This window comes from Bradyrhizobium jicamae (assembly GCF_001440395.1).
In the GTDB taxonomy this organism is placed as follows: Bacteria; Pseudomonadota; Alphaproteobacteria; order Rhizobiales; family Xanthobacteraceae; genus Bradyrhizobium; species Bradyrhizobium jicamae.
Window position 1 is genome coordinate 29,937 of sequence record NZ_LLXZ01000150.1, and the last position, 42,368, is coordinate 72,304.

General features: G+C 63.9%; 46 protein-coding genes. 20 read left to right on the forward strand and 26 right to left on the reverse strand.

Annotated elements, in window-relative coordinates; all coding sequences use genetic code 11:
• Window positions 1-30 precede the first annotated feature (30 nt).
• The 4 genes from CQ12_RS24090 to CQ12_RS24105 form a co-directional block, all read right to left on the reverse strand.
• Window positions 31-444, reverse strand: a complete 414-nt coding sequence (locus CQ12_RS24090; RefSeq protein ID WP_057837791.1) for a hypothetical protein — start codon at window positions 442-444, stop codon at window positions 31-33.
• 258 nt (window positions 445-702) lie between these two features.
• A complete protein-coding gene (locus CQ12_RS24095) occupies window positions 703-1,494 on the reverse strand; it encodes a hypothetical protein (protein ID WP_057837792.1) in 792 nt (263 codons plus the stop codon).
• A gap of 60 nt (window positions 1,495-1,554) precedes the next feature.
• Complete coding sequence (leuD, locus tag CQ12_RS24100) at window positions 1,555-2,160, reverse strand: 3-isopropylmalate dehydratase small subunit (protein WP_057837793.1); 606 nt, start codon at window positions 2,158-2,160, stop codon at window positions 1,555-1,557.
• A gap of 141 nt (window positions 2,161-2,301) precedes the next feature.
• Window positions 2,302-2,700: a metallopeptidase family protein gene (locus tag CQ12_RS24105; RefSeq protein ID WP_057837794.1), complete on the reverse strand. Its 399-nt coding sequence runs from the start codon at window positions 2,698-2,700 to the stop codon at window positions 2,302-2,304.
• Window positions 2,701-2,812: 112 nt separating this feature from the next.
• Here CQ12_RS24105 and CQ12_RS24110 point away from each other — a divergent pair, with 112 nt between their 5' ends.
• Window positions 2,813-3,139, forward strand: coding sequence for a hypothetical protein (locus CQ12_RS24110; protein ID WP_057837795.1), 327 nt, complete (start codon window positions 2,813-2,815; stop codon window positions 3,137-3,139).
• 139 nt (window positions 3,140-3,278) lie between these two features.
• On the opposite strand, the gene CQ12_RS47470 is transcribed toward CQ12_RS24110, so the two are convergent.
• Complete coding sequence (locus tag CQ12_RS47470; RefSeq protein WP_210180592.1) at window positions 3,279-3,587, reverse strand: hypothetical protein; 309 nt, start codon at window positions 3,585-3,587, stop codon at window positions 3,279-3,281.
• A gap of 155 nt (window positions 3,588-3,742) precedes the next feature.
• On the opposite strand from CQ12_RS47470, the gene CQ12_RS24120 reads away from it, so the two are divergent.
• The gene (locus CQ12_RS24120; RefSeq protein ID WP_057837797.1) at window positions 3,743-4,039 is read left to right on the forward strand and encodes a hypothetical protein; all 297 of its coding nucleotides are present in this window, start codon (window positions 3,743-3,745) and stop codon (window positions 4,037-4,039) included.
• A gap of 174 nt (window positions 4,040-4,213) precedes the next feature.
• Window positions 4,214-4,861: a hypothetical protein gene (locus CQ12_RS45705; protein ID WP_057837798.1), complete on the forward strand. Its 648-nt coding sequence runs from the start codon at window positions 4,214-4,216 to the stop codon at window positions 4,859-4,861.
• Window positions 4,862-4,919: 58 nt separating this feature from the next.
• Here the strand turns inward: CQ12_RS45705 and CQ12_RS24130 are convergent, their stop codons facing one another.
• The 8 genes from CQ12_RS24130 to ffh form a co-directional block, all read right to left on the reverse strand.
• Window positions 4,920-5,123 carry a hypothetical protein gene (locus tag CQ12_RS24130; protein WP_057837832.1) on the reverse strand — a complete coding sequence of 68 codons (204 nt, stop codon included), beginning with the start codon at window positions 5,121-5,123 and terminating at the stop codon, window positions 4,920-4,922.
• Window positions 5,124-5,224: 101 nt separating this feature from the next.
• On the reverse strand, window positions 5,225-6,631 hold the full coding sequence (leuC, locus tag CQ12_RS24135) for a 3-isopropylmalate dehydratase large subunit (protein WP_057837833.1): 1,407 nt from the start codon (window positions 6,629-6,631) through the stop codon (window positions 5,225-5,227).
• Window positions 6,632-6,708: 77 nt separating this feature from the next.
• Window positions 6,709-6,843: a hypothetical protein gene (locus CQ12_RS47270; RefSeq protein ID WP_283807404.1), complete on the reverse strand. Its 135-nt coding sequence runs from the start codon at window positions 6,841-6,843 to the stop codon at window positions 6,709-6,711.
• 135 nt (window positions 6,844-6,978) lie between these two features.
• Window positions 6,979-7,359 (reverse strand): 50S ribosomal protein L19, encoded by a 381-nt coding sequence (rplS, locus tag CQ12_RS24140; protein WP_057837799.1) that lies wholly within the window; start codon window positions 7,357-7,359, stop codon window positions 6,979-6,981.
• 103 nt (window positions 7,360-7,462) lie between these two features.
• On the reverse strand, window positions 7,463-8,182 hold the full coding sequence (gene trmD, locus CQ12_RS24145) for a tRNA (guanosine(37)-N1)-methyltransferase TrmD (protein ID WP_057837800.1): 720 nt from the start codon (window positions 8,180-8,182) through the stop codon (window positions 7,463-7,465).
• Between the two features lie 10 nt (window positions 8,183-8,192).
• Window positions 8,193-8,717 (reverse strand): ribosome maturation factor RimM, encoded by a 525-nt coding sequence (rimM, locus tag CQ12_RS24150; protein ID WP_057837801.1) that lies wholly within the window; start codon window positions 8,715-8,717, stop codon window positions 8,193-8,195.
• A gap of 20 nt (window positions 8,718-8,737) precedes the next feature.
• A complete protein-coding gene (gene rpsP, locus CQ12_RS24155; RefSeq protein ID WP_057837802.1) occupies window positions 8,738-9,067 on the reverse strand; it encodes a 30S ribosomal protein S16 in 330 nt (109 codons plus the stop codon).
• 50 nt (window positions 9,068-9,117) lie between these two features.
• Window positions 9,118-10,662 carry a signal recognition particle protein gene (gene ffh, locus CQ12_RS24160; protein WP_057837803.1) on the reverse strand — a complete coding sequence of 515 codons (1,545 nt, stop codon included), beginning with the start codon at window positions 10,660-10,662 and terminating at the stop codon, window positions 9,118-9,120.
• Window positions 10,663-11,033: 371 nt separating this feature from the next.
• On the opposite strand from ffh, the gene CQ12_RS24165 reads away from it, so the two are divergent.
• Complete coding sequence (locus CQ12_RS24165; RefSeq protein WP_057837804.1) at window positions 11,034-12,098, forward strand: MBL fold metallo-hydrolase; 1,065 nt, start codon at window positions 11,034-11,036, stop codon at window positions 12,096-12,098.
• Window positions 12,099-12,235: 137 nt separating this feature from the next.
• Here CQ12_RS24165 and CQ12_RS24170 read toward each other — a convergent pair whose 3' ends face one another.
• Window positions 12,236-12,949: an SIMPL domain-containing protein gene (locus CQ12_RS24170; protein ID WP_157088444.1), complete on the reverse strand. Its 714-nt coding sequence runs from the start codon at window positions 12,947-12,949 to the stop codon at window positions 12,236-12,238.
• Window positions 12,946-13,656 (reverse strand): GyrI-like domain-containing protein, encoded by a 711-nt coding sequence (locus tag CQ12_RS24175; protein ID WP_057837806.1) that lies wholly within the window; start codon window positions 13,654-13,656, stop codon window positions 12,946-12,948. Before CQ12_RS24175 ends, CQ12_RS24170 begins: the two co-directional genes overlap by 4 nt.
• A 184-nt stretch (window positions 13,657-13,840) precedes the next feature.
• On the opposite strand from CQ12_RS24175, the gene dapF reads away from it, so the two are divergent.
• Together dapF and mtaB are read left to right on the forward strand one after the other, a co-directional pair.
• Window positions 13,841-14,713 carry a diaminopimelate epimerase gene (gene dapF / locus CQ12_RS24180; RefSeq protein WP_057837807.1) on the forward strand — a complete coding sequence of 291 codons (873 nt, stop codon included), beginning with the start codon at window positions 13,841-13,843 and terminating at the stop codon, window positions 14,711-14,713.
• A 5-nt stretch (window positions 14,714-14,718) separates the two neighbouring features.
• The gene (mtaB, locus tag CQ12_RS24185) at window positions 14,719-15,984 is read left to right on the forward strand and encodes a tRNA (N(6)-L-threonylcarbamoyladenosine(37)-C(2))-methylthiotransferase MtaB (RefSeq protein ID WP_057837808.1); all 1,266 of its coding nucleotides are present in this window, start codon (window positions 14,719-14,721) and stop codon (window positions 15,982-15,984) included.
• Between the two features lie 153 nt (window positions 15,985-16,137).
• Here mtaB and CQ12_RS24190 read toward each other — a convergent pair whose 3' ends face one another.
• A complete protein-coding gene (locus CQ12_RS24190) occupies window positions 16,138-16,773 on the reverse strand; it encodes an RluA family pseudouridine synthase (RefSeq protein WP_245310106.1) in 636 nt (211 codons plus the stop codon).
• Between the two features lie 157 nt (window positions 16,774-16,930).
• Between CQ12_RS24190 and ftsY the strand changes: the two genes are divergently transcribed.
• Both ftsY and CQ12_RS24200 read left to right on the forward strand, forming a co-directional pair.
• A complete protein-coding gene (gene ftsY / locus CQ12_RS24195) occupies window positions 16,931-17,878 on the forward strand; it encodes a signal recognition particle-docking protein FtsY (protein WP_057837809.1) in 948 nt (315 codons plus the stop codon).
• 1 nt (window position 17,879) lies between these two features.
• Window positions 17,880-18,482, forward strand: coding sequence for a septation protein A (locus CQ12_RS24200; RefSeq protein ID WP_057837810.1), 603 nt, complete (start codon window positions 17,880-17,882; stop codon window positions 18,480-18,482).
• Window positions 18,483-18,680: 198 nt separating this feature from the next.
• Here the strand turns inward: CQ12_RS24200 and CQ12_RS24205 are convergent, their stop codons facing one another.
• The 6 genes from CQ12_RS24205 to ccmA all read right to left on the reverse strand — a co-directional run bounded on the left by CQ12_RS24205 (window position 18,681) and on the right by ccmA (window position 22,077).
• The gene (locus CQ12_RS24205) at window positions 18,681-19,040 is read right to left on the reverse strand and encodes a ComEA family DNA-binding protein (protein WP_057837811.1); all 360 of its coding nucleotides are present in this window, start codon (window positions 19,038-19,040) and stop codon (window positions 18,681-18,683) included.
• Window positions 19,041-19,214: 174 nt separating this feature from the next.
• Entirely contained in the window at window positions 19,215-19,808 is a 594-nt protein-coding gene (locus CQ12_RS24210) for a DsbE family thiol:disulfide interchange protein (protein ID WP_057837812.1), read from the reverse strand.
• Entirely contained in the window at window positions 19,805-19,984 is a 180-nt protein-coding gene (gene ccmD, locus CQ12_RS24215) for a heme exporter protein CcmD (RefSeq protein ID WP_057837813.1), read from the reverse strand. Before ccmD ends, CQ12_RS24210 begins: the two co-directional genes overlap by 4 nt.
• A gap of 4 nt (window positions 19,985-19,988) precedes the next feature.
• Entirely contained in the window at window positions 19,989-20,720 is a 732-nt protein-coding gene (locus CQ12_RS24220; protein WP_057837814.1) for a heme ABC transporter permease, read from the reverse strand.
• 89 nt (window positions 20,721-20,809) lie between these two features.
• On the reverse strand, window positions 20,810-21,478 hold the full coding sequence (gene ccmB, locus CQ12_RS24225) for a heme exporter protein CcmB (RefSeq protein ID WP_057837815.1): 669 nt from the start codon (window positions 21,476-21,478) through the stop codon (window positions 20,810-20,812).
• Window positions 21,475-22,077: a heme ABC exporter ATP-binding protein CcmA gene (ccmA, locus tag CQ12_RS24230; RefSeq protein WP_057837816.1), complete on the reverse strand. Its 603-nt coding sequence runs from the start codon at window positions 22,075-22,077 to the stop codon at window positions 21,475-21,477. Before ccmA ends, ccmB begins: the two co-directional genes overlap by 4 nt.
• Before the next feature lie 225 nt (window positions 22,078-22,302).
• Between ccmA and acnA the strand changes: the two genes are divergently transcribed.
• The 3 genes from acnA to CQ12_RS24245 all read left to right on the forward strand — a co-directional run bounded on the left by acnA (window position 22,303) and on the right by CQ12_RS24245 (window position 26,978).
• Window positions 22,303-25,023 carry an aconitate hydratase AcnA gene (gene acnA, locus CQ12_RS24235; protein ID WP_057837817.1) on the forward strand — a complete coding sequence of 907 codons (2,721 nt, stop codon included), beginning with the start codon at window positions 22,303-22,305 and terminating at the stop codon, window positions 25,021-25,023.
• Between the two features lie 224 nt (window positions 25,024-25,247).
• Complete coding sequence (locus CQ12_RS24240) at window positions 25,248-26,009, forward strand: DUF1223 domain-containing protein (RefSeq protein WP_057837818.1); 762 nt, start codon at window positions 25,248-25,250, stop codon at window positions 26,007-26,009.
• A 597-nt stretch (window positions 26,010-26,606) separates the two neighbouring features.
• Window positions 26,607-26,978: a DUF2794 domain-containing protein gene (locus CQ12_RS24245; RefSeq protein WP_057837819.1), complete on the forward strand. Its 372-nt coding sequence runs from the start codon at window positions 26,607-26,609 to the stop codon at window positions 26,976-26,978.
• Between the two features lie 117 nt (window positions 26,979-27,095).
• Here CQ12_RS24245 and CQ12_RS24250 read toward each other — a convergent pair whose 3' ends face one another.
• From CQ12_RS24250 to CQ12_RS24265, 4 genes are all read right to left on the reverse strand, one after another.
• Complete coding sequence (locus CQ12_RS24250) at window positions 27,096-27,641, reverse strand: GNAT family N-acetyltransferase (protein ID WP_057837820.1); 546 nt, start codon at window positions 27,639-27,641, stop codon at window positions 27,096-27,098.
• A gap of 143 nt (window positions 27,642-27,784) precedes the next feature.
• Entirely contained in the window at window positions 27,785-28,576 is a 792-nt protein-coding gene (locus tag CQ12_RS24255) for a Bax inhibitor-1/YccA family protein (RefSeq protein ID WP_057837821.1), read from the reverse strand.
• 244 nt (window positions 28,577-28,820) lie between these two features.
• Complete coding sequence (locus CQ12_RS24260) at window positions 28,821-31,391, reverse strand: ABC transporter permease (protein WP_057837822.1); 2,571 nt, start codon at window positions 31,389-31,391, stop codon at window positions 28,821-28,823.
• Window positions 31,388-32,101, reverse strand: coding sequence for an ABC transporter ATP-binding protein (locus tag CQ12_RS24265; RefSeq protein ID WP_057837823.1), 714 nt, complete (start codon window positions 32,099-32,101; stop codon window positions 31,388-31,390). Before CQ12_RS24265 ends, CQ12_RS24260 begins: the two co-directional genes overlap by 4 nt.
• On the opposite strand from CQ12_RS24265, the gene CQ12_RS24270 reads away from it, so the two are divergent.
• The 9 genes from CQ12_RS24270 to CQ12_RS24310 all read left to right on the forward strand — a co-directional run.
• Window positions 32,100-32,804, forward strand: a complete 705-nt coding sequence (locus CQ12_RS24270) for an arylesterase (protein WP_198164248.1) — start codon at window positions 32,100-32,102, stop codon at window positions 32,802-32,804. The two genes, CQ12_RS24265 and CQ12_RS24270, sit on opposite strands and share 2 nt — an antisense overlap.
• A 180-nt stretch (window positions 32,805-32,984) precedes the next feature.
• On the forward strand, window positions 32,985-33,521 hold the full coding sequence (thpR, locus tag CQ12_RS24275) for an RNA 2',3'-cyclic phosphodiesterase (RefSeq protein ID WP_057837825.1): 537 nt from the start codon (window positions 32,985-32,987) through the stop codon (window positions 33,519-33,521).
• Between the two features lie 171 nt (window positions 33,522-33,692).
• Complete coding sequence (gene zapE, locus CQ12_RS24280) at window positions 33,693-34,877, forward strand: cell division protein ZapE (protein WP_057837826.1); 1,185 nt, start codon at window positions 33,693-33,695, stop codon at window positions 34,875-34,877.
• A gap of 249 nt (window positions 34,878-35,126) precedes the next feature.
• Window positions 35,127-36,095, forward strand: coding sequence for a malate dehydrogenase (gene mdh / locus CQ12_RS24285; protein ID WP_057837827.1), 969 nt, complete (start codon window positions 35,127-35,129; stop codon window positions 36,093-36,095).
• Window positions 36,096-36,230: 135 nt separating this feature from the next.
• Window positions 36,231-37,427, forward strand: coding sequence for an ADP-forming succinate--CoA ligase subunit beta (gene sucC / locus CQ12_RS24290; RefSeq protein WP_057837828.1), 1,197 nt, complete (start codon window positions 36,231-36,233; stop codon window positions 37,425-37,427).
• Window positions 37,428-37,429: 2 nt separating this feature from the next.
• Window positions 37,430-37,906 (forward strand): DUF1579 family protein, encoded by a 477-nt coding sequence (locus CQ12_RS24295; RefSeq protein WP_057837829.1) that lies wholly within the window; start codon window positions 37,430-37,432, stop codon window positions 37,904-37,906.
• Window positions 37,907-37,947: 41 nt separating this feature from the next.
• Window positions 37,948-38,832 carry a succinate--CoA ligase subunit alpha gene (gene sucD, locus CQ12_RS24300; protein ID WP_057837830.1) on the forward strand — a complete coding sequence of 295 codons (885 nt, stop codon included), beginning with the start codon at window positions 37,948-37,950 and terminating at the stop codon, window positions 38,830-38,832.
• Between the two features lie 134 nt (window positions 38,833-38,966).
• Window positions 38,967-41,924 (forward strand): 2-oxoglutarate dehydrogenase E1 component, encoded by a 2,958-nt coding sequence (locus tag CQ12_RS24305; RefSeq protein WP_057837831.1) that lies wholly within the window; start codon window positions 38,967-38,969, stop codon window positions 41,922-41,924.
• Window positions 41,925-42,077: 153 nt separating this feature from the next.
• A partial coding sequence (locus CQ12_RS24310) for a biotin/lipoyl-containing protein (protein ID WP_283807406.1) occupies window positions 42,078-42,368 on the forward strand: 291 nt, incomplete at its 3' end.

Sequence of the window (42,368 nt, forward strand, 5' to 3'; positions counted from 1 at the left end):
ACAAGGGGAGAGGGGACGTGCCGCGCTTTTCTATGAACTCATGTGCTGGCTGAGACCGTCGATCGTCGGCGCGTTGGCGCAATATTCCTCGTAATGCGCAGCCGCCGTGCCGGCAGCAAGATCGCGATCGCACTGGCGCTTGTGGATGCACATGGAGCAGACGCGCTCCATGTCACGCAGCACCAGCGGCTCGGTGCGCGCGAGATCGTCCTGATCGATACCGAGCGCTGTTAGCATTTTCGGCAGCTCGTCTGCCGCATGCGGCCCCCGACGGACCAGCGCCTCCAGATCGGCAGAAGACATCCGCAGGTCGCTCGCGATCTGGCCGAAATTGGCGGCGTCGATCTCGCGCATTTCTCGCAGTTCACGTCGATGTTTGAGCCATTCGCCGAAGATATCGACCATGCGGCTGACGGTGGAATAAGGCTTTTCCTGAACGGTCATGGCACGGCTCCCTTGGATTCTCTCTGATGTTCCAAGGTGAGCGCAAAGCCTGCGGGCGTCATTGCGCTGGATCAAATTCGGGAGCGGTGGCCTTACCCTCCCCTGGAGGGGGAGGGTCGGCTCGCATGAGCGAAGCGAAATGCGAGACGGGGTGGGGTGATCTCTCAACTCGGGCGCTGCTGGATGTGGAGAGACCTTCACCCCGCCCCGCCGCTCATTTCATGAGCGTCGACCCTCCCCCTCCAGGGGAGGGTAAGCTTAGTGCGACCCAAACTTCTCCGCCGCCCAGGCATAAAGACTGCCGGCAATCGGCTTCTCGCCGCCGCGCCCCTTTGGCGAGATGTGCAATCCGACGATCTCTGGATCAGCCAGCAGGCCTGCAAAATCCGTTGGCTCGAAAAACAGTTTCGGCTCGGCGTGCACCGCGTAGAACGACTGTTTCGGCAGCGCGTGCTGCAATTCGTTCGAGCGGCGCGCGAGCGCGGTGAGCGCGGCGGGGCCGTAGATGGCGACGCGGATGTCGGAGAGGCGGCTCGACCGGTGGCGCAGCTGGCGCAGCATGAAGGTGAGGCGATGGCGCAGTGCCAGCCAGTCCGGCGTCAGGTCTTCCTGCTCCATCAGGTCCTCGAACGCCCGCACGATCGGATCATTCGCAGGCAGGTACAGCACCGAATTGCCTAGCTGGCGCCGGCGCTCCCACGCGAAATAGGGCTTGGCCGGATCGATCTCGATCGGTTTGAGCAGCAGCACGTCGGCGTCGAGCCACAGCCCGGCGCGCTCGGCCATCAGCCGCATGCGGAAGAAATCGCTGAACTGCAGGATGGTCCAGTCGCGCCAGCCCCCGTCAGGCTCCGGCGGGCGCAACCGCTCGGAAAAGGAGTGCGGCAGGATCGCTTCTGCTTCGGCATTGCCGACGCCTTCGGGCAGGCCCGGTATTGGATCGAAGCTGTAGACGGTGACGTTGTGGCCGGCGGCGACCTGCGACCGGAGGCAGGTCAGCCGTAATCCATCGAGCCGGCCGTGCCAGAAGGTGACGACGTCAGGCCGCATTCGCGTCGCCTCCGCAGATATGAAAAGAGCCCCGATTTGGTCGGGGCTCTCGTAGCACAATCAGGCCCAGGCGCGCTCTTTCTTCAGCTTCGCCTCGTAATCGTCGATCGACGACTTCTTTTCCATGGTCAGGCCGATGTCGTCGAGGCCGTTCATCAGGCAGTGCTTGCGGAACGGATCGATCTCGAACTTCACCTTGCCGCCGTCGGGACCGCGGATCTCCTGGTTGGCGAGATCGATGGTCAGCGTGGCGTTGGCGCCGCGCTCGGCGTCGTCGAACAGCTTGTCGAGGTCTTCCTGGGTGACGCGGATCGGCAGAATGCCGTTCTTGAAGCAGTTGTTGTAGAAGATGTCGCCGAACGAGGTCGAGATCACGCAGCGGATGCCGAAATCCAGCAGCGCCCACGGCGCGTGCTCGCGGCTCGAGCCGCAGCCGAAATTGTCGCCGGCGACCAGCACCTTGGCGTTGCGATAGGCCGGCTGGTTGAGCACGAAGTCCGGATTCTCGCTACCGTCATCCTTGTAGCGCTGTTCCGAGAAAAGGCCCTTGCCAAGGCCGGTGCGCTTGATGGTCTTCAAATACTGCTTCGGAATGATCATGTCGGTGTCGACATTGATGATCTTCAGCGGGGCAGCTACGCCTTCCAGTGTGGTGAACTTTTCCATCGATCGCACTTCCCGGTTGAAAAGGTGGGACGGGCCGCTGATTTATCGCGAATATGGCCCCGGCAAAAGGCCAATTTGCGCATAGGCCGCCTGTTCTGGCGCGTTTTGGACGAACAGGCCGCCTGTCCGGGGGAAGACACCCTAGCCCGCGCTGGCCTCGATCGCCTCCATATCGGCGTCCGACAGGCCGAAATGGTGGCCGATCTCATGGATCAGGACGTGGCGGACGATGTGGCCCAGCGTTTCCTCGTGCTCAGCCCAGTAGTCGAGGATCGGCCGGCGGTAGAGCCAGACCATGTTGGGCAGGCGGCCGATGTCCTGCGTGCTCTGCTGCGGCAGGCCGATCCCCTGGAACAGGCCGAGCAGGTCGAACTCGCTTTGCGCCTGCAACTCGTCGAGGACTTCGTCGGTCGGAAAGTCGTCGACGCGGATGATCACGCCCTCGCACAGGGTTCGAAAACCCTTTGGCAGGCGCTCGAACACCTCATGCGCCATGGCTTCCATTTCGGCGAGCGAGGGAGCTTTTGCTTCGGTCCACATCAGGACGTATTTAGCGTGTGTTATGTCCCAGCGCATAATGGTTTTGCGACAGTTGACCTTAACGCTCCAATCGGAGACCGTGCGGGCGTTATCAGGCTTGGGTGGGCTTAAGATGAAACGGATTGTGACGGTTGCAGCGTGGGCTGCTTTTGCCGGGCTCTTGCTCCCCGGCGTCATGGCGCAGGCCCAGACGGCATCGCCGGAACTGCGAGGCGCGACGGCACCGCGGCCGGTCGTCACTGATGTATCCGCCCAGCGCCGCCGTCCGTTGCGGCGCGTACCGATCTATCGGCAGGAGGAGTGGGCGCCCGATGTCTGGCCGCGCTACAACCCCGGCCCCAACGCCGTGCGCGACTGCACCGCGCATTATGTGCAGGAGTACCGGCCGAGCGGCACGGTGATCACGCCGCGCATGAATTGCTACTGGCGGCGCGGCTGAACGCTTCCATCTTTCGTTGACGCATCGTTCGTCGCGATTGCCGTGAATTCACACACGGCGATCGGCGCGTGCAGATCACAGAACGAAAGCGGCGGCATCCGTTCATCTTCGTGGCGCATTCATTCAGCGCCTATTCAAGTCACGGGCGCGAGATTGCGTGCAGCGTTGCGGCGAGCGATTCGACGCAGACGTGACACCCGATCCAAGGAGAGGATTCATGCAGTTCACGAAAATTCTGGGCCTTGCTGCCGTTGGCGCGTTGCTGGCGTTCGCTGCGCCGGCCGAGCGCGCCAATGCGCTGTCGCTCAGCAATCCCGGCGCCGCCGCAGCGGTTCAGGAGGACGCGAAGCTGGCGACGACAGAAGTTCATTGGCGGCACCATCGCCACCACCATCATCATCGGTGGCACCGCTGGCATCATCGCCACCACCACCATCATCACCATCATCGTCACTGGCATCGCTGGTAAGTGCGACAGCCGGACGCAGCGATCGAGCAGGCCCGTTCAATGCGGGCCTGTTTCGATTCCAGCCGTCGCCTTGAAACCGGCGAGAATTTCTGCCCGATATCTCTGACATCGGGATTGGCAGGGAGACGTCCGTCATGAAGAGCTTGATCGGGACAGCGTTTGTCGCAGCTGCGCTCGCGATTGCCGCACCGGCAGCGATCGATTCGGCCGCCGCGGCGCCACAGACGAAGGCGCAGCGCGCCGGCGTTTCCGGCGCCACGGACTTCAGCGCGCACCGCCATGTCAGGCGCTACAACAGGCACTACGGCAATCATCGTCCGCACTATCATCGTTCCTATTATTACGCGCGGCCCGTCTACTATCGGCCATATCCCTATGACACGCCGGCGCCGTTCACCTTCGGCATCGGCTTTGGACCGTCCTGGTGGTGAAGCACGGATGCGAAAGTTCTGCGATGTGTTCATCTTGATGCACAACGCATTCATGGCGCGTTCACGTGGCTGTCTCTAACTTCACGTTGGGAGCGACCGCACAAGAAAAAGCGACGAGGGCCAGCCGCAGAAGCGGCACAAGGCGCGCCGTCGCCGGTTAGGGAGGTTCAATCCATGGCGATATCCGATCCCGGACGCGGCCTGGTCCGCCGTCTGGGCGTTACAGCTGCGGCTTTTTTTGCGTTCGCGGCGGCATCACAACAGCGCGCCGAGGCGCTCTCGCTTGCAAGTCCCGGCACGGCGCCCTCAGCGAAATTTGCAACCGACGGACTGACGACCCAGGTTCAACACCGCGGTGGAATGGGCGGTGGCGGTGGTTTCCGTGGCGGTGGAGGCGGTGGCTTCCGAGGCGGCGGTGGCGGATTTCACGGTGGTGGATTCCGCGGCGGCGGTGCGGCGTTTCATGGCGGCGGCTTCCGCGGTGGCGGCGCGGCGTTTCGTGGTGGTGGGTTCAGGGGTGGCGGGATGGCGATCCACCGGGGCGGCTTTCGTGCGGCGCCGGTGTTCCGCGGCGGCGGTTATCGTGTGGCTCCCGCCTTCTATGGTCGCCGCCACTTTTACGGATACCGTCATGCGTACCACCGGCCCTTCTACCGGCGTCACTTCCATCGACGCTTCTATTACGCGCCGGCCTACTACTCGTACCCGGCCTATTATTATCCGCGCCGCTGCCGCGTGATCTGGACCTATTACGGGCCGCGCAGGATTTGCAGACCCTGGTATCGTTCCTACTGGCGCGCCCGCTACTACGGCTATTGGTGAAAACCGAAAACGAAACAGGCGCCCGAAGGGCGCCTGCTTTTTCGAGCGGGAAGATCACTCAGATCCTTTCCCAGGGCTTGACCTTCCACGGCGTCAGCTTCTCCATCCGCCATTGCTGCCAATGCTCCGGCGGCCAGTGACTGAGGCGCGAGGTCTCCTTGGTGGCGGTGGTCTGCAGGTCGACGATGCGCGGCGTCGTGCGGCGGCGCACCTGTTTCGTCGCCTCGCTGATCATATCGACAAATTCAGACTTGTCGGTCACGGCCAAAGTCCCTCGCGAAAACACTTCGCAAGGGACAGTGTGCGCTTTTGCCTGTTAACGCGGCGTTTCCGAAACGCTTCGCAATCTAGACAAACAGAGGGTTAACGCCAGTCCCGGACGTCGACGAAGTGCCCGGCGATCGCCGCCGCCGCCGCCATCGCCGGTGACACCAGGTGGGTGCGGCCCTTGAAACCCTGCCGGCCCTCGAAATTGCGGTTCGAGGTCGAGGCGCAGCGCTCTTCCGGCGCCAGCTTGTCGGGGTTCATGGCAAGGCACATCGAGCAACCCGGCTCGCGCCACTCGAAGCCCGCCTTGATGAAGATCTTGTCGAGGCCTTCGGCTTCCGCCTGCTCCTTGACGATGCCGGAGCCCGGCACGACCATCGCATTGACGTGGGCGTTGACCGTCTTGCCCTCGGCGATCTTTGCGGCGGCGCGCAGATCCTCGATGCGGCCGTTGGTGCAGGAGCCGATGAAGACGCGATCGAGCTTGATGTCGGTGATCTTCGTGCCCGCGATCAGGCCCATATATTTCAGCGCGCGGTGCTTCGACAGCCGCTTGGCCTCGTCCTCGATCTTGTCGGGATCGGGCACGAAGCCCGCGATCGAAACCACGTCCTCGGGCGAGGTGCCCCAGGTCACGATCGGCGGCAGCTTTGCCGCGTCCAGCCGGATCTCGTGATCGAAATGCGCGCCTTCGTCGGAGCGCAGCTTTTCCCAGTAGCGCATCGCGGCATCCCAGTCGGCGCCTTTCGGCGACTTCGGGCGACCTTTGAGGAATTCGAACGCCTTCTCGTCCGGTGCGACCAGGCCGGCGCGGGCGCCGCCTTCGATCGACATGTTGCAGACCGTCATGCGGCCTTCCATCGTCAGCGCCCGGATGGCCTCGCCGGCATATTCCAGCACATAGCCGGTGCCGCCGGCGGTGCCGATCTCGCCGATGATGGCGAGGATGATGTCCTTGCCGGTGACGCCGTCGGGCAATTTGCCGTCGACCACCGCGCGCATGTTCTTCGCCTTCTTCTGGATCAGCGTTTGCGTCGCCAGCACGTGCTCGACTTCGGAAGTGCCGATGCCGTGCGCGAGCGCGCCGAACGCGCCATGGGTGGAGGTATGGCTGTCACCGCAGACGATGGTGGTGCCGGGCAGCGTAAAGCCCTGCTCCGGACCGATCACGTGCACGATGCCCTGGCGCTTGTCGAACTCGTCGTAATATTCGACGCCGAACTCCTTGGCATTCTCGGCCAGCGCCTTGATCTGCTCGATGCTTTCAGGATCGGGATTGGGCTTGGTGCGATCAGTGGTCGGGACGTTATGGTCGACGACGGCGAGCGTCTTCTCCGGCGCGCGCACCTTGCGCCCCGTGGCGCGCAGGCCTTCGAACGCCTGCGGCGAGGTCACTTCATGCACCAGATGGCGGTCGATATAGAGCAGGCAGGTGCCGTCTTCGGCTTCGTGCACCAGATGGTCGTTCCAGATCTTGTCGTACAGCGTGGTTGGCTTGGACATGAGCATAAGCTCCAAAGGAAATTCTGTGTGAGCGGTAAGGCGCGGAACGCGCGCCGGCAACGTACGTCAGCGCAACATCAAGCTGCGCGCGTAAGCGCTGACGTCGCCGAAGTCGCGAACCGTCCGAAGAACCGGCCGGGCAGGCGCGAGCGATCGTCGATGACGATGCGCTGGGCGGTGCCGACGGCGGCGCTGGTACGATCTAGAACCATTCTGAATTTCTAACACAGCGCCCGCTGTCGCCACAATCAATCGATTGGGCAGAGGCATTGCCTAGATAGGCATAGCGCAACAAAAAAGCGCGGGGCAAAACCCCGCGCTTTTCGCCACATCCCTTTCGGGAAAACTTACTCGCCGACGGCAGCGGCGCGGTCCTGCTTCTCGACGATGCGGGCCGACTTGCCGCGCAGGTTGCGCAGGTAATACAGCTTGGCGCGACGCACCTTGCCGCGGCGCACCACCTTGATCGAGTCGATCATCGGCGACATCACGGGGAATACACGCTCGACGCCCTCGCCGTAGGAAATCTTGCGAACGGTGAAGCTCTCGTTGAGCCCACCGCCGGAACGGCCGATGCAGACGCCTTCATAGGCCTGCACGCGGGTGCGCTCGCCTTCGACCACCTTGACGTTGACGATCACGGTGTCGCCGGGGCCGAATTCCGGAATCGACTTGGTGGCCGACAGTTTTTCGAATTGCTCTTTTTCGAGCTGTTGAATGAGGTTCATTGAAATCTCCATCGGCGGCGCGCCCGGCAGCGGGCTGCGCGACGTCCATCTATCCTGCCATTGCGCGGATTTGGCGCTCGTATAAGGCAAAGGCGAACGCTTGTCACCCGTCTGTCTTGTTTTTTGTGCCTTTTTGGCCGGGCCTGGAAGCCCACAGGTCCGGCCGCCGCGCCCGGGTCAGGGCCTCGGCCTCGGCCTTCCGCCAGGCCGCCACCTTGGCATGATCGCCGGAAATCAGGATTTCCGGGATGCCGCGGCCCTCGAACTCCTGCGGGCGGGTGTATTGGGGGTATTCCAGTAGTCCTTCGGAGAAGCTTTCGTCCTCGCCCGAGGCCTGTTTGCCCATGACGCCCGGCAAAAGCCGTACGCAGGCGTCGACCAGCACCATCGCGGCGATTTCGCCACCCGACAGCACATAGTCTCCGATCGAGACCTCCGTGAGGTTCCGGGCTTCGATCACCCGCTGATCGACCCCCTCGAACCGGCCGCAGACGATCAGGGGCCCGGGGCCGGCGGCGAGTTCCGCCACCAGCGACTGGGTCAATGGCCGACCCCGCGGGCTCATCAGGAGGTGTGGCCGGTCTCGATTTGCATCGGCGGCATCGATCGCAACCGCCAGCACGTCGGCCCGGAGCACCATGCCCGGACCGCCGCCAGCCGGGGTGTCATCGACGCTGCGATGGCGGTCGGTCGCGGAATCCCTGATATCGCGCGCCTCCAGCGACCACAGGCCTGATGCCAGCGCCTTGCCCGCCAGGCTGACGCCGAGCGGCCCGGGAAACATGTCCGGGAATAAGGTGAGAACCGTGGCGCGCCAGGTCATGTCAAACCCATCACGTGAGCGTCGGGGCTTCGTCGCCTTCGATTTCCTGCGGCAGTTCGATTACCACGCGGCCGCCGGCAAGATCGACCGTCGGCACCACCGCATTGGTGAAAGGCAATAGCATGGTGGCGCCCCGCGGCGGCGCGATCTCGATGATGTCGCCGGCACCGAAATTGTGGATCGCGACGACACGGCCGAGCGGATCGTTGGCGGCGGTGACCGCCGCAAGCCCGATCAGGTCGGCGTGGTAATATTCGTCTTCGTCGGTCTCGGGCAATTTGTCGCGCGCGACATAGAGCTCAATGCCGTTGAGCCGTTCGGCGTCCTCGCGGGTGGCGATGCCCTTGAACGTCGCTACCAGATGATCCCTGGCCTCGCGGACATGCGCCACCTCGAACTGGCGCGCGCCGTCCCTGGTCATCAGCGGGCCGTAATGCTTTACGGCCAGCGGGTCTTCGGTGAACGTCCACAGCTTCACCGCGCCGCGCACGCCATGCGCGGCGCCGATCCGGGCGACGCAAATCGGTGCTGTCACCGTCGTGCGCCGCTTGTGCGTTACGCCTTCGCGGCGGCTTCGGCGGCCTTGCGCTCCTTGCGCGGCACGGCCTTTTCCGGGTTGTTGCGGGCGGCGCGCTTGACGATGCCGGCGGCATCCAGGAAGCGGGTCACGCGATCCGAGGGCTGCGCGCCCTTGGCGAGCCAGGACTTCACCTTGTCCATGTCGAGCTTCAGGCGCGACTCATTGTCCTTCGGCAGCAGCGGATTGAAGTGGCCGAGACGCTCGATGAAGCGGCCGTCGCGGGGAAAGCGCGAGTCGGCGACGACGACGTGATAGACCGGACGCTTCTTGGTGCCTGCGCGAGCGAGGCGGATAACGACTGACATTTAGTTCTCCTGAGTGTGGGTTAATTGAAAGTCTGTTGGTTGTTGGGTCGTCATTTCTTCTTGCCCGGAAAGCCGCCGAGGCCGGGCAGGGTGGGCTTGCCGCTGAGGCCGGTGAGCCCCGGCACATTCGGCAATCCCTGACGCAGGCCGACCGGAAGATCCTTCGGCAAATTCGGCAGTCCGCCGGCGCCGCCCTGCATCTTGTCGGCCAGCGCCTTCATCTCTTCCGGCGAGGGCGGCTTCATGCCGCCGCCAAAGCCCATCGCCTGCGCGATGCCGGCGAGCGGGCCGCGCTTGCCTGAGCCCATGGCCTTCATCATGTCCGCCATGTTCCGGTGCATCTTCAAGAGCTTGTTGACCTGCTCGACATTCTGGCCGGCGCCGGCGGCGATGCGCTTCTTGCGGCTGGCTTTGAGAATGTCCGGGCTCTTGCGCTCGGCCCGCGTCATCGAATCGATAATCGCGACCTGGCGCTTGAGGATCTTGTCGTCGATACCGGCCGCCGCGATCTGGTTCTTCATCTTGGCGATGCCGGGCATCATGCCCATCAGGCCGCTGATGCCGCCCATGTTTGACATCTGCAATAATTGCTCGCGCATGTCGTTGAGGTCGAACTGACCCTTGCGCATCCGCTCGGCGGTGCGCGCGGCCTTTTCGGCGTCGATATTCGCCGCGGCACGCTCGACCAGCGACACCACGTCGCCCATGCCGAGGATGCGGCCGGCGATACGGCTCGGATGAAAATCTTCCAGCGCGTCGGTCTTTTCGCCGGTGCCGATCAGCTTGATCGGCTTGCCCGTCACCGCACGCATCGACAGCGCCGCGCCGCCGCGGCCATCGCCGTCGACGCGCGTCAGCACGATGCCGGTGAGGCCGACGCGCTGGTCGAAGGAGCGCGCGAGGTTGACCGCGTCCTGGCCGGTCAGCGAATCCGCGACCAGCAGCACTTCATGCGGATTGGCGGTCGATTTGATCTCGGCCGCCTCGCTCATCATCTCTTCGTCGAGCGTGGTGCGGCCGGCGGTGTCGAGCAGCACGACGTCGTAGCCACCGAGCTTGCCGGCTTCCAGCGCGCGCTTGGCGATTTGCGCCGGCTTTTGTCCGGCGACGATCGGCAGCGTTGGGATGTCGAGGTCGCGCCCCAGCACGGCCAATTGCTCCATCGCCGCCGGGCGGTAGATGTCGAGCGAGGCCATCAGTACCTTGCGCTTGTCACGCTGGGTCATGCGGCGGGCGAGTTTGGCGGTGGTCGTGGTTTTGCCGGAGCCTTGCAGACCGACCATCATGATCGCGACCGGCGGCACCGCATTGAGGTCGATGGTCTGGCCATCGGCGCCCAGCGTCGCGACCAGTTCGTCATGGACGATCTTGACCACCATCTGGCCGGGCGTGACCGACTTGACGACGGTGGCGCCGATCGCCTGCTCGCGGACGCGGTCGATAAAACTCCTGACGACGTCGAGCGAGACGTCGGCCTCCAGCAGCGCGCGGCGCACCTCGCGCATCGCGGCGTCGACGTCCTTTTCGGACAGCGCACCGCGCCCCGTCAGACGATCGAGTATCCCGCCAAGCTTTTCCGACAGATTGTCGAACAATGCCGTTGTCCTTTGTGCCCTTGCTGGCGCTGCCTCAACTCGTCACCGTCGCCAGGACGATGCTCCAAACACTTTCGCGCCCGAGGGCGCATCGCGCTGTCGGGCGTTGGCCTCCGGTCTCATGGGCCGGGCGGCGGGTCGAAAAGAACGTCTTTCCGAGAAAGTGCGCGGTTTAAACGCCCGGCGGGGGCCAAAGTCAAGGAGAAATTAGGCCGAAACAAAGCTGGGTTGTCGTCGTAAAACATTGAAATATTTTTGATTTTAGGAATTTCGGCCGCGCCGCGATGGATTGTCGTTACGCCGCAGGTTCCAACTGGCGCGGCGCACGCCATATAACGCCCCATGTCTCCTGCTCTCTCCCGCCTGTCGTGATGCCCGTCACCCGCCGCCGCGTCTTTGCATTGCTCGCCGGGGCCGCCACGGCCGTCGGCGTGCCGTCTGTCTGGATCAGCACCATGAAAACCTATGACGGTCCCGTCTCCGACCATTTCGACGGCACGCGCTTCTTCGATCCCGACGGCGTGCCGCCAAAATCATTGGCCGAGGTGCTGCGCTGGCAGTTCGGCACCGACCGCAAGCGCGCGAGCTGGCCGGACTGGCTGCCGAACGCGCACAGCGATACGCCGCCGCCGCGCGTTAGCGGCGACAAGGTGCGGCTGTCCTTTGTCGGCCATGTCTCCTGGCTGATCCAGACGCGGGACCTCAACATCCTCGTCGATCCCGTGTGGTCGCAGCGGGCCTCGCCGGTCTCCTTTGCCGGGCCACAGCGGCACAACGATCCCGGCATCGCGTTCGACGCGCTGCCCAAGATCGATGTCGTGCTGGTAAGCCACGGCCATTACGACCATCTCGACATCGCGACACTGTCGAAGCTTACGGAAAAATTCTCGCCGCGCGTCATCACGCCGCTCGGCAATGACATCACCATGCGCGATGCGGACTCGGCGATCAAAGTCGAGGGATTCGACTGGCAGGACCGTGTCGAGCTCGGCAACGGCCTCGCGGTGACGCTGGTGCCGACGCGGCACTGGTCGGCGCGTGGGCTGTTCGACCGCAACAAGGCGCTGTGGGCGAGCTTTGTGCTGGAGACGCCGGCAGGCAAACTCTACATCGTCTGCGATTCCGGCTACGGCGAGGGCACGCACTTTCGCCGCGTCGCCGAAAAGCACGGCCCGCTGCGGCTGGCGATCCTGCCGATCGGCGCCTATGAGCCGCGCTGGTTCATGCGGGATCAGCACATGAATCCATCTGACGCGGTGAAGGCGCTGGCCGACTGCGGCGCCGAGGCCGCGCTCGCGCATCACCACGGCACGTTCCAGCTCACGGATGAGGCGATCGACGCGCCGGTGAATGCCTTGGCTGACGCGCTCAAGGAAGCGAAGATTCCACCGGAGCGGTTCGCGGCGCTGAAGCCAGGGCAGGTTTACGAGATCTAACCCCTCGTCGTCCCTGCGAACGCAGGGACCCATACTCACCGTCGATCATTGTTGGGAAAGGCTGGAGCTACAGCTTGGCATAACCACATCTCCCTTGTGGTTATGGATCCCTGCGTTCGCAGGGGCTACAGGGACTGCTACTCCTTCGGCTTGATCGCCCAGGACACACTCACCGTCACCGACAGCGTTTCTTCGCCCTGCGCCACCGGCGCGCCCGCGGACATCGGGGCTGCCACCTTGCTGCGGAACACCGGGCTCGGCGATCCGCTTTCCTCGACACTGATCGGTTCGCCCAGCGTGACGCCGACAGCCTTGGCGTAAATCTCGGCCTTGCGGCGGGCGTCTGCGATCGCCTTCTCGCGGGCCTCGTCCAGGTGCTTTGAGGCCTGCGTCACCGTGAAGCTGATGCCGCCGATATCGTTGGCGCCGGCGCTGACGAGCACGTCGATCACGTTCGCGACCTTGCTGACGTCGCGGATCTTGACCGTGACGCGGTTACTTGCGCGGAAGCTCACGATGCCTGCCGTGCGCTCCGCGGTTCTGGGCGAGGTGGCAAACTGCGGCTGCAGCGACAGCCGCGAGGTCTGGTAGTCCTTCTCCTCGATGCCGGCGCCCTTCAACGCCAGCAGCACCTTGCCCATCGCGGCGTTGTTGGCGTCCGACGCCTCGCGCGCGGTCTTGGCGTCCGACGTCACGCCGCCGTCGATCTGCGCCTGATCGGGCGCCACCGGCACATTCGCTTCGCCGGTCACGGAAATCGCGGGCGGCGGCACCGTCTGCGCCAAAGCGGGCGCGGCGAGCCAAGCGCTGGTTACGGCGGCAAGGGCGATCGTTTGCTTCATGCGTCTCATCGCAGCGGCACATAGACGTTGATCACCAGCTTGTCCTCCGCCGTCTTCAGCGGATTGGTGATGTATTCCTCGATGAAGGTGTCCTTGGCTTCCAGCTTCTTGTCGTCGAGGTGGTTGGTGATCGCCTCGTAGGTATTGTCCATGTTGTCGTAGGAGCCGCGATGGACGAATTTCAGCGCCTTGCCCTCGGGCGATTTGCCCATGCTCATGTCCTTGGTCAGGTTCTTGACATCCTGATCGACCGGAATCTGCGCCAGGAATGTAAAGCCTGTATCGTCGGTCGAGGTGTAGACGATCATTGAATTGCCCGCGGCCTTGACGCCCTGCTTGTCGATCAGGGCGGTCAGCGCCTTGAACGAATCGATCAGGGTGTCGAACGCCGAATCCCAGTTGGCCGTGCCCTTCATCACCACGACCTTCTTGGGCTCGAGCATAAATTCCTCGCCAAAGGGGTCGGCGGTTTGGACGTTGGCGGCGGGCGGGGGCGGCGTGGGCGTCGGGGCTTTTTCGGCCGTGGGCGCATCTGCCGGGGACTTGGTTTCGGCCGGCGGCGGGAGCGGTACGGCCGACGGTGTGGGGCTGGGCACGGCCGACGGGCTTGCGGCCGGGGAGGCGGACGGCACCGGCGATTGGGCCAGCGCTGCCCCGCCAAATGCAACCATGGAGAGCGCGGCCATTGCCGCACGGAAAGTGCTTGTGAGCTTCATCTCAGGTATTCTCCCTCCACCCCATCCTGGCAGGCATGTCCCCGGTCCGCGTCAGCCAGAATGGTGCCATTTCCCTAACACGCAAGGTCCGCATTCGTCCCATGACAGATGCGTCATATGCCCCCGCGTACTAGGCAATTGACCATCATTCGCCATATAAGGGCGGCATAAATTGGGAAATTCCATGAGCGCGCTGGCCAACCACGCATTTGCCAAGATGAACGGTATCGGCAACGAAATCGTCGTCGTGGACCTGCGCGATTCCAGGGCCGCCGTGACGCCGGAAGACGCCCGCGCCGTGGCCTCGCCCGCAGGCGTGCCCTATGACCAGTTGATGGTATTGCAGCCGGCGCGGCTGCAGGGCACCGAGGCCTTTATCCACATCTACAACAGTGACGGCTCCGAAGCCGGCGCCTGCGGTAACGGCATGCGCTGCGTGGTGCGTCGGCTGTTCGAAAAGACCGGCCAGACCGCCGTGACCTTCGAGACCCGCGCCGGCCTGTTGAACTGCTGGCAGGGCCCGGCGCCGGACCTCTATACCGTGGACATGGGCGCGCCGAAGTTCGGCTGGCAGGATATTCCGCTGGCGGAAGAGTTTCGCGATACCCGCTACATCGAATTGCAGGTTGGGCCGATCGATGCGCCGTTGCTGCATTCGCCCTCGGTGGTCTCGATGGGCAATCCGCATGCGATCTTCTGGGTCGACGACGTCAACGCCTACGATATCGAGCGCTTCGGGCCGCTGCTGGAAAACCACCCGATCTTTCCCGAGCGGGCCAACATCACGCTCGCCCATATCGTCGATCGCGACCACATCACCATCCGCACCTGGGAGCGCGGCGCCGGATTGACCAGGGCCTGCGGTTCGGCGGCCTGCGCCACCGCGGTCGCCGCCGCCCGGCTGAAGCGCGCCAATCGCACCGTCGAGATCGCGTTGCCCGGCGGCAAGCTGTCGATCGAATGGCGCGAGCGCGACGACCATGTGCTGATGACCGGCACCGCCGATTTCGAATATGAAGGCCGCTTCGATCCGGCACTGTTCGCCAGCGTTGCCTGAACATAATGAGCGTCGACGTCCTTACGTTTGGCTGCCGTCTCAACGCGTTCGAATCCGAAGTGATCGCGCGCGAGGCGGAGCGCGCGGGCCTTTCCGATACCGTCGTCATCAATAGCTGCGCGGTCACCAACGAGGCGGTGGCACAGGCGCGGCAGTCGATCCGCCGGCTGAAGCGCGAACGGCCGGATGTGCGCATCGTCGTCACCGGCTGCGCGGCGCAGACGCAAGCAAAAATGTTTGCCGAAATGGCCGAGGTCGATCGCGTCGTCGGCAATGACGAGAAGATGCGCGGTGAAGCCTGGCGCGATGCGCGGGCGGCTCTCGATGGCGGCTTCGGTATCGGGACAAGCGAGAAGATCGCGGTCGCCGACATCATGGCGGTCAAGGAGATGGCGCCACATCTGCTTGACGGTTTCAAGGCCGGCCTGCCGCGCGTCTTCGTGCAGGTGCAGAACGGCTGCGATCACCGCTGCACCTTCTGCATCATCCCCTACGGCCGCGGCAATTCGCGCTCGGTGCCGATGGGCGCGGTGGTGGATCAGTTGCGTGCACTGGTCGAGCGCGGCCATGCCGAGATCGTGCTGACCGGCGTCGATCTCACGAGCTACGGCGCCGACCTGCCGGGTACACCGAAGCTCGGGCAACTGACCAAGCAGATTTTGCGGCATGTGCCGGAACTGACGCGGCTGCGGATTTCGTCGATCGATTCCATCGAAGCCGATCGCGATCTGCTTGACGTCATCGCTGACGACGAACGGCTGATGCCGCATCTGCATTTGTCGCTGCAGTCGGGCGACGACATGATCCTAAAGCGGATGAAGCGGCGGCATTCGCGGCGAGATGCGATTGAATTCTGCGCGCAGGTGCGGCGGCTTCGTCCGGACATCACGCTCGGCGCCGATATCATCGCGGGATTTCCAACCGAGACCGAGGAGATGTTCGCGCGCTCGCAGGACCTGGTGGACGAGTGCGATCTCACCTTCCTGCACGTGTTTCCCTACTCGAAGCGACCGGGCACGCCGGCCGCGCGGATGCCGCAGGTGGCGGGCGGCGATATCAAGGCGCGCGCGAAGCGGTTGCGCGACACAGGGGAGGCGGCGCTGCAGCGGCGGCTGGCGACAGAGGTCGGCACGACGCGCCAGGTCCTGATCGAGAGTGCGACGCAGGGAAGGACGGAGCATTTCCTGCCAGTGGCGATAGCGGGCGAAACAGCGGGTGCCGTGATGACGCTAGCGATCAAGGGTCATGATGGTGCGCGATTGACAGTGTGATTCTCCCTTCTCCCCTTGTGGGAGAAGGTGGCGCGAAGCGCCGGATGAGGGGTTCTCTCAACGGGCACGACTCGCGGAGACAGACCCCTCATCCGTCTCGCTGCCGCTGCGCGTCAGCGATCCACCTTCTCCCACAAGGGGAGAAGGAAGAAGTCACTCCCCATTCCACCCGCACTTTCTGAGCCGCTCGCGCATATGCTCCGGCGCCGGCGCTGTCACGCGCACCGGCTCCTTGTTCTTCGAAATCGGAATCACGATCTCGCGGGAGTGCAGATGCAGGATCGGCTCGCCGAAGCGCGGGCCGTTGCCGTAGATGTTGTCGCCGACGATCGGCCAGCCCTTGGCCGACGTGTGCACGCGCAATTGGTGGGTGCGGCCGGTGACCGGCTCCAGTGCCAGCCAGGCGAGACCGTCGCCGCGGCCGAGCACTTTCCAGGTGGTGATGGCTTTCTGCCCCTCAGGGTCCGGCTTCTGCCACCAGCCGCGCTCGGCGTTGAGGCGGCCCAGCGGCATGTCGATCGTGCCTTCATCTTCGCTAGGTCCGCCTTCGACCACGGCCCAATAGGTCTTTCCGACCTTGCCGTGCTTGAACAGCAGGCCGAGCGAGGCGGTGGCCTTGCGATGGCGGCCCAGCACCAGACAGCCTGACGTGTCCTTGTCGAGCCGGTGGGCCAGCACCGGCGGCCGCGGCAGACCGAAGCGCAAGCCGTCGAACGACGCCTCCAGATTGGCGCCGCCCTTGGGACCGCGATGTACCGGCAGCCCCGCCGGCTTGTCGATGACAAGCATCAGCCCGTCGCGATGGAGCACGCGGGCCTGGATTTCTTCCGCCGTTAATCCACGGACATCAAGGGATGTCCGGGGAACATCAAAGGATGCCCCTGGACTATCAAACGATTTGTTGTGACTTCCGCTCATGGCGCGAAACCGCTAACACGTCCCCGACATGAGCGATACCACTCCCGGAACCCCCAAACTGAGCTGGTGGCGGCGGCTTTCGAGCGGCCTGAAGCGGACGTCCAGTTCGCTCGGCAACGCCGTTGCCGACCTCGTCACCAAGCGCAAGCTCGACCGCGCCATGCTCGACGATATCGAGGATGTGCTGCTGCGCGCCGATCTCGGTACCGCCGTCGCGGTCCGGATCGCGGACGCGGTCGGCGCCGGCCGCTACGACAAGGCGATTTCCGCCGATGAAGTAAAGACGGTCGTCGCAAGCGAAGTCGAGAAGGTGCTGTCGCCGGTGGCCAGGCCGCTGGAGATCGATGCGGCGCAAAAACCGTTCGTCATTCTCGTTGTCGGCGTCAACGGCTCCGGCAAGACCACCACCATCGGCAAGCTTGCCGCGAAATTGAGCGCCGAGGGCCGCAAGGTGATGATGGCGGCCGGCGATACCTTCCGTGCCGCGGCGATCGAGCAGCTCAAGGTCTGGGGCGAACGGACGAAGTCGCCGGTCATTGCGGGTGCGCAGGGTTCGGATTCGGCAAGCCTTGCCTTCAACGCGCTGAGCGCGGCGAAGGAACAAAAAATCGACGTGCTGCTGGTCGATACGGCGGGACGGCTGCAGAACAAGGCCGAGCTGATGAACGAACTGGAAAAGGTCGTTCGCGTCATCAAGAAGGTCGATGTTTCAGCGCCGCATGCGGTGCTGCTCGTGCTCGATGCCACGGTGGGACAAAATGCGCTGTCGCAGGTCGAGGCGTTTCATCGTACCGCTGGTGTGACCGGCCTCGTGATGACGAAGCTCGACGGCACCGCGCGCGGCGGCATCCTGGTGGCGCTGGCGGAGAAGTTCAAACTGCCGGTGCACTTCATCGGCGTCGGCGAAGGCATCGACGATCTCGCGCCGTTCACTGCGCGGGATTTCGCCAACGCGATTGCGGGAATTGAAAGTTAATATGGACAAGACCCAGCCGCATCCGATGTTCAAGCTCGCGACCGAACTCGGTCCGCTGATGGTGTTCTTCATCGCCAATGCGAAGTTCAACCTGTTTGTCGCAACCGGCGCCTTCATGGTGGCGATCGTGGCGGCGATGATCGCTTCCTATGTGGTGGTGCGGCATGTGCCTGTCATGGCGATTGTTACGGCCGTCATCGTGCTGGTGTTCGGCACGCTGACGCTGGTGCTGCACGACGAGACCTTCATCAAGGTCAAGCCGACCATGGTCTACGGCCTGTTCGCGGTGATCCTTGGCGGCGGTCTCTTGTTCGGCCGCTCGTTCATCGCGATCCTGTTCGATCAGGTGTTCAACCTGACGCCGAAGGGCTGGCGCATCCTGACCATGCGCTGGGCGTTGTTCTTTCTGGGAATGGCGATCCTGAACGAAGTCATCTGGCGCACGCAGTCGACGGACTTCTGGGTGAATTTCAAGGTGTTCGGCGCGATCCCGATCACGATGGCCTTTGCGCTTTTCCAGATGCCGGTCATCAAGCGCTATCACCTGGAGCCGGCTTCGCTGGAGGCGAGCGAGGCGGAAGCAGGGGATATAAGCAAGGGGTGATTGCGAGCGCTTGCGCTGCTCTGCTCCCTCGCCCCGCTCTTGCGGGGAGAGGGTTGGGGTGAGGGGTCTCTCCGCGACTTGTGCTCTATCGATAGACCTGTACCCCCTCACCCGGATCGCACCGGACAATGCTTCGCATTGCCGAGGCGATCCGACCTCTCCCCGCAAGCGGGGAGAGGTAAGACAAAGCAAACCACCTCAGCTCTTCTGCTTGGCGATGATCTTGTCCTTGATCTTGTCGTAGGTCGCCTGCGGGACGATGCTCTTCTGCACCAGCTCATCCTTGCCCTTGTACGGACGCCCGGCGATGATTTTTGCCGAATAGGCCTTGCCGACGCCCGGCAGTGCATCGAGCTGGTCGGCAGTCGCCGAGTTGATGTCCAGCAGCTCAACCTTCGGCGCAGGCGCCATCTTCGACTCGGACGCTTTCGGCGCGGGAGCCATCTTGCTTTCGGACTTGGTCGCGGGCTGCGTGCCCTGGGCCATCGACGGCGTTGCCGTCAACAGGCCGAGCGTGAGCGCGGTGGCGAGAAGAGAAGCGAGCGTGAAATGACGCATAGGGTGTCCCTCCAAGGACGGTTCAGGTAACACCCTAAAACTAGCTGCGAATTCATGGCGGCGCCATGGCTGCCAAATGAACGGCAGATAAAACCGGAAGATTATTTGGAGTCGATTCCACTTTCGCGCTTCCGGGTTCGCATCGGCGATGCGACTCGGGATGACGCAAGAAGGTTAGCTCCCCGCTTTCAACGCCTTCTCGATCTCGACCTTCAGCACGCTGTCGAGATTGGCCCGCGTCACCGGCCCGACCAGCTTGTAGCTGATGGTGCCGTCGCGGCCGACCACGAAGGTTTCCGGCACGCCGTAGACGCCCCATTCGATCGAGGCCCGGCCGTTGCTGTCGGCGCCGACAGCGGTGAACGGATTGCCGTAACGGCCGAGGAAGCGACGGGCGTTGTCGGGCGAATCCTTGTAGTTGATGCCGACGATCTGTATCCGCGTGTCCTTGGCCAGCGCGGTCAGCAGCGGCGCCTCGTCGTGGCAGGGCACGCACCAGGAGGCCCAGACATTGACGACGGAAACCTTGCCCTTGAACATTGCAGGGTCGAGCCCCGGCACGGGGGCGCCGTTATGGACGAGCCCCTCCAGCGCCGGCAGCGTGGTTTGCGGCGCCGGACGGCCGATCAGGGCGGAAGGGATTTTGGCGGGATCGCCGCCGTAGAGCCGCAGCAGGAACAGTGCAGCAATGGCGATGAAGGCGATCAGCGGCAGCGTCACGAGCCAGCGCCAGCGGCGCGGTTGATCCGATGCGGTGGGCGCGCTCATCGAATGTCCGTCGCCTGGCGGCCGGAGCGCCGGGTCACGCCGGAGGCATCGAGTTGGCGCAGGCGCTCCTTCTGATGGCGATAATCGATAACGATCCAGACGATGAGAAGCAGCACGACCGCCGCCACCAGCGTGTAGGAGGTCACGATAAAGGACGTGTAGGGACCGAGCGACATCGCGTCACGCCGCCTGCTGGCTGGCTTGCATCATCTGCAAGCTGCGCACCCGCCGGCGCAGGATCTCGTTGCGCATCGCCGCCAGATGCAGCGTAACGAACAGAAGCGAAAATCCGACCGCCATCACCAGCAGGGGAATCAGGAACGCCTTGTCGAGCGACGTGCCGCCCATCCGCAATACGGCCGCCGGCTGATGCAGCGTGTTCCACCAGTCGACCGAGAACTTGATGATCGGCAGGTTGATGGCGCCGACCAGCGTCAAGACGGCGGCGGCGCGTGCCGCCCGCGACGGATCGTCGACCGCGCGCCACAGCGCCATCAGGCCGAGATACATCAGGAACAGGATCAGGACCGAGGTCAGCCGCGCGTCCCATTCCCAGTAGGTGCCCCACATCGGCCGGCCCCACAGTGAACCCGTGACGAGCGCGAGAAAGGTGAAGGCCGCGCCGATCGGTGCGGCGGCCTTGGCCGCGACGTCGGCGAGCGGATGCCGCCACACCAGCGTGCCGAGCGCGCTGAGGCTCATCACGCCCCAGACGAACATCGCAAGCCACGCATTGGGAACGTGGACGAACATGATCTTCACGGTAGCGCCCTGCTGGTAGTCATCGGGCGCCATCGCCGCCTGATACAGACCGACCAGCAGCAGGATCGCGGTCGCGCCCGCCAGCCATGGCAGCACGCGCGCCGTCAGCGACAGGAATTTGGTGGGATTGGCGAGGTCGATCAGCGTCATGGCATCCTGATAGTCGTCAGCGGCGGGGCAGGCAATGCGGCTTGTTTTGTTTCAGGTTGCCTCCGCGAGAGTTGATCGGCGTCAAGTGGTCAGTCGAGCCCATGGCGCAGGCTGGCCGCGGCGGCGAACGGGCCGACCACGAGGCTCACCAGCGACAGCGCACACAGGATCGAAAACGGTGTTCCAAACGACAGCGGACCCGTAATGGCCGCCTGCGACGCGGCGACGCCGAAGATCAGTACCGGGATCGACAGCGGTAGCACCAGCACCGCGAGCAACAGGCCGCCGCGGTGCAATGTCACGGCAAGCGCCGCGCCGATCATGCCAGTGAATGTCAGCGCCGGCGTTCCCACCAAAAGCGTCAGCGCCACGGCTGATGTCGCCGAGGCGTCGAGATTGAGCAGCAGTCCGAGCACGGGCGTCGCCACGATCAGCGGCACGCCGGCCGCAAGCCAGTGTGCCAGCGCCTTCGCGGCACAGGCCAGTTCCAGCGGCGTCCGGCCCATCACGATCAGATCGAGCGAGCCGTCCTCATGATCGGCGGTGAACAGCCGATCGAGCGTGAGCAGGCTGGCGAGCAGCGCGCCGAGCCAGAGGATTGCGGGTCCGAGCCGCGTCAGCAGCGGCAGGTCGGGGCCGATCGCGAACGGCATCAGCACGGTGACGGTGAGGAAGAACAGCACGCCGATCAGCGCCCCGCCGCCGACACGGAGTGCGATCCTGATGTCCCGGCGAATCAGCGCGGCGAGGCCGGTCATGTCGCGCCTCCCATCCGCAGTTCCCTGGTTTCGATCCCGAGCGGGGCGTGGGTCGCGGCGATGACGATCCCGCCACTCGCCAGATGATCCCGCATCACGCCCACGAACAGGGTCTGGCCTGCGGTATCGAGCGCGGAGGTCGGCTCGTCCAGCAGCCAGACCGGCCGCCGTACCACCAACAGGCGCGCGATCGACAGCCGGCGCCGCTGGCCGGCCGAGAGAAAGGCCGCCGGCAGGTGGGTGGCGTGGCCGAGGCCTACCGCGGCGAGAGATTGGCCGACATCGCCGGCCTTGCCGCCGAGAAAGTCCCGCCAGAACGACAGGTTTTCGTGCACGCTCAGCGCCGGCTTCAGCGCGTCGCGATGGCCGAGATAATGGGCCTGTTCCGGCAGCGTCAGCTCGGCCTCGCCGCCTTCCAGGATGACCGAGCCACCCGCGGGCACCAATAACCCCGCGATCAGGCGCAACAGCGAGGTCTTGCCGGAGCCGTTCGGGCCGACCACCGCCAGCACTTCGCCGGACGAGGCCTCGAAATCGAGGCCGGAGAACACCCCGCGGCCGCCCCTGATACAGTCGATTTGCCGTCCCGAGAGCCGCATTTTACGTCGTCACAGCCCTCTGAAATTGATGGGTACCGCGTCAGAATTTGTGGGTACCGCATTGCTGCAGCACGCTTGTCGGTGTGGCGGCGCTTCTAGAAAGATTCTATAAGCCCGGAACTTGATGCAGCACACAATCGGCGGCTGCAAGCCGATAGGCCAGCCTAACGCTGACGGTGTTTAAATACCCTTGCCGGGTATAACTAGAATTTGGGATTTTCTGACATGACCTCGCTCGACAGCTTCAAATGCCGCAAGACCCTCAAGGTCGGCAGCAAGACCTACGTGTATTACAGCCTGCCCGCCGCCGAGAAGAACGGTCTAAAGGGAATTTCCAAGCTGCCCTATTCGATGAAGGTGCTCCTGGAAAACCTGCTGCGCAACGAGGACGACCGCACGGTCAAGAAGGCCGACATCGTCGCGGTGTCGAAGTGGCTCAGGAAGCGCAAGCTCGAGCATGAAGTGGCGTTCCGTCCGGCGCGCGTGCTGATGCAGGATTTCACCGGCGTGCCGGCGGTGGTCGATCTCGCCGCGATGCGCAATGCGATGCAGGCGCTCGGCGGCGATGCCGAGAAGATCAACCCGCTGGTGCCGGTCGATCTCGTCATCGACCACTCCGTGATCGTCAACTTCTTCGGTGACAACAAGGCGTTCGGCAAGAACGTCGTCGAGGAATACAAGCAGAACCAGGAACGCTACGAGTTCCTGAAGTGGGGCCAGAAGGCGTTTTCGAACTTCTCGGTTGTGCCGCCCGGCACCGGCATCTGCCACCAGGTCAATCTCGAATATCTCGCGCAGACGGTCTGGACCAGGAAGGAGAAGATGACGGTCGGAAAGAAGACCGGCACGTTCGAAGTCGCCTATCCGGATTCGCTTGTTGGCACCGACTCGCACACGACCATGGTCAACGGTCTCGCCGTGCTCGGCTGGGGCGTCGGCGGCATCGAGGCGGAGGCCTGCATGCTCGGCCAGCCGCTGTCGATGCTGCTGCCGGAAGTCGTCGGCTTCAAGCTGAAGGGCCAGCTCAAGGAAGGCGTCACCGCGACCGACCTCGTGCTGACGGTGACGCAGATGCTGCGCAAGCAGGGCGTGGTCGGCAAGTTCGTCGAGTTCTTCGGCCCCGGCCTCGACTATCTCTCGGTCGCGGACAAGGCGACCATCGGCAACATGGCGCCGGAATATGGCGCGACCTGCGGCTTCTTCCCGGTCGATGCCGCGACCATCGATTACCTCAAGACGTCGGGCCGCAAGGCTGACCGCGTCGCGCTCGTCTCCGCCTATGCCAAGGCGCAGGGCCTGTTCCGCACCGCCAAGTCCGCCGATCCGGTATTCACGGAAACGCTGACGCTCGATCTGAAGGACGTCGTGCCGTCGATGGCCGGCCCGAAGCGCCCCGAAGGCCGCGTCGCGCTGCCCGCGGTTTCCACCGGCTTCGCCACCGCGCTCGCGGGCGAATACAAGAAGCCGGAAGGCGGCGACACCCGCTACGCGGTCGAGGGCAAGGATTTTGATCTCGGCCATGGCGACGTCGTGATCGCCGCGATCACCTCCTGCACCAACACTTCCAACCCGAGCGTGCTGATCGGTGCTGGCCTGCTCGCGCGCAACGCCGCCGCCAAGGGCCTGACGGCCAAGCCGTGGGTGAAGACGTCGCTGGCGCCTGGAAGCCAGGTGGTCGCGGAATATCTCGCCAATTCGGGTCTGCAGAAGGATCTCGACAAGGTCGGCTTCAACCTGGTCGGCTTCGGCTGCACCACCTGCATCGGCAACTCAGGCCCGCTGCCGGAAGAGATTTCGAAGTCGATCAATGACAACGGCATCGTTGCCGCGGCCGTGCTGTCGGGCAACCGCAACTTCGAAGGCCGCGTCTCGCCGGACGTGCAGGCGAACTATCTGGCGTCGCCGCCGCTGGTGGTGGCTTACGCGCTGGCCGGTACCGTGACCAAGGATCTCGCAGTCGAGCCGATCGGCACCGGCAAGGACGGCAAGCCGGTCTACCTGAAGGACATCTGGCCGACCACGAAGGAGATCAACGCCTTCATGAAGAAGTTCGTGACAGCCACGATCTTCAAGAAGCGCTATGCCGACGTGTTCAAGGGCGACACCAACTGGCGCAAGATCAAGACCACCGACAGCGAGACCTATCGCTGGAACATGTCGTCGACCTATGTGCAGAATCCGCCCTATTTCGAGGGCATGAAGAAGCAGCCCGATCCCGTCGTCGACGTGGTCGATGCGCGGATTCTGGCGATGTTCGGCGACAAGATCACCACCGACCACATCTCGCCGGCCGGCTCGATCAAGCTGACCTCGCCGGCTGGAAAATTCCTCAGCGAGCACCAGGTGCGTCCGGCCGACTTCAACCAGTACGGCACGCGGCGCGGCAATCACGAGATCATGATGCGCGGGACCTTCGCCAACATCCGCATCAAGAACTTCATGCTGAAGGGCGCCGACGGCAATATCCCGGAAGGCGGACTTACCAAGCACTGGCCCGACGGCGAGCAGATGTCGATCTACGACGCGGCGATGAAGTACCAGGCGGAAGGCGTGCCGCTGGTGGTGTTTGCTGGCGCCGAATACGGCAACGGCTCCTCGCGCGACTGGGCTGCAAAGGGCACCCGCCTGCTCGGCGTTCGCGCCGTGATCTGCCAGAGCTTCGAGCGCATCCATCGCTCCAACCTGGTCGGCATGGGCGTGTTGCCGCTCACCTTCGAGGACGGCACGTCGTGGACATCGCTCGGCCTCAAGGGCGACGAGACGGTGACGATTCGGGGGCTGCAGGGCGACCTGAAGCCGCGTCAGATGCTGACGGCGGAGATCGTATCCGGCGACGGTTCGCTGCAGCGCGTGCCGCTGCTGTGCCGCATCGATACCCTCGACGAACTCGAGTACTATCGAAACGGCGGCATTCTGCATTATGTGCTGCGCAAACTCGCGGCTTAAAGTTCTCTTTTTGACGCGTTTTCCTCGCGCGAACCGGTAACCACTTCGCTTGAAAACGCCTTGAAACGCGGATTTGTGATCGGTGCCTCACTTCGAAGTGAGTGGCGACAAGAAAGAAGGCGGCCTATGAAAAGGCCGCTTTCGCGCGTCTGGGGCACGCATTCAGGAGCTCACACCATGCCCCGTACAATTACGGATGAAAAACTCTGCCGCCGGTTCGCAGCATGTCAGCGATGATGGCCTACAACTGCATATCGCGATGGTCCGGCGCGCTCGGCGTCTGCGCCATCGTCGCGGTCATCCGCCCGGCTCACGCCGATCCGCGCGCCGTCGTTGAATTGTTCACCTCGCAGGGCTGTTCGTCGTGTCCGCCGGCCGACCAGATCGTCGGCGAACTGGCCAAGGATCCGTCGGTGATCGCGCTGAGCATGCCGGTCGACTACTGGGATTATCTCGGCTGGAAGGACACGCTGGCGGACTCGCGTTTCAGCGCGCGTCAGAAAGCCTATTCGCACGTTCGCGGCGATCGCAACCTCTACACGCCGCAGATGATCGTCAACGGCTCGGTGCAAGTGATCGGCAGCGATCGCGCCGCCATCGACGGCGCCATCAAGACCACCAGCAAGACCGAAGGCGTGATGTCGCTGCCGGTGACGATGACGCTGTCGGGCAAACTGCTCAATGTCTCGGTCGATGCGAGCAAGGTCCCGACGGCGGGCCGCGGTGAAATCTGGCTCTGCTCGGTCTCGAAGGCGGTGCCGATTTCGATCGGGCGCGGCGAGAACCGCGGCCAGCAGATCACCTATTACAACGTGGTGCGCAGTCTCGTGAAGGTCGGCGACTGGAACGGCAGTTCGGGAAGCTGGACCGTGCCGCTGGAAAATATTTCCCGCGAGGGCGTCGACGGTGCGGTCGTCTATGTCCAGGACGGCAGTCGCGACAAGCCGGGCGCGATGCTCGGCGCCGCCTACACCGCGCTGCGCTGACAAGCGCACAGCTCGCGTAGCCCTGATGGAGCCAACGGGTCGCGCGAATGCGCGCCCGGTGACGGGCTTCGCGTAAATCCGCACAGTGCAGCGGCCGGTAGATTCCCGGATTTGCACTTCGTCCCATCCGGGCTACGAGTCTTCTCCGAAATCGCGATTGCAGATCGTGGGTTCGCAGCTTGGCACGCGAGTGTCGGCTGACATTGTCGAAGCGGCCACCACAAACGAAAAAGGACCAACTTTCGTTGGCCCAGTATCGGGATTAACTCCCTTCTGCGAACAGGCCCGATCCCGACGGCCCCGGGGGGCTGGGGGCTGAGGAATCCGGAACCGAAAGGACCGGGCCAACGCAGGATTGCTTTCTCGCAACCCAGCGGGGCAGGCGGTTGGCAGAAGTGGGGCAGCAATAAGATTCCGCTAACGATCCCGTGAATCGATTTTTGTTCCATTTCGGCGGTTCCACGCGGTTTCCTTCGTATTTACAGCCCCCTTGCGGCGTCCTGCGGTTAGCGCGATCATGTAGGTGTCGGCATGCTCCCGAAAAGTGGGGACCGGTTTTCGGAACGAGAGCATGCCTGAGATTACAGGAGGCGCTCCATGAGCCCGATCTCGGAGGACACCGATCCAAGCGATAGCCGCGCAGTGGCGCGCCCCGCCACTGCAGTTCCCCCGCCTAATCGGGTCACATTCAATCGCCTCGAACTCAACCGCATCCTCAACCTGTATGGCCGCATGGTCGCCGACGGCGAATGGCGCGACTACGCCATCGACTTCATGAAGGACCGCGCGGTGTTTTCGGTGTTCCGCCGCGCTTCCGAAGTCCCGCTTTACCGTATCGAGAAGGATCCGCGGCTCGCGCGCAAGCAGGGCATGTACAGCGTGATCTCGGCGACCGGGCTGATCCTCCGCCGCGGCCACGAGCTCGAACGCGTGCTGCTGGTGATCGACCGCAAGCTGGCGGTGGTTTGACGGCGTTGCCCGTAGGGTGGGCAAAGGCGCACTGCGCCGTGCTCACCATCCCTCCCTCGATTGCTAGCTGATGGTGGGCACGCTTCGCTTTGCCCACCCTACAGCGCTACGAAATTCTCAATCCTTCGGCACGGTCGACCCGCCTTCACCGAGCGCGAGCTGCATCATCACGGTGTCGAGCCAACGGCCGAACTTGAGGCCGACATTGGCGTGCGTCCCAATCATCTGGAACCCGCATTTGGTGTGAAGGCCGATCGAGCCGGCATTGGCAGAATCGCCGATCACCGCGATCATCTGCCGGAAGCCGCGCGCCTCGCATTCCGGGATCAGCCGCTGCAACAATTGCAGGCCGATGCCGCGGCGGTGGGTCGAGGGCTTCAGGTAGATGGAATTTTCCACCGTGAAGCGGTAGGCCGGCCGCGGCCGGTAGGGGCCGGCATAGGCGTAACCGATCACCTCGCCTTCGACGGTGGCGGCGAAATAGGGAAAGCCGCCATCCATCAGCGTCCTGAACCGCCGCGTCATCTCGGCGAGATCGGGCGGGACCAGTTCGAACGTGGCGGTGCCATAGCGCACCGCGTGTTCGTAGATGTCGGTGATGGCGGGGAGGTCGGCCTCGGTAGCGGGCCGGATTTCAGGAGCGGACGTTTCAGCAGCGGACATGGCAATAAGATACCAGCAGGCCAGTCCGGATCAACGCTCTTTCCGTCATGGCCCGGCTGAGGTCCGGGCATGACGACCACGGACCAAAAGAAAAGCCCCGGCCGCGAGGCCGGGGCTTCAATTCTTGAACCTGTCGGCAGCGACTAGTCGCGCTGGCCGAGGAGCTGCAGGAGCAGCGTGAACAGGTTGATGAAGTTCAGGTAGAGCGACAGCGCACCCGAGATCGCCGCCTTCTCCGCAATCTCGCCGCCTTCAGCGGCGTAGCCGTAGATGTAGTCGTTCTTCAGCCGCTGGGTATCCCAGGCGGTGAGGCCCGCGAACACCAGCACGCCGACCACCGAGACGATGAACTGCAGCATCGAGCTCGCCAGGAACAGGTTGACCAGGCTCGCGATGACGACGCCGATCAGGCCCATGAACAGGAACGACCCCATGCCGCTCATGTCACGCTTGGTGGTGTAGCCGTAGAGGCTCAGCGCGCCGAAGGTCGCCGCGGTGATGAAGAACACCCGCACGATCGAGGTGTGCGTGTACACCAGGAAGATCGACGACAGCGAAATGCCCATCAGCGCCGAGAACACCCAGAACAGCAGTTGGGCGGTCGCCGGCCGCAGCCGGTTGATGCCGGCCGAGATCGCGAACACCATCACCAGCGGTGCGAGGATGAACAGCCACTTCAGCGGGCTGACATACATCGCGTAGCCGAACGGCGTCAGGAAGGCGTTGCCGAACCGGGCGGCAGCGCCGGCCTGGTCGGTGGTCACCGCAGCCATGTAGACGCCGAGCGCCGCGAGGCCGGTGATGGCCAGGCCGATGCTCATGTAGTTGTAGATGCGCAGCATGTAGGCGCGCAGACCGGCATCGACGGCCGCTGCGTCAACGCGTCCGGCGGCCCGGCCGAAAGGAGATACGTAGTTACGGTCTAGGTCCGACATGGTCGAATTCCCGTTGGTTGGGCCGGCGGAGCGCAAGGGGTTTGCGGCGCCGGTTAGATTTCTTAGCTCAGATGTCCCGATCTGCCGACGTTAGTTTCACGTCATGAACCCGGCCACTGATCTTGGCTGGTATGTGGGAAACTAACACATTCGATGCAAGCTTCCACGCGCGGCTGAATGTCGCTTCTGCCTGCCATTTGCGCGTAAAGCTTGCGTTAACCCGGCCTTCCGCCGCTACAAATTGTCACAAATTCCGCAACACGCTGGCTGGCTTCTGGTTCAGCGCCAGCAACGTCCCGGCGAGCCCAAGCCCCACCGTGACGATCAGGGCCGCGACAACCACGCCGGCCGCGCTGCCGGCCTGCCAGACGAAACTCAGCGTCATCAGCCGGGTGACGATCAGCCATGCCGCGATCGAACCTGCGATGACGCCGAATACGGCGGTGGCAAGGCCGATCATCAGGTATTCCAGTGCGTAGGCGCCGAGCAGCCGCGCCCGGGTTGCACCCAGCGTCTTCAGGATCACCGCGTCATAAACCCGGTGGCGATGGCCTGCGGCGAGCGCGCCGCCGAGCACCAGGATGGCCGAGATCAGCGTCACGGCGCTGGCGCCGCGGATGGCGAGCACGAGGTTGGTGACGACGGTGCCGATGGTTTCCAGCGCTTCGCGAACCCGCACGCTGGTGACCATCGGAAAGGCGTCCGCCACCTGCTTGATGATTCGCGCGTCGCCCGCCGCGTCCGGGTGGACCTCGGACAGGGTCGCGACATGGCTGTGCGGCGCGCCCTTGAACGCGTTGGGCGAGAACACCAGCACGAAATTGATGCCGAGCCCCTGCCAGTCGACGTTGCGGAAATTGCTGATCCGGGCCGGAATGTCGCGGCCGAGCACGTTGACGACGATCTCGTCGCCTATTCTGAGCTTCAGTCCGTCGGCGATCTTCTTCTCCAGCGAGACCAGCGGCGGCCCCTTATAGTCCGCGTTCCACCATTCGCCTTCGACCACCTTCGAGCCCCTGGGAACTTCGCTGGTGTAGGTCAGGCCGCGGTCGCTCTGCAGCACCCATTCGGAATCCTGCGACGGATTGAGTTCGTCGGCCTTGACGCCGCGGGCCGCGACGATGCGTCCGCGCAGCATCGGCACGTCCTCAACCGTCGATTGCGGTGCGACCTGCTTGAGGAAGGCGCCGAAGCGGTCGGCATCGGCGGTCGGGATGTCGATGAAGTAGAACGAGGGAGCTTTCTCCGGCAACGCGGCCAGGAACTGCCGGCGCAGATTGCCGTCGATCTGGGTGATGGTGACGAGCACCGCGAGCCCGAGGCCGAGCGACATCACCACCGAGGGCGTCAGCGCGCCGGGCCGGTAGATGTTGGCGATCGCCAGCCGCAGCATGGTGATGCGGCTGCGTGGCATCCGGCGGGCCAGCGCCATCAGCCCGGCGGCGACGCCGCGCAGCAGCGCGAATACCGCAACCGAGGACACGACGAACACCGCCGCAACCCGTTTGTCGTAGGAAAGCCCGATAGCCACAGTGATCAGCAGCACGATCACGGCCGCCATCAGCGCGAGATAGCCCCAGCGCGGCCGGTGCCATTCGCGCGCGACTTCCTCGCGAAACAGCGCCGCAACCGGCACGTCGTGCACCCGGCCGAGCGGCCACAATCCGAACGCGAGCGCGGTGAGCAGGCCGTAGATGAACGACAGTGTCAGTTCGTCCGGATGCAAAGCAGGGATCACCGGCAGCGGCAGCAGCTTGCCGAACACGCCGACAATGAGGAACGGCAGCGCCGCGCCGGCCGCGAGCCCGATCACCGAACCGACCGCGGCGAGCAGGACCACCTGCGTCAGATAGATCGTGAAGACGTCGCGCCCCGTGGCGCCGAGCGCCTTGAACGAGGCAATGACGTCGCGGCGCCGGTCGATATGGCTCTTGACCGCATTGGCGACGCCGACGCCGCCGACCAGAAGCGCGGCGAGGCCGACCAGCGTCAGGAACTGGCTGAAGCGGTTGATGGTGCGTTCGAGTTGCGGGGAGGCGTTGCTGCTGCTGCGGATCCACCAGCCGGCCTCGGGGAGGGCGCTCCTCGCGCTCTCGATCAATTGGGTCGCGGCGCGATCGTCGGCCGCATTGTTCGGCAGCTTCACGCGGTAGATCCAGCGCACCAGGCTGCCGGGCTGCAGCAATCCGGAAGCGCGCAGGCTCGCCTCGCTGACGAGCACGCGCGGGCCCAGCCCGACATTGCCGGCCAGCTTGTCCGGCTCGGCGCCTACGACGCTGCGAATCTGGAACGTGGCGTTGCCGATGGTGATCCGGTCACCGAGCTTGAGATCGAGCCGCGCCAGCAGCGTGGAATCCACCGCCGCGCCGAACGCACCGTCACGCTCGGCCAGCAGATCCGCCATCGGCATTTTCGGCTCGAGCGTCACCTCGCCGAGCATCGGATAGTTGCCGTCGACGGCCTTGAGTTCGACCAGCGCCAGTCTGCCGTCGCTGCTTCGGGCCATCACGCGCAGCGCGGCCGCCACCGACACCTGGCCACGCGCCCGCAGGAAACCGATTTCCTCCGGCTTGGCCTCACGCTGGATCAGCGAGAAGGCGACGTCGCCGCCCAGCAACGTGCGGCCCTCGCGCGTCAAACCTTCACCGAGGCTCGCGGCGACCGAGCCGACGCCGGCAATCGCCATCACGCCGAGCGCGATGCAGGCGATGAAGACGTAAAAGCCGCGCAAGCCGCCGCGCAACTCGCGCAGCGCGTAACGGAAGGCCAGCGACGATGCGCGGCTATGATAGACGGGTTCGGAAACGGTGGTCATGAGTGGCTGTCGATCCGGCCCGAGCGCAGCCGCACCACACGGTCGCAGCGCTGCGCCAGAGAGCTGTCATGCGTTACCAGCACCAGTGTCATGCCGCGCTCGGCATGTTTGGTGAAGAGCATGTCGACGATCTGCTTGCCGGTGGCCTCGTCGAGATTGCCGGTCGGCTCGTCCGCGACAAGAATCGCCGGATCGGGCGCCAGCGCGCGGGCGAGCGCCACGCGCTGCTGCTCGCCGCCGGACAATTGCGTCGGATAGTGATGCAGGCGTTCGCCGAGGCCGACGGACGCGAGCTCCTTTGCCGCGCGCTCCGCCGCGTCGGGATTGCCGGCGAGCTCCAGCGGCACCGCGACGTTCTCCAGCGCGGTCATGGTCGGGATCAGATGAAACGACTGGAACACGATGCCGACCTGGCGGCCGCGGAAGCGGGCCAGCGCATCCTCGTCGAGGGCATTGAACGGAGTGCCGTTCACCACCACCTCTCCGCTGTCAGGACGTTCCAACCCCGCCATCACCATCAGCAAGGTCGATTTGCCCGAACCCGAAGGTCCGATCAGGCCGATCGCCTCGCCCGATGCCACACGAAGGCTGATATCTTTCAGGATATGAACGCGAGCGGCGCCGGTGCCGAGCGAGAGGTTGACGTTGGAAATGGAAATGGTGTCCGGCTCGAGGCCGGTCAGCGAAGAGGGTTCGATGAGACTGTCCATGGCTCGGTCATATGGCACTTCCGCCGCTCGGGTCGAGGGCTTGAAATGGATGTTTGCGCACATACGCGTGTTGATTATGGCTTTGATGACGGCCGGGCCGGTCTGGGCCCAGACCCCCGCTACGGCTCCCGCCAAACCCGTCAAAATGGTCGTTCTCGGCGATTCCCTGAGCGCCGGCCTTGGCCTTTCCGCGCCGGCGGCGTTCCCGGCCCGTCTACAAAAAGCGTTGGCTGACAAGGGGATAAAGGTCGACATGACCAATGCCGGGGTATCCGGCGACACGACTTCCGGGGGCCGCGACCGGCTGGACTGGTCGATCCCGGACGGAACCGAGGCGGTGATCGTCGAACTCGGCGCCAACGACGCTCTTCGCGGCATCGATCCCGCCGTCACCCGCGCCGCCCTGACCGACATCCTGACCCGGCTGAAGGCGCGCAAGATCGCCGTTCTCTTGTGCGGAATGGTGGCGCCGCCCAATTACGGCAGCGACTATGCGGCGCGCTTCAACGCTATCTATCCCGAGCTTGCGAAATCGTTCGGCGTGCCGCTTTACCCATTTTTCCTGGAGGGGGTCGCCGCCGACGCCAAACTCAACCAGGCCGATGGCATCCACCCGACCGCCGAGGGCGTCGATATCATCGTGAAGAATATTCTGCCTATGGTGGAAGCATTTCTCGGCACGATCTCCGGGCAGCGGAGTTGAAAAAAGGAGCACAGACAAGGTTACCCAAAGGTTTTTCCGTAGCATTGCGGAGTGCGCGGCCCACGTGCTTCGCAGAGTCATATAAGTCGGGTAGAAAATAGCTATCGGTGATTCGTCACCGGGCGCTGTTACAGGACATGGTCCTTTTCAAGGTCATGCCCAAGCATCGGGAGTCATGCGATGCCGCGTTTATTTGCTGGACTGGAAATTCCGGCCGAGATCGGCCAGAGCCTTTCCAATTTGCGTGGCGGCCTTCCCGGCGCACGCTGGATCGATCCCGAAAATTACCACGTTACCTTGCGCTTCATCGGCGACATCGACGGCATGTCGGCGAATGAAATCGCCTCGATGCTGTTCCGGGTCAACCGCAAACCGTTTGAGGTCAAGGTGCAGGGCCTGCAGAGCTTTGGTGGCAAGAAACCGCGCGCGGTGGTCGCCTCCGTCGAGCCGAGCCGGCCGCTGATCGAACTGCAGGCCGAGCTCGAACGGATGATGCAGCGGATCGGTCTCGATCCCGAGGGACGCAAATTCACGCCGCACGTGACGCTCGCGCGGCTGCATGATGCGTCGAGCCGGGACGTCGCCGATTATCTCTCGGTGCGCGGCTACTTTCCGAGCCGCACGTTCATGGCCTCGCGATTCGTGCTGTTCTCGTCGCGCGCCTCCACCGGAGGCGGGCCCTATGTGGTCGAGGATTCCTACGCTCTGAGTGCGTGAGGCATAGATGTAGCCCGGATGAAGCGAAGCGAAATCCGGGGTAAGTGTCTCCGCTTGTCGCAGACCCCCCGGTTGCGCTCCGCTTCACCCGGGCTACGTAGCGTCGTTTGCATACCCCCGGCACCAATTCACGGCTTGCAATTTCCGCTCGCTTGAGGCCGAAAGGGGGCCATGCTGTCGACCGACCCCACCTCGTTCCACGCACAGTATCAGGCGCTGGTTTCCTCCGGCGCGATCGAGGCCGATCCGGCGCAGGCGGAGGCCGCGGAGGCGTTTGCCGCGCTCGACGAACGGTTGTCGAGCTACAAGCCGGCGAAGAAGCTCAGCCTGCTTGGCCGTCTGTTCGGCGACAAGAGCGAAGCGCCGCCGCGCGGGCTTTACGTGCATGGCGAGGTCGGTCGCGGCAAGACCATGCTGATGGATCTGTTCTTTCAGCACTCGCCGGTCCAGCACAAGCGCCGCGCGCATTTCCACGAGTTCATGGCCGAGGCGCATGAGAAGATCTACGCCTATCGCCAGAACATCGCGCGCGGCGAGATCGCCGACAGCGACGTGATCGAACTGACGGCCAACGCCATTTTCGACGAGGCGTGGCTGTTGTGCTTCGACGAATTCCACGTCACCGACATCGCCGACGCCATGATCCTGGGGCGGCTGTTCTCAAAGCTGTTCGAACTCGGCACCGTGGTGGTGGCGACCTCGAACGTCGCGCCCGAAGACCTCTACAAGGGCGGTCTCAACCGCGCGCTGTTCCTGCCCTTCATCACCCAGATATCGGATCGCATGGACGTGCTGCGGCTCGACGCCCGCACCGATTTTCGCTTGGAAAAGCTTGCCGGCGTGAAGATGTGGCTGGTGCCGCCGGATGATGAGGCGGGTGCTGCGCTCGATCGTGCCTGGCGCAAGATGACGGGCAATGCGCCCTGCAAGCCGCGCGATATCGCGATCAAGGGGCGCATGCTGCGCGTGCCCTGCTCGGCGCACGGCGTTGCGCGATTTTCCTTTGCCGACATCTGCGAAAAGCCGCTCGCCGCCTCGGATTACCTGCGGCTCGCGCACGACTATCACACCATCCTGATCGACCGCATTCCGGTCATGGACTATCCCGAGCGCAACGCCGCCAAGCGTTTCATCTCGCTGATCGACACGCTCTATGACAATGCCGTGAAGCTGATGGCCTCGGCCGAGGCCGATCCGGTGTCGCTGTATCTGGCGACCGAAGGCATCGAGGCCATGGAGTTCAAGCGAACCGCGTCGCGGCTGATCGAGATGAGCTCGGAATCCTACCTGGCGCTTCCTCACGGGCGGAAGGATTCTGCAGCGAGCGGATCGAGCACGGGTTTGGTGGAGACGTGACGGCGTAGCCGTCATTCCGGGGCGATGCGCAGCATCGAACCCGGAATCTTGCGCCACAACTTCTGGATTCCCGGTTCGCGCTGTCGCGCGCCCCGGAATGACAGTGCTTCCTGGCATACCTGACCGAATTCAAGGCAGGGCCTTAGAATTGGGCTCGCCCCGTCTTGAACCGGTCAATCGAAAGGGATAGCAAGCCATCCGGCTGACTAATCCACCCCTCACTCTTCGTCTCAGAAGGACAAATTTCCCATGGCGCGCGACAAGATTGCTTTGATTGGCTCCGGTCAGATCGGCGGAACGCTGGCTCACCTCATCGGCCTGAAGGAGCTCGGCGACGTCGTGCTGTTCGACATCGCCGAGGGCGTTCCCCAGGGCAAGGCGCTCGACATCGCGCAGTCGTCCCCGGTCGACGGTTTCGACTCCAATCTCACCGGCGCCAATTCCTATGAGGCGCTCGATGGCGCCAAGGTCTGCATCGTCACCGCCGGCGTGCCGCGCAAGCCCGGCATGAGCCGCGACGACCTCTTGAGCATCAATCTCAAGGTCATGGAACAGGTCGGCGCCGGCATCAAGAAATATGCCCCCGACGCGTTCGTCATCTGCATCACCAACCCGCTGGACGCGATGGTGTGGGCGCTGCAGAAGGCTTCCGGGATGCCGCACAAGAAGGTCGTCGGCATGGCCGGCGTGCTCGACTCCGCGCGCTTCCGCTATTTCCTCGCCGACGAATTCAACGTCTCGGTCGAGGACGTCACCGCCTTCGTGCTCGGCGGCCACGGCGACACCATGGTGCCGCTGACCCGCTATTCCACCGTTGCCGGCATTCCGCTGCCCGACCTCGTCAAGATGGGCTGGACCTCGCAGGCCCGCATCGACGAGATCGTCGACCGCACCCGCAACGGCGGCGCCGAGATTGTGAACCTCCTGAAGACCGGCTCGGCGTTCTACGCCCCGGCGGCTTCCGCGATCGCGATGGCCGAGAGCTACCTGAAGGACAAGAAGCGCGTGCTGCCCTGCGCCGCCTATCTCAACGGCGAATACAACGTGAAGGACATGTATGTCGGCGTTCCCGTCGTGATCGGCTCGAAGGGCGTCGAGCGCGTGGTCGAGATCGAGCTGGCCGGCAAGGATCGCGAAGCCTTCGACAAGTCGGTTGGCGCAGTTCAGGGCCTGGTCGACGCCTGCAAGAAGATCGCGCCCGATCTGCTCGGACGTTGATTTTGCTCAGCTTTCGCTCCCTCACGGGGGCGAAAGCGTTTTCAGGGTTGCAGTTATATTGGTATGTGGTATGCCAACTACCAATGCCGGTGAACTGTAGAACTCGCCGCTAAAGGGTTTTGGGGAGCGTCCAAGATGAATATCCACGAATACCAGGCCAAGGCTCTGCTGCACGAATTCGGCGTGCCGATTTCGCGCGGCGTGGCTGTGTTGAAGGCCTCGGATTCTGAAGCCGCCGCCAAGCAGCTCCCCGGCCCGATCTGGGTGGTGAAGAGCCAGATCCATGCCGGCGGCCGCGGCAAGGGCAAGTTCAAGGAAGCTTCCGCCGGCGACAAGGGCGGCGTCCGCATCGCCAAGTCCGTCACCGAGGTCAACGAATTCGCCAAGCAGATGCTGGGCGCGACGCTCGTCACGATCCAGACCGGCGCGCAGGGCAAGCAGGTCAACCGCCTCTACATCGAGGAAGGCTCCGACATCGACAAGGAGTTCTATCTCTCGATCCTGGTCGACCGCGAATCTTCCAAAGTGTCGTTCGTGGTTTCGACCGAAGGTGGCGTCAACATCGAGGAAGTCGCGCACAACAACCCGGAAAAGATCGTGACCTTCTCGGTCGATCCGGCCACCGGCATCATGGGCCATCACGGCCGCACGGTGGCGAAGGCGCTCAACCTCTCCGGCGATCTCGCCAAGCAGGCCGAGAAACTGGTGGCGCAGCTCTACAGCGCCTTCACCGCCAAGGACATGGCCATGCTGGAAATCAATCCGCTTGTTGTCACCAGGCAGGGCCAGCTCCGCGTGCTCGATGCGAAAGTGTCGTTCGACGACAACGCGATGTACCGCCATCCGGAAGTGGCCGCGCTGCGCGATGAGACCGAAGAGGACGCCAAGGAAATCGAGGCGTCGAAATACGATCTCAATTACGTCGCCCTCGACGGCACCATCGGCTGCATGGTCAACGGCGCCGGCCTCGCCATGGCGACCATGGACATCATCAAGCTCTACGGCATGGAGCCCGCCAACTTCCTCGACGTCGGCGGCGGCGCCAGCGTGGAAAAGGTCGCGGCCGCCTTCAAGATCATCACCGCCGATCCGAACGTGAAGGGCATCCTGGTCAACATCTTCGGCGGCATCATGAAATGCGATATCATCGCCGAGGGCGTGGTCGCCGCGGTGAAGCAGGTCGGCCTGCAGGTGCCGCTGGTGGTGCGGCTCGAAGGCACCAATGTCGAAGCCGGCAAGAAGATCATCAGCCAGTCCGGCCTCAACGTGGTGTCGGCCGACAATCTCGACGATGCCGCACAGAAGATCGTGAAAGCCGTCAAGGGAGGCTAGCGATGGCTGACCATCTCGCCGCACCGACACCGCTTCCGGAGCATCAGAAGCTCGCGGCATTTGCGGGCGAATGGGCCGGCGAGGAAATGGTCTATCCGTCGCGCTGGACCGCGGGCGGTCCGGCGACCTCGCATGTGGTCGCGCGGATGGCTCTCAACGGCTTCTATCTGATCCAGGACACCCGCCAGATGCGCGACGGTAAGGAGAGCTTCGCCACCCACGGCATGTTCACCTACGATCGCGAAGACCGGACCTACAAATTGTTCTGGCACGACTCGCTCGGCTACTATTCGCCGGCGCCGGCCTCCGGCGCCTGGGTCGGCAACAAGCTGACCCTGGTGCGTGGCTCGCTGCGCGGCAATGCGCGCCATGTCTACGAAGTCGTCGACGACAACAGCTACACCATGAAGGTTCAGTTCTCACCGGATGCCGAGGGATGGGCCGACGTGCTCACCGGCGTCTACCGGCGCATTCACTAAAAACCCATCGTTCCCGGTCACCCACGAAAGCGTGCTCAACCATGTCCGTTCTGATCGACAAGAATACCAAAGTCATCTGCCAGGGTTTCACGGGCAAGAACGGCACGTTCCATTCGGAAGCCGCGATCGCTTACGGCACGAAGATGGTGGGCGGCACCTCGCCGGGCAAAGGCGGCTCCAAGCATCTCAATCTGCCTGTCTTCGACACCGTTCGCGAGGCGCGCGAGAAGACCGGCGCGGACGCGAGCGTGATCTACGTTCCGCCGCCGGGCGCGGCGGACGCGATCTGCGAAGCCATCGATGCGGAAATTCCGTTGATCGTCTGCATCACCGAGGGCATTCCGGTGCTCGACATGGTGCGCGTCAAAAGGTCGTTGAGTGGATCGAAATCGCGCCTGATCGGGCCGAACTGCCCGGGCGTGATGACCGCGGGCGAGTGCAAGATCGGCATCATGCCGGCCAACATCTTCAAGCCGGGCAGCGTCGGGATCGTTTCGCGCTCGGGCACGTTGACCTATGAAGCCGTGTTCCAGACCACCCAGGAAGGCCTCGGCCAGACCACGGCGGTCGGCATCGGCGGCGACCCGGTCAAGGGCACCGAATTCATCGACGTGCTGGAGATGTTCCTCAAGGACGAGAAAACCACCTCGATCATCATGATCGGTGAAATCGGCGGCTCCGCCGAGGAAGACGCCGCCCAGTTCATCAAGGACGAGGCCAAGCGCGGCCGGAAGAAGCCGATGGTCGGCTTCATCGCCGGCGTCACCGCCCCTCCCGGCCGCCGCATGGGCCATGCCGGCGCCATCATCTCCGGCGGCAAGGGCGACGCCGGATCCAAGACGGCGGCCATGGAAGCCGCCGGAATTACGGTGTCTCCGTCGCCGGCACGGCTCGGACACACCCTTGCCGAAAAATTGAAGTCTTAATTCAGTCCTTGGTTCTTTTAGGCGGGAATATCCCGCCTAAATAGGGTAAAGCTTCTTACCGAGCTGGTTCGGGCCTCCGGACCGGCTAAAGCGCCGTTTTCCATGCGCAAAGCGACAATTACCAGGACGCCAACATGTCTCGCCAGGACGCGAACGCAGCATTTGCCCTCTCTTCCTTTTTGCAGGGCACCAACGCCACCTACATCGACGAGCTCTACGCCCGCTACGAGCAGGACCCCGGCTCTGTCGACAGCGAATGGCAGGAATTCTTCAGGAGCCTGAAAGACAGCCCGGCCGACGTCCAGAAGAACGCCGAGGGTCCGTCCTGGGGCCGGGACAACTGGCCGCTGACGCCGCAGGACGATCTGACCTCGGCGCTGGACGGCAACTGGGCGCAGGTCGAAAAGGCGGTCGGCGCCAAGCTCGCCGCCAAGGCCCAGGTCAAGGGCGCCGAGCTGTCGCCTGCCGACGTCAACCAGGCGACGCGGGATTCCGTCCGCGCCCTGATGCTGATCCGCGCCTACCGCATGCGCGGTCACTTCCACGCCAAGCTCGATCCGCTCGGCATCGAGGCGCCGCGCGACCGCGAAGAGCTCGATCCGCGCACCTACGGCTTCACCGAGGCCGATTTCGACCGCAAGATCTTCCTCGACCACGTGCTCGGCCTCGAATACGGCAGCTTGCGCGAGATCGTCGTGATCTGCGAGCGCACCTATTGCCAGACGCTCGGCGTCGAGTTCATGCACATCTCCAACGCGGCGCAGAAGGCCTGGATTCAGGAGCGCATCGAGGGGCCGGACAAGGAAATCAGCTTCACCCCGGAAGGCCGCCGCGCCATCCTCAACAAGCTGATCGAGGCCGAGGGCTTCGAGAAATTCTGCGACGTCAAATTCACCGGCACCAAGCGCTTCGGCCTTGACGGCGCCGAGTCGCTGATCCCGGCGCTGGAGCAGATCATCAAGCGCGGCGGCAATCTCGGCGTGAAGGAGATCGTGCTCGGCATGCCGCATCGCGGCCGCCTCAACGTGCTGACCCAGGTGATGGGCAAGTCGCACCGCGCGCTGTTCCACGAGTTCAAGGGCGGCTCCGCCAATCCCGAGGACGTCGAAGGCTCCGGCGACGTGAAGTATCACTTGGGCGCGTCGAGCGACCGCGAGTTCGACGGCAACAAGATCCATCTGTCGCTGACCGCCAACCCGTCGCATCTGGAAATCGTCGATCCGGTCGTGCTCGGCAAGGTGCGCGCCAAGCAGGACCAGCATGGCGATCCACCCGACATGCGCATTTCGGTGCTGCCGCTGCTGCTGCACGGCGACGCGGCGTTCGCAGGACAAGGCGTGGTGGCGGAATGCTTCGGTCTCTCCGATCTGAAGGGCTACCGCACCGGCGGCTCGCTGCATTTCATCGTCAATAACCAGATCGGCTTCACCACCTATCCGCGCTATTCGCGCTCCTCGCCCTATCCGTCGGATGTGGCGAAGATGATCGACGCGCCGATCTTCCATGTGAATGGCGATGATCCGGAGGCGGTGGTGTTCGCCGCCAAGGTCGCGATCGAGTTCCGGCAGAAGTTCCACAAGCCTGTCGTCATCGATATGTTCTGCTACCGCAGGTTTGGCCACAACGAGGGCGACGAGCCGGGCTTTACCCAGCCGGTGATGTACAAGCGGATCGGTTCGCATCCGTCCACGCTCTCGCTCTATGCCAAGCGCCTGGTCGCCGACGGCGTGCTGACCGAGGGCGAGGTCGAAAAGGCCAAGGCCGACTGGCGCACGCGGCTCGATGCCGAGCTCGAGGCGGGCTCCGGCTACAAGCCGAACAAGGCGGACTGGCTCGACGGCAAATGGGCCGGCTTCAAGGTCGCCGACCAGGAAGAGGATGCGCGACGCGGCGTCACCGGCGTCGATATCGGCATTCTCAAGGATATCGGCCGCAAGATCACCAAGGTGCCTGATGGTTTCCGGGTTCACCGCACCATCCAGCGTTTCCTGGAAAACCGCGCCAAGGCGATCGACAATGGCGTCGGGATCGACTGGGCGACCGGCGAGGCGCTGGCGTTCTGCACGCTGATGCAGGAAGGCCATCACGTCCGCCTGTCGGGACAGGACAGCGAGCGCGGCACGTTCTCGCAGCGCCATTCGGTCCTGATCGATCAGGAAGACGAGAGCCGCTACACGCCGTTCAACCATCTCGGCCACGACCAGGGCCACTACGAGGTCATCAACTCACTATTGTCCGAAGAGGCGGTGCTCGGCTTCGAGTACGGCTATTCGCTGGCCGAGCCGAACGCGCTTGCGATGTGGGAAGCGCAGTTCGGCGACTTCGCCAACGGCGCCCAGGTGGTGTTCGACCAGTTCATCTCGTCGGGCGAACGCAAATGGCTGCGCATGTCCGGTCTCGTCTGCCTGCTGCCGCATGGCTATGAAGGGCAGGGGCCGGAACACTCCTCGGCACGCCTCGAGCGCTTCTTGCAGATGTGCGCCGAAGACAACATGCAGGTGGTGTATCCGACCACGCCGGCGAATTACTTCCACGTGCTGCGGCGCCAGCTCCATCGCGAGATCCGCAAACCCCTGATCATGATGACGCCGAAGTCGCTGCTGCGCCACAAGCGCGCGATTTCGCGGCTCGACGAGCTCGGCAAGGACACGACCTTCCACCGCATCCTGTACGATGATGCGCAGATGCTGCCCGACGAGAAGATCAAGCTGGCGCCGGACGACAAGATGCGCCGCGTCGTGCTGTGCTCGGGCAAGGTCTATTACGACCTCTACGAGGAGCGCGAGAAGCGTGGCATCGACGACATCTACATCCTGCGCGTCGAGCAGCTCTATCCGGTGCCGCTGAAGGCACTGGTGCAGGAGCTGATACGCTTCAAGAACGCCGAGGTCGTGTGGTGCCAGGAAGAGCCGCGCAACATGGGCGCGTGGCACTTCATCGAGCCCTATCTCGAATGGGTGCTGAACCAGATCCACGCGCCGAACCGCCGTCCGCGTTACGCCGGCCGTGCGGCGTCGGCGGCAACTGCCACCGGTCTGATGTCGAAGCACCAGGCACAGCTCAAGGCGATGCTGGACGAGGCGCTGAACTAACAGTACCCGAAAGTCGTCATGCCCGGGCAAAAGGCGCGAAGCGCCGTCTTTGCCCCGAATGTCCCGGGCATCCACGTCTTGCTTTTTGAATTTGACTTTAAGGCGTGGATGGCCGGGACGAGCCCGGCCATGACGCAAAGAGGAAACCATATCATGACTGAAATTCGTGTTCCGACGCTGGGTGAGTCCGTGACGGAAGCCACCATCGGCCGCTGGTTCAAGAAGGCGGGCGACGCAGTGGCCGTGGATGAGCCGTTGGTCGAGCTCGAGACCGACAAGGTCACCATCGAAGTGCCGGCGCCCTCCGCCGGCGTGCTCGGCGAGATCGCGGCCAAGGACGGCGAGACCGTCGCCGTCGGCGCGCTGCTCGGGCAGATCAATGAAGGCGCGGCCGGCGCCGCCAAGCCCGCTGCGGCCGCACCCGCCAAGGCCGCTGCTCCGGCG

Coding starts and splice junctions, on each gene's coding strand:
- CQ12_RS24090 (WP_057837791.1), bottom strand. CDS start 444: ATGACCGTTCAGGAAAAGCCTTATTCCACCGTCAGCCGCATGGTCGAT.
- CQ12_RS24095 (WP_057837792.1), bottom strand. CDS start 1,494: ATGCGGCCTGACGTCGTCACCTTCTGGCACGGCCGGCTCGATGGATTA.
- leuD (WP_057837793.1), bottom strand. CDS start 2,160: ATGGAAAAGTTCACCACACTGGAAGGCGTAGCTGCCCCGCTGAAGATC.
- CQ12_RS24105 (WP_057837794.1), bottom strand. CDS start 2,700: ATGTGGACCGAAGCAAAAGCTCCCTCGCTCGCCGAAATGGAAGCCATG.
- CQ12_RS24110 (WP_057837795.1), top strand. CDS start 2,813: ATGAAACGGATTGTGACGGTTGCAGCGTGGGCTGCTTTTGCCGGGCTC.
- CQ12_RS47470 (WP_210180592.1), bottom strand. CDS start 3,587: ATGATGGTGATGATGGTGGTGGTGGCGATGATGCCAGCGGTGCCACCG.
- CQ12_RS24120 (WP_057837797.1), top strand. CDS start 3,743: ATGAAGAGCTTGATCGGGACAGCGTTTGTCGCAGCTGCGCTCGCGATT.
- CQ12_RS45705 (WP_057837798.1), top strand. CDS start 4,214: ATGGCGATATCCGATCCCGGACGCGGCCTGGTCCGCCGTCTGGGCGTT.
- leuC (WP_057837833.1), bottom strand. CDS start 6,631: ATGTCCAAGCCAACCACGCTGTACGACAAGATCTGGAACGACCATCTG.
- CQ12_RS47270 (WP_283807404.1), bottom strand. CDS start 6,843: ATGGTTCTAGATCGTACCAGCGCCGCCGTCGGCACCGCCCAGCGCATC.
- rplS (WP_057837799.1), bottom strand. CDS start 7,359: ATGAACCTCATTCAACAGCTCGAAAAAGAGCAATTCGAAAAACTGTCG.
- trmD (WP_057837800.1), bottom strand. CDS start 8,182: ATGACCTGGCGCGCCACGGTTCTCACCTTATTCCCGGACATGTTTCCC.
- rpsP (WP_057837802.1), bottom strand. CDS start 9,067: ATGTCAGTCGTTATCCGCCTCGCTCGCGCAGGCACCAAGAAGCGTCCG.
- CQ12_RS24165 (WP_057837804.1), top strand. CDS start 11,034: ATGCCCGTCACCCGCCGCCGCGTCTTTGCATTGCTCGCCGGGGCCGCC.
- CQ12_RS24170 (WP_157088444.1), bottom strand. CDS start 12,949: ATGAGACGCATGAAGCAAACGATCGCCCTTGCCGCCGTAACCAGCGCT.
- CQ12_RS24175 (WP_057837806.1), bottom strand. CDS start 13,656: ATGAAGCTCACAAGCACTTTCCGTGCGGCAATGGCCGCGCTCTCCATG.
- dapF (WP_057837807.1), top strand. CDS start 13,841: ATGAGCGCGCTGGCCAACCACGCATTTGCCAAGATGAACGGTATCGGC.
- mtaB (WP_057837808.1), top strand. CDS start 14,719: ATGAGCGTCGACGTCCTTACGTTTGGCTGCCGTCTCAACGCGTTCGAA.
- CQ12_RS24190 (WP_245310106.1), bottom strand. CDS start 16,773: ATGCTTGTCATCGACAAGCCGGCGGGGCTGCCGGTACATCGCGGTCCC.
- ftsY (WP_057837809.1), top strand. CDS start 16,931: ATGAGCGATACCACTCCCGGAACCCCCAAACTGAGCTGGTGGCGGCGG.
- CQ12_RS24200 (WP_057837810.1), top strand. CDS start 17,880: ATGGACAAGACCCAGCCGCATCCGATGTTCAAGCTCGCGACCGAACTC.
- CQ12_RS24205 (WP_057837811.1), bottom strand. CDS start 19,040: ATGCGTCATTTCACGCTCGCTTCTCTTCTCGCCACCGCGCTCACGCTC.
- CQ12_RS24210 (WP_057837812.1), bottom strand. CDS start 19,808: ATGAGCGCGCCCACCGCATCGGATCAACCGCGCCGCTGGCGCTGGCTC.
- ccmD (WP_057837813.1), bottom strand. CDS start 19,984: ATGTCGCTCGGTCCCTACACGTCCTTTATCGTGACCTCCTACACGCTG.
- CQ12_RS24220 (WP_057837814.1), bottom strand. CDS start 20,720: ATGACGCTGATCGACCTCGCCAATCCCACCAAATTCCTGTCGCTGACG.
- ccmB (WP_057837815.1), bottom strand. CDS start 21,478: ATGACCGGCCTCGCCGCGCTGATTCGCCGGGACATCAGGATCGCACTC.
- ccmA (WP_057837816.1), bottom strand. CDS start 22,077: ATGCGGCTCTCGGGACGGCAAATCGACTGTATCAGGGGCGGCCGCGGG.
- acnA (WP_057837817.1), top strand. CDS start 22,303: ATGACCTCGCTCGACAGCTTCAAATGCCGCAAGACCCTCAAGGTCGGC.
- CQ12_RS24240 (WP_057837818.1), top strand. CDS start 25,248: ATGTCAGCGATGATGGCCTACAACTGCATATCGCGATGGTCCGGCGCG.
- CQ12_RS24245 (WP_057837819.1), top strand. CDS start 26,607: ATGAGCCCGATCTCGGAGGACACCGATCCAAGCGATAGCCGCGCAGTG.
- CQ12_RS24250 (WP_057837820.1), bottom strand. CDS start 27,641: ATGTCCGCTGCTGAAACGTCCGCTCCTGAAATCCGGCCCGCTACCGAG.
- CQ12_RS24255 (WP_057837821.1), bottom strand. CDS start 28,576: ATGTCGGACCTAGACCGTAACTACGTATCTCCTTTCGGCCGGGCCGCC.
- CQ12_RS24260 (WP_057837822.1), bottom strand. CDS start 31,391: ATGACCACCGTTTCCGAACCCGTCTATCATAGCCGCGCATCGTCGCTG.
- CQ12_RS24270 (WP_198164248.1), top strand. CDS start 32,100: ATGGCTCGGTCATATGGCACTTCCGCCGCTCGGGTCGAGGGCTTGAAA.
- CQ12_RS24265 (WP_057837823.1), bottom strand. CDS start 32,101: ATGGACAGTCTCATCGAACCCTCTTCGCTGACCGGCCTCGAGCCGGAC.
- thpR (WP_057837825.1), top strand. CDS start 32,985: ATGCCGCGTTTATTTGCTGGACTGGAAATTCCGGCCGAGATCGGCCAG.
- zapE (WP_057837826.1), top strand. CDS start 33,693: ATGCTGTCGACCGACCCCACCTCGTTCCACGCACAGTATCAGGCGCTG.
- mdh (WP_057837827.1), top strand. CDS start 35,127: ATGGCGCGCGACAAGATTGCTTTGATTGGCTCCGGTCAGATCGGCGGA.
- sucC (WP_057837828.1), top strand. CDS start 36,231: ATGAATATCCACGAATACCAGGCCAAGGCTCTGCTGCACGAATTCGGC.
- CQ12_RS24295 (WP_057837829.1), top strand. CDS start 37,430: ATGGCTGACCATCTCGCCGCACCGACACCGCTTCCGGAGCATCAGAAG.
- sucD (WP_057837830.1), top strand. CDS start 37,948: ATGTCCGTTCTGATCGACAAGAATACCAAAGTCATCTGCCAGGGTTTC.
- CQ12_RS24305 (WP_057837831.1), top strand. CDS start 38,967: ATGTCTCGCCAGGACGCGAACGCAGCATTTGCCCTCTCTTCCTTTTTG.